Origin of the sequence: Actinophytocola xinjiangensis, from assembly GCF_001921215.1 — a bacterium.
GTDB lineage: Bacteria > Actinomycetota > Actinomycetes > Mycobacteriales > Pseudonocardiaceae > Actinophytocola > Actinophytocola xinjiangensis.
Window position 1 is genome coordinate 514982 of sequence record NZ_MSIF01000003.1, and the last position, 56077, is coordinate 571058.

The window sequence follows — 56077 nt, forward strand, 5'->3', positions numbered from 1 at the left end:
GGCCGGTGCGGGCGTAGTGGGTCAGCGCCTCGCGCAGCACCGCCCGCCCGCGCACGGCGGACTTGGTGGTCCCGCCGGTGCTGGTCCTCGGCACGAGCGCGGCGACCGCCGCGTCGACCGCGGCACCGAACTCCTCCTCGTCGGCGAGCACCCCGGCGAAGTCGGGCAGCGGGTGGAAACTCAGCGCGCGCCCACTGGCCCGCCCCGGCGTCCACACCACGACCTCGGTGCCGGCGTGGTACTCGGCCGCCCGCTGGTCATCCCCCGGCCGCCAGTCGGCGGGCGGTTCGGGCCACGGGTCCCCGAGCCGCGCCAGGTCGTTGTTCGGGTCGAGCACGATCGCCGAGACCCCCCGCACGGCGCACTCCTCGACGATCCGCCGCAACAGCACGGTCTTCCCCGACCCCGACCCGGCGAAGATCATCACATGCTTGCGCAACGACTCCAGGTCGATGCCGATCTCACCGTCCATACCGAGTTCGAGCCGGGCCGGCGGCGGGCGGGTCTCCTGGTGGCCGGCGGTGCCCCGGCCGGGATCGGGCAGGATCTCGCGGAGGAAGGTCGTGCGGGAGGCGGGTTTGCGGGCCACCAACCACTCCAACAACCGGTGGGACTGGGTGCCCGGCATGTCCTTGAGGGCACGGAAGGTCCGCAGGTCGTCGTCGGAGATCAGGACGCGCTGCCCACCGGTGCGCTCCAGCTCGGCGACCTCCTTGCGGGTCTTGGTCCCGCCCCAGCCCCCCTCGCCGTTGGCCAGCAGCACCAGTCGGCGGTCGCCGGCGCCCGGGCGGATGCCGGCCGCGTCCCCGGCGTAGCGCATCTGGCGCAGCACGTAGTTGCCGTGGCCGCTGGCGATGAACCGGAATCCCCACCGCTCGGCGATGTCACGCTCCTCGTCGACCGTGCGGCGCAGGATCGCGTGCAGGTGGTTGCGCCCGTTGGCCAGCTGCTCGACCTCCCACGCCATGTCGTCGTTGCCGACCTCGTTGATCCACGCCTTCAGGGCCGCGAGCAGCAGCTCCGGCATGGCCGGCTCGTCGTTCTTGGTGAGCGCGGCACTGGAGATGTCGGCCTTGTTCCGCAGCTCGTCGAACCGCTTGTCGTACTCGCCGAGGTAGTCGGGCTCGGGACCGGTCCTGGCCGGGACGGGGGCGGGTTGGTCGTCCTTCTTCTCGTCGAAGGACGCCAGTTCCCGGACCTCCCCCAGCAGGCACGCCTCGGCGTGGGCGTTGATCCGGCGCAGCAGCTCCCGTGGAGTGTGGGCGGTCCACTCGCCGGTGAACGCGGTCTGGGCGACCGGCCAGGTGGGATGCGGCGGCACGAACCCGATCCGCCCGTAGACCACACCGAGCCACTTCTCGACCAGTGCCCGGCCGAGCTCCGGCTCCACGATCGACCCCAGGAACGGTGTCTCGGTGAACCGGTCCATCACGGTGTCCGCCGCCACCAGGTACAGCTTCTTCCAGGTGTCGGGCAGACACGCCACCACCGACAGGGTTCGCCGGGTGCGGTCCCGCAGCTGCATCAACCCGTCGGCGATCAGCGCCAGGTCACGTGCCAGCGCGGGGTCGACGGCCTGGTCGTCGAAACCGGTGGAGGCCTTGCTGACCAAGGTGTCCAGCTGGTCGACGGCGACCACGCTCGGTCCGGTGAGCGCCAGCAGCTTGGAGATCTCCGCGACCACGGCGTGGCTGGACTTCGCCTCGGAGCTGAGGTTCCAGACGTGCCGCTGGTCCTTGTCGTCCTGTTGTCCCGCCAGGAAGTCGCGGCCGAGGTCGGACCGCTTCTCGTCGGCCGCCCCGTAGAGCACGAGCGCGCGGAGGGTGTCGGCGCACTCGCGGCCGACCCGCGCGTCGAGCCGGCGCACCGCGCCGACGAACAGATCCAGGCCGTCCGTGGTGAGGGGTCCCCCGCCGAGGACGGCCCGCGCGACCGCCTCCGGCACACGGGCCCGCTCACACAGCCGGCGCAGGAGGGCGGTGAGCTGGAGTTCACCGGCGTCGTCGGCGCGCAGCAGTTCGCCGCGCATCGCCAGCGACGCGTCCTCCCAGAACGCCTCCCCGGTGGAGATCTCGATCAGGAAGAAGTAGCCGGACTCCTGCTGCACCACCCGCCTGGCCCAGCCGAGGAGGTGGGTCTTGCCCACGCCGCGCTGGCCCTGGAGGGCCAACCCGATCGGGCTGGGTCCAGCGCTGTCCAGGGCGTCCCGCACACCGGCCCGGATACGGTGTTCGGCCCTGGTGTGCAGCCCTTCCACGTGTGAGGGCGAGGTGTGCCACACGTCGTCGGGGTGCTCGGCGGCGTTGATCCGCAGGGCGGCGAGGGCCTGGTGTTGCTCGGTGGTCATGATTCCTCGATCGCCAGGAGGTGTTTGTCCTGCGAGCCGACCCGGATCGCGGCCGCGTGGTCCTCGTCGGTCAGCGCCTTGCGGTCGGACTGGGGTGCCAGGTGGACGGTGCCCGTCTTGATCATCGTCAGCAGGGTCTCGTCGACCTCGGTGTGGTCGGCGCCGTTGAGTTCCGGGCGAATCCTGGCCAGGCGGACCCAGTCCTGGGGTTTGATCGACAGCTCGCGGTAGACCTCACGGATCAGCTTCTCCAGGTCGGGGGTCAGCTCGGGAGCGTCCTGTCGGAACTTGGCGAAGACCGCGCGGACCAGGGCACCGGATCTCGGCGGCGGTTCGATCGTGAGCGACTGCCGCAAGCACCAGTCCACACCCTCGGGGGTGATCCGGTGGACGATGGGGCGGCCCTTGGTGGACTCGATCAGACCGGCCTTGTTGAGGCGGTCGCGGGCGGCGGGGCGCAGGTCGACGCCCAAGGTCTTGGTGAGTTCGGGGTTGGGGATGTCGCGATTCTGGACCCAGAGCGTGAACAGGGCGGAGCGTTCGGACAAGTCGTAGGAGGCCAATTCAGGTCACCTTTCCGTTGGTTCGCCGGTCGAGGCGGGTGAGGAGGGTCTGGATCTCGGTGTGGAGGGGGTGGGTGGGGACCGGGTGGTCGCCGTTGGTGCGGGTCTGGCTGAGCAGTTCCAGGTCGACCGTCAGGTCGCCGATCAGGGCCAGGTCGCCGTTGTCGAGGGCGGTGGCCATGGCGTGCACGGTCTGGACGAGCAGGTCCAGGCGCAGCGGGTACGGAACCTGCGCCGGGACCCGGCGCAGGGCGGTGGCGGCGTCGCGCAGGGTGGTGTGATCGGTGTCGGCCGGTGGGGCGTCGGAGATCAGCTCGTGCAGGCGGTGGGCCACGTGGTCGGGGCGCATCGTGCGCAGTTCAAGGGGGCGGAGATTGCGCAGGAACGACGGGAGGCGCGCCGGGTCGGTGCCCCGGGTGAGCACGCAGAACAGCTGGCGGCCGTCGGCCTCCAGGGAGCGGCGCAGGAAACGCTCGGCCTCGGAGATCTGCCAGCGGGTCACCTCGCCGTCCACCACCAGGCACAGGTGCTGGGCCAGCACGGGGCGGTCGAGGCGTTCGGGGTCGCCGGACAGGGAGCGGTCGGCGCGGACGTCGAGCGCGTGCAGGCCCTCGATCAGCTCGGTCGCCACGTGCGAGGCCGACCAGGGGCAGGAGACCAGCACGTCCAGGTCGAACCGCTGGCGGTGGGTGCGGGCCGCGGCCACGTAGGCGTCGCGGTTGTCGGCCAGCAGGTCGGTGCGGTCGAAACGCTGGGCGATCACCGAGGCGACCGTCTCCAGGGAGAAGGAGATCTGGTCGGCCGACGGCGACTGTTCGGCCAGCACCGCCAGTTCCTCGCCGAAACTCCAGTACGACACGTACGGCACCGACAGGTGCCGCAGCATCAGCTCCTCCGGCACGTTCTTGGACAGCCAGTTGCGCCACAGCGGCGCCACGATCTCGACGCACCGCTCCTTCCACCGCTCCGCCCGCTGGTACTCGACCCGGCCGTCCAGGCGCGAGAGCAGCGGCAGCACCAGGTGGGCCGGCCGGTCGTAGGGCAGGGCGTCGCGTGCCCGGTCGGCGCTGCGGACCACGTCCACGGCGTTGGTGACGCTCTGGTCGTTGGCGGTGAACACCATGACCAGGCGGTCCGGCAGGTGGGCGGTGCAGATCCCGGCGGTGTCGGCGATGCCGGTGCGGCTGTCGATCAGCACGAAGTCGTGGTCGCGGGTCCACTCCGCGCGGCAGGTCTCCAGGAACGCGGCGAACCCCCGCTGGTAGAGGTCGTCCCAGTCGATGGACTGGACGCGGGTCCTGTACCCGCCGTCCTGGCGGCCGGCGGCCAGCAGCGTCAGCTCGCCGTCGACGTCGAGGCGCACGCCGTGCGCGCGCGGCCGGGCGGCGCCGGCGAGGAACGCGCTGGCCAGGTCGACGACCCCGCCCTTCGGCTCGGTGGGCATCACCCCGGCGAAGTAGTAGTGCAGGCCGGGGGCCTCCAGGTCCCAGTCGATGGCCAGCACCCGGTAGCCCCACCTGGCCAGCAGGACCGCGACGTTGGCCAGGGTGAAGCTGCGCCCGACCCCGCCCTTGTAGGAGTAGAAGGTGATCACCGTGCCGGTCATTCGTCGAACCTCGGCATCCGGGGCGGCGGGATGAGGTAGGGCTCGGTCAGGTCGACGACCGGCCACTCCGGCCGCCACTCGGGCACCTGGGCCAGCAGCTCGGCCAGGTCCTCCGCGAACGCCACGACCCGCTTGTGGAAGGGCAGGTACTCCACGGTGTCCTGGAAACTCGGGTGCGGGTGGGCGTGTTCCTTGAAATCCTGCCAGCTCAGCTCGCGGCTCTCCGGAGGGAAATTCACCGAGTCGGCGAAAAGAATCGGGTAGAGCAGCGTCTGCGGCTTCTCGACACTGCGTAGTCCGAGCATCCGCTCCCGCTCCCGCATGCTGCGCATCTCGGCCATGCACCACCGCGACTCGAAGTACGGCGGGTTGAACACCGGAACCATGATCTTCGTGTGTCGCACCGCTTTCTTCAGCTCCGACGGCCAGTGCACGCCGCGCGGCATCGCCCAGTCGACATACACCGTCGGCGCGGCCGCGAGCTGGTCGGACAGGCAGTCGACCAGCGTCTGGTAGAAGTGGTTCTCCAGCCATTTCCGCACGTTTCCGCGACGGCAGTAGCTGATGAAGACATCGAACTTGTATCCGGACACGCGGGGAATGATAAACAGCTCCCGATGGCCCCCAAAAGCCGAAAATGTGGGCATTTTCCGGGGTATTGACACGGACTGGACAACGGACCGGGTGACCCCGGTCGCTACCGCGAAACCGCTGTGGATCACTAGGGTGGGTCCGGATGCACACAGCGGAGCACAGCGGGGAGGTGAGTCTGTGGGCTTCGGCGACTACCTCGCCCGGCGCTGGGAGGACATCGTCCTGCTGGGGATCGGGCACCTACAGGTGGTGCTGATCGCGGTCGGGATCGCCGCCGTGATCGCCATCGTCCTCGGGTCGCTGGTCGCCGGGCACCCGGCCGCCAGCCGGCCGGTCCTCGCGATCACCGGGACCATGCTCACGATCCCCTCGTTCGCGCTGTTCGGCCTGCTCATCCCGCTGTTCGGGCTCGGCGTGACACCCTCGGTCGTCGCCCTGGTGCTGTACGCGATCTTCCCGATCGTGCGGAACACGGTCACCGGGCTGGAGGCGGTGCCGCCCGAGGTGCTCGACGCGGCGCGCGGCATGGGGCTCGGGTCGGTGCGCCGGCTGGTGGTGGTGCGGCTGCCGCTGGCCTGGCCGGTGATCCTCACCGGCATCCGGCTGGCGACGCTGATGAACGTGGGGATCGCCGCCATCGCCGCCGCGGTCAACGGGCCCGGCCTCGGCAAGCTGATCTTCGACGGGCTGGCCAGGATCGGCGGTGCGAACGCGCTCAACGACACGCTCGCCGGTGTGCTCGGGGTCGCCGTCCTCGCGCTGGTGCTCGACCTCCTCTTCCTGGGGCTGGTGCGGATGACGACGTCCAGGGGACTGCGATGACCGAACCGATGATCCGACTCGACCACGTGAGCAAGCGCTATCCCGGTGCGCGGACGTTCGCCGTCGAGGACCTGTCGCTGGACATCGAGGCCGGCGAGACGGTGATCTTCGTCGGCCCGTCCGGCTGCGGCAAGACGACCACCATGCGGCTGGTCAACCGGCTGATCGAACCGACCGACGGGAAGATCTTCGTCAACGGTGAGGACGTCGGCACGGTCGACGCCGACGAGCTGCGCCGCCACATCGGCTACGTCATCCAGCAGATCGGCCTGTTCCCGCACCTGAGTGTCGCGGCCAACATCGGCGTGGTGCCACGCGCGCTCGGCTGGCCCAAACAGCGCATCGCCGAGCGGGTCGAGGAGCTGCTCACCCTGGTCGGACTGGACCCGGACACCTTCCGGCGGCGCTACCCCAAGCAGCTCTCCGGCGGCCAGCAGCAACGCGTCGGGGTCGCCCGCGCGCTGGCCGCCGACCCGCCGGTGCTGCTGATGGACGAGCCGTTCGGCGCCATCGACCCGATCACCCGCGACCGGCTGCACGACGAGTTCGTCGCGCTGCAGGCCAACATCCGCAAGACGGTCGTGATCGTCACCCACGACATCACCGAGGCGGTCAAGCTCGGCGACCGGATCGCGATCTTCGCCGAGGGCGGGCGGCTGGCCCAGTTCGACACCCCGGCCAGGATCCTGGCCGAACCGGCCGACGAGTTCGTCGCGTCGTTCGTCGGGTCGGGCGCGGCGGTGCGCGGGCTGAGCCTGCGGCTGGTCGGCGAGCTGCCGCTGGCACCGGACTCGGGCGCGCCGGGCCGGGCGAGCGTGCGGGTCGACCAGAGCCTGCTCGACGCGCTGGACACGATGCTGCACGCGCACACCGAGGTCGCGGTCGTGCGCGACGGGGATCGGGTGGTCGGCGAGCTGGACTGGGCGACGGTGCTGCGCACCCCGCCGGGCGGCCAGTCGTGACCACTCCCACCCAGCCGCTGCCCAGGCGGATCACCCCGGCGAACGTGCTGGTCACGCCGCTGGTGCTGCTCGCGGCGCTCGGCGCGCTGTTCTGGTACCTGAGCGGGCTGGAACTCGACGACATCGAACGGCGCTCGATCAACGCCGACACGATCCTGACCCACCTGTGGGAGCACGTGGAGCTGGTGGCGGTCTCCAGCGTGCTGGTGATCGTGATCGCCGTGCCACTCGGGGTGCTGCTCACCCGGCCGGCGCTGCGGCTGGTCACCCCTCCCCTGCTGGGGCTGGCCAACATCGGCCAGGCCATCCCGTCGATCGGCATCCTGGTGCTGCTGGCGGTCACGGTCGGCATCGGCTTCGACAAGGCCGTGCTGGCACTGGTGGCGCTGGCGATGCTGCCGGTGCTGCGCAACACCATGATCGGCGTGTCCACAGTGGACAAGTCGTTGATCGACGCGGCGCGCGGGATGGGACTGACCCGCACCACCGTGCTGCTGCGCGTCGAACTGCCGCTGGCGGTCCCGGTGATCCTGGCCGGTGTGCGGATCGCGCTGATCCTCAACGTCAGCAGCGCCACCCTGGCCACCTACACCAACGCCGGCGGCCTCGGCACGCTGATCGCCACCGGCGTGACGCTCAACCGGCTACCCGTGCTGATCACCGGCAGCGTGCTCACCGCCGTCCTGGCCCTCACCGTCGACTGGCTCGCCGGGCTCGCCGAGGCGGCGCTGCGCCCGCGCGGGATCTGACCCTGCCCCCTCCCGGAAGGAACACCATGCGTGCGCTGGCCCGAACCCTGACCGCGGTACTCGTGGCGGCAGCCGGTGTCACCGGTTGCTCCATCGCCGAACCGTCCTCCGACGTGGCCGCCGGCAGCCTCGCCGACATCGCCTCGCTGGACGGCCGGTCGATCACCGTGGGCAGCAAGGAGTTCACCGAACAGCTGATCCTCTGCGAGATCACCATCCAGGCGCTGCGCTCGGTCGGCGCCGAGGTCAGCGAGAACTGCGGGCTGGTCGGCAGCGACACCACCCGAGCCGCGCTGACCTCCGGCGACATCGACGTGTACTGGGAGTACACCGGCACCGCGTGGATCAGCTTCCTCAAGAACACCGACCCGATCGACGGCGCCGAACAGCAGTACCAGGCCGTGGCCGACGCGGACCTGGACAACGACATCGTGTGGCTGGAACCCGCGCCCTACAACAGCACCTACACGATCGTCGCCAAGACCGACGTGGCCACCGAACACGACGTGAAGTCCATCTCGGACTACGCCGCGCTGGTGAAGTCCACACCGGACGCGGCGACCATGTGCGCGGCCACCGAGTTCCTCGCCCGCAACGACGGCTGGCCGGGGTTGCAGGAGACCTACGGGTTCACCCTGCCCGCCGACAAGCTCGCCACCGTCGCCGAGGGCACGCTCTACGACAACGCCGCCAAGGGCAGCCCGTGCAACTTCGCCGAGGGCGTGACCACCGACGGCCGCATCCAGGCGCTCAAGCTCACCGTGCTGGAGGACGACAAGGCGTTCTTCCCCGTCTACAACCCGGCGCCGACCGTGCGCAAGCCGGTCGCCGACGAGAACCCCGAGCTGCGGGAGCTGCTCAAGCCGATCGCCGACGCCCTGGACCTGGAGACCATCCAGAAGCTCAGCACCCACGTCGACATCGACGGCGAGCAGCCGGGCGACGTGGCCGAGAACTGGCTCAAGGAGCAGGGGTTCATCGGCTGAGGCCGCGCGGCCCGCTCAACCGCCGGCCATGGCGCCGACGACCAGGAACGGCTCGGAGCCGTCGGCCACCCTGGCCGGCAGCGGGCTGTCCGGCTCCTCATGCGAGAGGTCCTGCTCGCAGGCGAAGTAGCGGACGTAGGCCCGCCGCCGGCCGGTGGCGGCGTCGCGGATGGTTCCGCGCAGCACCGGGTAGCGCCGCTCCAGCGCGCCCAGGACCGCGTCGGTGGTGACCTCCCCCGGCACCTCCACCGTCACCTCGCCGTCCACCCGCGCCAACCGCCGCAGGTGGACCGGCAACCGCACCCGCACCGTCACAGGGTCTGCACCTCCACCGACAGCACCGCCGGCAGGTTGCTCACGATCGGGGACCAGGTGTCGCCGGAGTCGGGTGAGAGGTAGACCTGGCCACCGGTGGTACCGAAGTAGACACCGCAGTCGTCGAGGGTGTCGATGGCCATCGCGTCCCGCAGGACGTTGACGTAGCAGTGTTCCTGCGGCAGGCCGGCGGTCAGCGGCTCCCACTCGTCGCCGCCGGTGCGCGAGCGGTACACGCGCAGCCGGCCCTGCGGCGGGTAGTGCTCGGAGTCGCTGGTGATCGGCACGACGAACACCGTCTCCGGCTCGTGGGCGTGCACCGCGATCGGGAACCCGAAGTCGGACGGCAGGTTGCCGCTGATCTCCCGCCAGTTGTCGCCGCCGTCGTCGGAACGCATGACGTCCCAGTGCTTCTGCATGAACAGCGTGTCCGGGCGCGCCGGGTGCATGGCCAGGCGGTGCACGCAGTGGCCGACCTCGGCGTCCGGGTCGGGGATGCCGTCGGAGACCAGACCCCGGTTGATCGCCTTCCAGGTCTTCGCGCCGTCGTCGGTGCGGAACGCGCCCGCCGCCGAGATCGCGATGTAGAGGCGTTGCGGGTCGGTCGGATGCTGCATGATCGTGTGCAGGCACAGGCCGCCCGCGCCCGGCTGCCAGGTGTCGCCGGTGCTGTGCTCGCGCAGGCCGGGCAGCTCCTGCCAACTCCCGCCGCCGTCGGCACTGCGGTACAGGCCGGCGTCCTCGATCCCCGCGTAGACCAGGTCGGGGTCGGTCAGCGACGGTTCGAGGTGCCACACCCGCTTGAACTCCCACGGCACCGGCGTCCCGTCGTAGTACTGGTGGGTACCGGGGTCGCCCTCGTAGGTGAAGTCCTTGCCGACCGCGTTCCACGTCCGGCCGCCGTCGTCGGAACGCTGGATCAGCTGGCCGAACCAGGACGTGGACTGGGACGCGTAGAGCCGGTCGGGGTCGGCCGGCGAGCCGGCGACGTGGTAGACCTCCCAGCCGCCGAAGTGCGGGCCGCTCACCTCCCAGTTGTCGCGGGTGCCGTCCGCGGTCAGTACGAAAGCACCCTTTCGGGTGCCGACGAGAACCCGTACGCCGGTCATGCCTGCCTCCTTCTGGACGAACCGGACCTGTCGTCGCAAGCATGGCACCGACCACCGACAATCACCGGACGGCCGGGTGCCCCCGCACCCGGCCGTCGGCCATCAGCCTGGTGGGAACTTCCCGTTCTTGGCCACCGGCACGGCCAGGGTCTCCCGCGCGAGCAGCGTCGCCGACTCCGGCGGCAGCTCGACCAGCAGCGGGTTGATGTGCCGCAGCCGCAGCTGGATCTGCCGCAGGTCAGGCGCGGCGATGGCGTAGGTCTCCAGGTCCACCCAGCGCACGATCTCCAGCACCCGCTCGGGGATCTGCTGGTCGTTCTTGCGCACCGGGACGCACAGCTGGCGGTTCTCCTGGACGAGGACCGTCGTCGGCGGGATCACCGCGAGCTCCGGGTTGAGCTGGGTCAACAGCAGCTTGCGCCCCATCGGGACCTGCGGGGTCTCGCTGTAGCAGACCAGGTCGAGGTAGCGCACCAGCTCCAGCACCTCGGCCGGCGGCTGCGCGCTGTTCTTGAGCACCGGCAGGCACAGCGTCTCCGGCGCCATCATCACCACCTCGCGGCGCGGCAGGTCGGCGAGCACCGGGTTGAGGTGGCTCAGGACCAGCGGCACCTGGAGGCGGGGACCGTCGACGCGGTAGCAGGACAGGTCGACGTAGCGGACGAACTCCAGCACGTCCTTCGGCGGGATCACCTCGTTCTTGGCCACCGGCGAGCACAGCTGGGTCCGCGGGCCGAGGCGGCCGATCTCCCAGCGCGGCTGGTCGGCCAGCACCGGGTTGAGGTGGCTGAGCACGATCGGCGCCGGCAGCGGTGGTGGGGTGTACTCGCTGGTGCGGAAGCACTCCAGGTCCAGGTTGGCGACGAAGCGCGCCGGGGTCGGCGGGTCGAGCGCGGCGGGCCGCTGGTCGGCGGCGGCCGGGGCCGCCAGGCCGACGACCAGGGTCACGACGGCGATGGCGACGCGGGATCTTCGGAACATGCGGTGGCCTTTCTCGATGGGCCGGGGAAAAATCGTGGCCCACTCATGAAAACCACTCGCGTTAAAACGGTCTTAAACCGCGCGAGCGCGCGAAGGTCCGCCCGAACGGCCATTGCGGGCCACCCGCGAAGCGGGTGACAGTGGTGCCGTGACCGGCGCCGGACCCGAGCTGGTGATCCGCACGCTCGGCGGGTTCCGGGTGGTGCGCGACGGCGCGCCGGTCCCGGTCACCGCGTGGCCGTCGCGCAAGGCGCGGGACCTGGTCGCGTTCCTGGTCACCCGGCGCGGCCGGCCGGTCAGCCGGGAGACGATCGGGGCGGTGCTCTGGCCCGGCGAGGCCGCCGGGCCGGTGCGCAACCGGCTGTCGGTGGCGCTGTCCACGGCCCGCTCGGTGCTCGGCGGCACACTGGTCACCGAGGGCCAGACCGTGCGGCTGGACCTGGCCGCCGCCGAGGTCGACGTGCTGGCCTTCCTCGGCGACGCCCGGCGCGGGCTCCGGGCCTGGCGGCTGGGGCGGCCGGAGGCCTGGGCGCTGCTGCACGTCGCCGAGAGCGCCTACACCGGCGACTTCCTGGCCGACAACCCGTACGCCGACTGGGCGCAGGAGCTGCGGGACGAGGCGCGGCTGATCTACGAGCAGGCCGCGCTGCTGCTCGCCGCGTACGCCGGCGACCGCGGCCAGCACGTCACCGCCAGCCGGTACTGCCTGCGCGTGCTCGAACACGACCGGTACAACGAGCCGGCGCACCTGTCGCTGGTGGCGGCGCTGTCGGCCACCGGCTGTCACGGCGAGGCCCGCCGCCGCTACCGGACCTACGTCGCACGGATGGCGGAGGTCGACGTCGAACCGAGGGCCTTCCCCGGACAACGGGGACGCCCGGACCGGTGACCCGGCCCGGGCGTCCCGGAACAACTCTGAACTCAGACCAGGTCGAACCGGTCGAGGTCCATCACCTTGCTCCACGCGGCGGCGAAGTCACGGACGAACTTCTCCCGCGCGTCGTCGCTGGCGTAGACCTCGGCCACCGCCCGCAGCTCCGAGTTCGAACCGAAGACCAGGTCGACCCGGCTGCCCGTCCAGCGGACCTCGCCGCTGTCGCGGTCCCGCGCCTCGAAGGTCTGCGAGTCCTCGTCGACCGGCTTCCACTCCACGGCCATGTCGAGCAGGTTGACGAAGAAGTCGTTGGTCAACGACCCCGGCGTCGCGGTCAGCACACCCAGCTCCGACCCCTGGTGGTTCGCGCCGAGCACCCGCAGGCCACCGACCAGCACGGTCAGCTCCGGCGCGCTCAGGTCCAGCAGGTTGGCCCGGTCCACCAGCAGGTACTCCGCCGGCAGACCGTTGGTGCCCTTGCCACGGTAGTTGCGGAACCCGTCGGCGACCGGCTCCAGCGGGGCGAAGGACTCCACGTCGGTCTGGTCCTGCGCGGCGTCGGTACGGCCCGGGGTGAAGGCCACCTCCACCTCCTGGCCGGCGGCGCGAGCGGCCTGCTCGACCGCGGCACAGCCACCGAGCACGATCAGGTCGGCCAGCGACACGCGCTTGCCGCCGGTCTGGGCGCTGTTGAACTTCTTCTGGACGTCCTCCAGCGTGCCCAGCACGGTCGTCAGGCTCTCCGGCTCGTTGACCTCCCAGTCACGCTGGGGCTGCAGACGCAGGCGGGCACCGTTGGCGCCGCCGCGCTTGTCGCTCGCGCGGAAGGTCGAGGCCGAGGCCCACGCGGTCGACACCAGCTGCGCGACCGTCAGGCCCGACGCGAGGATCTGCGCCTTGAGCGCGGCGACGTCCTCCGCCCCGACCAGTTCGTGGTCCACGGCCGGCACCGGGTCCTGCCAGATCAGCGTCTCCTGCGGCACCAGCGGGCCCAGGTAGCGCTGGACCGGGCCCATGTCGCGGTGGGTCAGCTTGAACCACGCGCGGGCGAACGCGTCGGCGAACGCCTCCGGGTTCTCCAGGAACCGCCGCGAGATCGGCTCGTAGATCGGGTCGACGCGCAGCGCCAGGTCCGTGGTCAGCATCGTCGGCTGGTGGGACTTGGCCGGGTCGTGCGCGTCGGGCACGGTGCCGGCGCCGGCCCCGTCCTTGGGCTTCCACTGGTTGGCGCCCGCCGGGCTCTGCTCCAGCTCCCACTCGTAGCCGAACAGGATCTCGAAGAAGCTGTTGTCCCAGGCCGTCGGGGTGTTGGTCCAGATGCCCTCCAGACCGCTGGTGATCGCGTCACCGCCCTTGCCGGTGCCGAAACCGTTGCGCCAGCCCAGGCCCTGCTCCTCGATGCCGGCGCCCTCCGGCTCCGCCCCGACGTTCTCGGCCGGGCCGGCGCCGTGGGTCTTGCCGAACGTGTGGCCGCCGGCGACCAGCGCGACGGTCTCCTCGTCGTTCATCGCCATCCGGCCGAACGTCTCGCGGATGTCACGGGCGGCGGCCAGCGGGTCCGGGTTGCCGTTGGGGCCCTCCGGGTTGACGTAGATCAGGCCCATCTGCACGGCCGCGAGCGGGCTCTCCAGCTGGCGGTCGCCGGTGTAGCGCGAGTCGCCGAGCCAGGTGCGCTCCGGACCCCAGTAGACGTCCTCGTCCGGCTCCCACACGTCGGCGCGACCGCCGGCGAAACCGAAGGTCGTGAAGCCCATGGTCTCCAACGCGCGGTTGCCGGCGAAGATCATCAGGTCGGCCCAGGAGATCGAGCGGCCGTACTTCTTCTTGACCGGCCACAGCAGCCGGCGCGCCTTGTCGAGGTTGCCGTTGTCCGGCCAGCTGTTCAGCGGCGCGAACCGCTGCTGACCGGCGCCGGCGCCGCCCCGGCCGTCGTGGATCCGGTAGGTGCCGGCGCTGTGCCAGGCCATCCGGATGATCAGCGGGCCGTAGTTGCCGAAGTCGGCCGGCCACCAGTCCTGGGAGGTGGTCAGGACCTCGTCGACGTCACGGGCCAGCGCGTCCAGGTCCACGGTCGCGAACGCGGCCGCATAGTCGAAGTCCCCGCCCATCGGGTCGGCGACGGCGTTGTGCTTGCGCAGGATCCGCAAGTTCAGCTGGTTAGGCCACCAGTCACTGTTGCTCCCACCCTCGGTCGGGTGGTGGAAGCGCCCCGCCGAGACCGGGCACCCGCCCGCGCCCTCCTCGTTCATCTCTCCGACAACTGCGTCTGGTGTGTCAGCCACAGGATTCCTTCCGGATGTGCTCTGGTTCAACTGCGTGCGTTGGTGTAGCAGTCGGGGCACAGGCCCCGATAGATGACCTCCGCCTCGTCGATGACGAAGCCGAGATCGTCGGCCGCGGTCAGACAGGGCGCGGCGCCGACGGCGCAGTCGACGTCGGCGATCACCCCGCAGGACCGGCACACCACGTGGTGGTGGTTGTCCCCCACCCTGGCCTCGTACCGCGCCACCGACCCCGGCGGCTCGATCCGCCGGACCAGACCGGCATCGGTCAGTGCGCGAAGCACGTCGTAGACGGCCTGGTGGGAGACCGTACCGAGGTTCGCGCGGACGACGCCGGTGATCGAATCGGTGTCCGCGTGGGGATGCTCGTGCACGGCGGACAGCACGGCCAGGCGGGGCCGCGTCACACGTAACGCGGCACCGCGCAGCAGGTGCTCGAAGTCGGCGGTGGGCACAGGCGCAGTCTCGCCCATTTTCTGGAATGAATCAAGTCTAGCGCGGCGCGTGATTGCGCCTGATGGCTCATCGTGACGACCCAGCCACTGTCCGATGACCACAGGTATGACAGACATTTCGGTCGACACACCGCCGGGAACCCGCACCGGCCGCACGGTGATCATCAGTGTGGCAGCGGGGATCCTGCTCGCCGTGCTGTGGTCCTACGAGTTCGTCGACAGCGTCATCGGCGACAATGTCGCGAACACACTGCTGGGCCACGAGGCCAGGGCCACACCGATCGCCGGCACCGGCGCCGGCCTGCTGTTCGCGTTCGTCTCCGGCTTCGCCGGGACCTTCACCGCGTGCAACATCGCGATGGTGGCGTCGATCGGGCCGATGAGCCAGGCCGGCGGCGACCGGAGCACCGGCGTCGTCCGCGCCCTGTTGCGGCCACTCGGCGCGTTCACCGCCGGCATGGTCACGGTCTCGGCGGTGTACGGCTTCGTCGGGGTCCTGGTCGGCGAGCGACTCCCCCAACTGTCCACCGACACCGTCGGCACGGTGCCGGTGCGCCTGATCCAGTCGTCGGTCGTGTTCGGGATCGTCGGGCTGGGGCTGATCTACCTGGGGCTGGCCGCGTTGGGGGTGGTGCGCGACGTGTTCGCCGACCGGCCGACCGCCCGGGTCGTGGTGCTCGGCGCGCTGGTCGGCGCCTTCCTCATCGGGCGGCCCTACGCGATGTTCGTGATGCTGTTCCGGTCGGCCGTCGAGTCCGGCAACCCGCTCTACGGGGCGGCGACGTTCACCCTGCAGTCGATCGGCAACATCCTGGTGGTCTCGCTGCTGTTCGCGCTGCTGGTCCTGGGTACCCGGGGGCGGTTCCCCCGATGGCTGGCCGCCAACCCCCGGCGCACCACGGTGGTGAGCGCGACGATGCTGCTCGCGCTCGGGGTTTTCACCGTCGTGTACTGGGACCTGCGCGTTCCGGCGCTGTTCGGGTTCGGCTGGTTCCCGACCATGCCCTACAACTGAGCCGCTCCCCCTGCGCCGATACGCTTTCGGGTACTCGGGGTATTCGCGAAGTTCGGGAAGGGATGTCCGTTGTTCAAACGAATGTTGTCCGCCTTCGGTGTTGGAGGTCCGTCGGTGGACACCGTGCTCGACACGGCGTCGGCGCGGGCCGGGGAGGTGTTGGGCGGCCGGGTCAGTATTCAGGGCGGGTCGGCCGATGTCGTCATCGATCAGGTGATGCTGTCGCTGGTCACGCGGGTCGAGGTGGAGCGGGCCGGGGGCGGCGAGTCCGGCGCCGTCGGCGAGTTCCACCGGATGGTCGTCGGGCGGGAGGTTCGGGTGGCCGCCGGGCAGAACCTGGACATTCCGTTCCAGTTGGCGCTGCCGTGGGAAACGCCGGTGACCGCCGTTGGTGAGGTCGCGCTGCCGGGGATGACCGTCGGCGTTCGTACCGAGCTGGTGATCAAGGGCGCCCCGGACAAGGGAGACCTCGACCCCGTCGCGGTCGAGCCGTTGCCGTCGCAGAACAGCGTTCTGGAGGCGTTCGGCGAGCTGGGGGCCACGTTCCGCTCGGCCGACGTGGAGGCCGGGGTGTTGCACGGCGTACCGCAGCAGCTCGGGTTCTACCAGGAGATCGAGTTCTTCCCACCGGCTCGCTTCGCCGGGCGGCTGGCCCAGATCGAGCTGACGTTCGTGGCCACCGAGTACGACCTGTGGGTGGTGGTGGAGGCCGACAAGCGCGGCGGGTTGTTCCGCCAGGGCGGCGACACCTTCGGTCGCTTCCACCTGTCGCACGAGGACGCCGAACGCGCCGACTGGACGTCGATGATCGGCGAGTGGCTGGAGCAGGCCGCCAACCGCGCGCCCATGGCCGGCCACGGCTTCGCCGGCAAGCAGGGACACCACGGCCACCACGGCCATCACGGGCGCGGCGGCCCTGGCATGGGCGGGGTCGTCGGCGGGGTCGCGGCCGGCCTGGTCGGCGGCATGATTCTCGGCGACATGATGGACGGTGGACTGTTCGACGGTGACGAGGGCGGCGACGACGGCGGCGAGGAGTAGCCGTCACGCCAGGTATCGGGTCCGTAACGGTGACCCACTCGTGTATGCCGTCGCGCACGTCGCCCGGGATACAGTCCCGGCTCCAGATCAGCCGCACTGCGGGGAACGCGCTGGAGGAGTGGTCGCATGAGTGTCCGCCCGGGGAACGCCCTTACCGCGGTCGTTGCCGCCGCCGCCCTGGTCCTCACCGCGTGCGGCGGTGAGGAACCCGGCGCCGGCGGCGGCAACGACGCCGAGGTCCCCGCCGAGGCCTTCAAGCTCGGCTCGCTGCTCGCCGAAACCGGCGCCCAGGCCTCGGCCGCCGCGCCGCTGGTCACCGCCGCGAAGCTCGCCATCGACGACATCAACGCCGCCGGCGGCGTGTTCGGCAAGGACGTCGAGTACCGCCAGCAGGACTCCACATCGGACAACGACACCGCTCTGTCCGCCGCCCAGTCGCTGATCAGCTGGGGTGCCGACGCCGTCGTCGGCACCTACGGGTCCGGCATGGCCGCGGCCGTCGTCGAACCGATCACCCAGGCCGGGGCACTGATGGTGTCCGGGTCCAACACCTCCTCCGAACTGACCGGGATCAGCCCGCTCTACTTCCGCACCGCCCCCACCGACGCGCTGGAGTCCGCGCAGCTGGCCGACCTGCTGGTCGCCGACGGCAAGACCTCCGCCGCGGTCATCTGGCAGAACGACACCTGGGGCGAGGCGTTCAAGGTGTCCATGGAGGACAACCTCGAACAGGCCGGCGTCACCGTCGCCACCAGCCAGCCGTTCAACGTCGACGACACCGACTTCACCGCCCAGGTCAACGCGGTCGTCTCGGCCAAACCGGACGCCGTGGTGTTCCTGTCCTACACCGTCTACACCGGCGCGATGGTCGAACAGCTCATCGGCACGCACAAGTTCGCCTCGGCCAACGTGTACTTCTCCAGCTCCACCATCGGCGACTACACCGGCAGCCTGAGCAACCCCGCCTACCTGAAGGGCATCCAGGCCTTCCAGCCCGGCGCCGAACCCGACACCCAGGCCGAGTTCGACGCCCGCGCCAAGGAGGCCAACCCCGAGCTGAGCGCGTTCGCCTACGCCGCGTCGACCTACGACGCGACGATCATCGCCGCGCTCGGCGCCATCGCCGCCAACTCCGCCGACGGCCAGACCATCGCCACGACGATGCGGGAGATCTCCGGCGGCAGCGGCGACGGCGAGAAGTGCACCAGCTTCGCCGACTGCAAGAAGCTGCTGGAGGACGGCAAGTCCATCGACTACGACGGCCTGACCGGCGGCATCGCGTTCGACGAGAACAACGACGAGACCGAGACCAACTACATCCCCTACGTGTACCAGGCCGACGGGACCTACCAGCTCAAGCAGTGAGGCCACCTTCCGTGCCACGACGGGCGCTCCTGCTGGCCACGGCCCTGCTGGCCACGGCCCTGCTGGGCCTGCTGCTCGGGCCGCTCACCGGCACCGCCACCGCCCAGGACGACTACGGGTTCATCCCCCGGGTCGTCGACGCCGCCGGCACGCCGGTCGCCGGGGTGGTGGTGACCGTCCGCGACGGCGACGAGGAACTGGGCACGACCACCACCGACGCGCGCGGCAACGGCACCGCCGTCCAGGTCCCCGACAAGGGCCGGTACACGCTGGTCTTCGACACCTCCGGCGTGCCGGCGGGCTTCGCCGGCGGCGAGCTGTACGCGGTGGACAAGGAGGTCGGCGAGGCGCACACGCTCAACACCCAGCGGGTCCTGGTCAGCCTGAAGGAGAAGGCCAACGGCGGGGTGGTGCCGAGCGCACCGGTCGAACGGGAGTCCGCCGGGCCGACGGTGAGCCTGCCGATCCTCGTGCAGCGGCTGGTGTCCGGACTGAACCTGGGGCTGCTGCTGGCGATCGCCACCATCGGCCTGTCGCTGATCCACGGCACCACCCGGCTGACGAACTTTGCCCACGGCGAGAACGTCACCTTCGGCGCGCTGATCGCGTTCCTGTTCTGTGTGGTGCTCGGGCTGCCGCTGGTGGTCGCCGGGCTGATCTCGGTGGCCGCCGGCGCGGCGTTCGGCTGGCTGCAGAACGCCGGGCTGTGGCAGCCGCTGCGCCGCCGGGGCGTCGGGCTGATCCCGGTGATGATCGCCAGCATCGGCGTCGGGCTCGCCGTGCGGTACCTGTACTTCGCGATCTTCGGCAGCGGCACCCGGCGGGTCACGCCGGAGAGCATCCCGTCGGTGCGGCTGGGTTCGGTGGTGATGCCGGTCAGCGCCTACTACAGCATGGCGATCAGCCTGGCGGTGCTGGTCGCGGTCGGCTGCTGGATCCGGTACTCGCACCTGGGCCGGGCGACCCGCGCGGTGTCGGCGAACCTGCCGCTGGCGGCGGCCAGCGGGATCGACGTCGACCGGGTGATCCGGGTCGTGTGGATCCTCGCCGGAGCGCTGAGCGCGCTGGCCGGCGTGCTGCTGGCGCTGCTCAACGACGTCTCCTACGACATGGGTTTCAAGTCGCTGCTGCTGATGTTCGCCGCGATGATCCTCGGCGGGCTGGGCACCGCGTTCGGGGCGCTGGTCGGGGCGCTGGTGGTCGGGGTGTTCACCGAGGTCCTGGTGGTGTGGCTGCCGCCGGACATGAAGTACGTCGGCGCGCTGATCGTGCTCATCCTGGTGCTGCTGGTGCGCCCGCAGGGGATCTTCGGCCGCGCGGAACGGATCGGGTGAGACATGGACATCCTGCTCACCTCGCTCCAACAGATCATGTCGCCGGTGACCGCCGCGTACGCGCTGGCCGCGATCGGGCTGAACCTGCACTTCGGCTTCACCGGGCTGCTGAACTTCGGCCATGCCGGGTTCCTGGCGATCGGCGCCTACGGGTTCGCGATCTCGGTGGCGGTGCTCGACCTGCCGGTGGTGGTGGCGCTGCTGGTCGCGGTGGCGCTCGCGGTGCTGTTCGCGCTGCTGATCGGCATCCCGACGCTGCGGCTGCGCGCGGACTACCTGGCCATCGTGACGATCGCCGCGTCGGAGATCATCCGGTTCACGGTGAACTCGTCGGTGCTGGCCGGGCTGACCGGCGGCGCGCAGGGCATCAACAACAACGAGGCCATGGGCAACAGCTACTCGCAGGCCTTCAAGGACGCCAACCCGTTCGACGCGGGGCGGGTGGAGATCGGCCCGTGGGTGTTCACCGCGACCCAGCTGTGGGCGGCGATCCTGACCTGGGTCGTGGTGGCGGTGGTGGCGGCGCTGGTGTGGGCGCTGATGCGCAGCCCGTGGGGCCTGGTGCTCAAGGGCATCCGCGAGGACGAGCACGCGCTGACCAGCCTCGGCAAGAACGTGCGGCTGTACAAGACCCAGTCGCTGATCATCGGCGGGGTGATCGGCGCGCTCGCCGGGATCATGCTGGTGCTGCCCTCGACCGTCGCGCCGGGCGACTTCAACTCGCGGCTCACGTTCAACCTGTTCACCGTGCTGCTGCTGGGCGGGGCGGCGACGATCCTCGGGCCGGTGCTCGGCGCGATCGTGTTCTGGGTGCTGCTCCAGGCCTCCGACGGGCTCATCCAGCTCGGTGAGCGCGGCGGCTGGCTCGGCGGGTTCGCCGACGCCAGCCAGCTGCGGTTCACCCTGGTCGGGATCGTGCTGGTGGTGCTGATCGTGTTCCGTCCACAGGGGATGCTCGGCGACCGGAAGGAGCTTGCCTTCGATGACAAGTGATCCGGTCCTCGTCGCCGAACGGGTCGTGCGCGGGTTCGGCGGCGTGCGCGCGGTCGACGTCGAGCACCTGACGGTCGAACGCGGCACGATCACCGCGCTGATCGGCCCGAACGGGGCGGGCAAGACCACGCTGTTCAACGTGCTCACCGGGTTCGACCGGGCCGACGGCGGGCGGTGGTCGTTCGACGGCACGGACGTCACCGGCCTGCCGGCGCACCGGATCGCCCGGCTGGGCATGGTGCGCACCTTCCAGCTGACCAGGGTCCTCGGCCGGCTGACCGTGCTGGAGAACATGCTCGTCGGCGCCCGCCACCAACCGGGGGAAACCCTGCGCAGGGCGCTGGTTCCCGCGCTGTGGAAGGGAAAGCGAGCGGCCGATGTGGACCGGGCGCGGGAACTGCTCGACCGGTTCGCGTTGGGCGCCAAGGCCGGGGACCACGCGGCGAGCCTGTCCGGCGGGCAGCGCAAGCTGCTGGAGATGGCCCGCGCGCTGATGAACGAGCCGACGCTGGTGATGCTGGACGAGCCGATGGCCGGGGTGAACCCGGCGCTGGCGCGGTCGCTGCTCGACCACATCACCGCCCTGCGGGACGAAGGCCGGACCGTGCTGTTCGTCGAGCACGACCTGCACCTGGTCAAGTCGGTGTCCGACCGGGTGGTGGTGATGGCGCAGGGCGCGGTGGTCACCGAGGGCGCGCCGGACACGGTACTGCGCGACCCGGCGGTCGTGGACGCCTACCTCGGTGCCCACCACGACACCGACCTGCGGGAGATCATCGCCAGGGAGACGGCCAGGGAGACGGCCGGGGAGACGGCGGAGGAGACAGGGTGAGGCCGGCGCTGGAGATCACCGACCTGGTCGCCGGGTACCTGCCGGGGATCAACATCCTCGACGGCTGTTCGGTCACCGCCGGCCGGGACGAGCTGGTCGGCATCATCGGACCCAACGGCGCCGGCAAGTCGACCCTGCTCAAGGCGGTCCTCGGGCTGGTGACCGTCCACTCGGGAACGGTGCGCCTCGACGGTGAGGAGATCACCGGGTGCAGGGCCGACGAGCTGGTCGCGCGGGGCGTCGGGTTCGTCCCGCAGAACGCCAACGTGTTCGCGCCGATGACCGTCGAGGAGAACCTGCGGATGGGGCTCTACCTGCGTCCCCGGCAGTACGGGCGGCGGGTCGAGGTCATCCTGGAGATGTTCCCGGAGATCGCCGGGCTGCGCCGGCGCAAGGCCGGGTCGCTGTCCGGCGGGGAACGCCAGCTGGTGGCGATGGCCAGGGCGCTGATGACCGAGCCGACGGTGCTGCTGCTCGACGAGCCGTCGGCCGGCCTGTCCCCCCTCCGCCAGGACGAGACGTTCCTGCGCATCCACCGGATCAAACGCTCCGGGGTGTGCGTGTTGATGGTCGAGCAGAACGCGCGGCGCTGCCTGCAGATCTGCGACCGGGCCTACGTGCTCGACCAGGGCCGCGACGCCTACACCGGCACCGGCGACGAGCTGGTGCACGACCCCCAGGTCGTCCGCCTCTATCTCGGCGACCTGGGGGACGGCTGAGCGGCTACTCCACCGCGAACGCCACCGTGTCGGCCTTGTCCTGGGAGTCGGTGCGGTGCGTGATCGAGAACATGATGAACAGACCGTCCCGGTAGATGGCCTGGTGGTTGTCGCCGCCGAAGTAGAACGCGCGGCGGTGGCTCATCAGGCTGTCCTGCTCGTGGACCCTCGGCCCGAGTGCCATCACCGGCTCGACCGTGCCGTCGGCCGGGTTCACGGACAGCACCATCGCCTTGCCGCCGTTGGCGTTCTCCGGTTGGAACACGACCACGCCCTCGGCCCGCACCATGCTGATCATCCGGCCGGAGACCTTCCCGGTGCGCCAGGCCTCCTCGCCGGTCGCCGGGTCGAAGGCCACCAGTTCGTTGCGGAACTCGGTGGCCTGGTTGGAGCCGGCCTCCGGGTCACCGGGGTTGATCTGGTCCACCCTGGTGGTCAGGATCAGTTTGCCGTCGACGACGGTGCCGTTGTGGCAGGTGCCGAGCGCGTAGTCGTCGCAGGCGTTCATGAACTCGCCCTCGTGCTTGCCGGCGTCGTAGGCCTCGATCGGCTTGCCGTCACCGGTCGCCGGGTCGGCCACCACGATCTGGCTCTCATGGCCCAGGTGGCCGAGCTCGATGATCAGCGGCTCGACGGACAGTACCCCCATTACCGGGATCGGCTCGCCCTTCTCGTCGACGGGGGTGGTCCACTCCCACTGGGCCGCGAGGTTCGCGTCGAAGCTCTTGAGCCGGCGGAGGGTCTTGCCGTCCCCGGCGTCACAGACCATCTCGGCGAGCAGTGCCTCGCCCATGACGGCGAGGTCGTCCGGGGCGCACGCGGAGTACGACTCGGGAACCGTGGTCGGCTGCCCGTTGGTGAGGTCGAACGCGCGCGGCTTCTTGCCGCCGAAGAGCACCTTGCCGGCGAAGATCGCCGGGACGTCGCCGTTGCTCGCCGGCACGTTGTCGGGGTCCGCCCGCCTGGCGGTCTTGTCGTTCGGGTCGGGGTTCTCCTCACCGAACTCGGCGGTCCACACCTCCTCGCCGGAGGTGAGGTCGAGCACGACGAGCCGGCCGCAGTTGTCCGAGGTGTCGTCGTTGGTGGCGATGAGCAGTGCCACCTTGTTGTCCGACGGCGTCATGGACGAGCGGCAGTGGTCCTTGGGCTGGCCGTTGATGTCGTAGGTCCAGGCCTCGTCGCCGGACTTGAGGTCGTAGCCGACGACGCGGTCGGGCAGTCGCCGGACCAGGAGTTCGTCGGTGGTCCAGAAGTCCTCGACGCCGATCGCCCCGGGGGCGGGGCCCTGGCCCACCCGCCAGGACACCTCGGCGGCGCCCAGCTTCTCCACGGCGGCGTCGTACTCCTTGCCGCCGGAGGCGTCCGCGCCGCCGGAGTCCCTGGTGAACAACCAGAACCCGCCGCCGCCCAGCACCAGCACCGCCACCACGACGAGCGCGATGACCAGCGTGCGGCGCGAGCCCTTCTCCGCCGGAGGCGGCGGACCGGGCTGCTGCTGCCACTGGGGTTGGCCCGGCGGCTGGCCGGGCGGCTGGTTCGGCGGCCACTGCTGGGGCGGCTGTTGCTGGGGCGGGTACGGCTGTCCCTGTCCCTGCCAGGCGTTGCCCGGGGGGCGCTGGTACTGGTGGGGCGGCTGACCGGGGCCGGGATAGCGGTTGCCGTGGGGAGGCTGGCTCATCGTGTCCATTCGGGAGCGGTGTAGGCGCTGGGTTGCGGTGGGTAGGGACCCGACTGCCGCTGTGCGCTCACCGCGCCCTTGATCCGGCCAAGGCCGAACAGCAGGTAGCCGAGGATGATCACGCCGCCGAGAAGCCCGACGACCATCATGGCGAACTCGTCGTTGTCGGGGTTGAGGAAGTCGTAGAGGATCTCGTACACCCCGGCGGTCAGGAAGTACACGAAGTAGGCCAGCGGGAAGGCGATCCAGGTCAGCGGGTGCCACCACTTCGCCGCGGCCTGGTTGCGGCCGACGAACAGCCAGTCGACGAACACGATCGCCGGCGTGACGATGTGTTCGAAGGGCTGGTCCTCCAGACCGCCGCCCATGATGCCGAAGAACGTGCCGGCCACCAGCAGCAGCATCACCGTTGTCGCGCCACGTAACCAGGGCGACGCCGGCTCGTGGCGGCGACCGCCGGTGAACACCGGGTAGATCAGCAGGACGAGGTAGACGATGGCGGTGGCGAGGCTGGCCTGCTGGCTGAGGCCCTCGAAGTTCGCCTCCCAGCCGGTCGCGTCGCTGAACCCGTACAGGGCGCAGGCGATGATCGCGATCCGCCACAGGCTCACGCCGACGAGCACCGCCGGGTTCACCCGGCCCGGCGGCTGCCCGGGCGGCCCGGGTTGTCCCGGATACTGCTGACCGGGGTACCGGTACTGCTGCTGGTTCTGCTGGCCCGGGTACTGGGGTTGTCCCGGGTACTGGTTCGGTTGGCCGGGTCCGGCTCCGTAGGCGGTCATGGGCTAATCCTGCCCGCCGACAGCCTCCACAATGGCCCGAACGAACTCAACGTCCTCGGGCCGGGCCTCGGTGATACCGCTCACATCGTTGCCGTAGGCGGCGGTGACCCGCACGATGTTGTCGCCGACGGCGACCCAGGCGTTCAGGTTGCCCTGGGTCGACCCGCCGCCGGCCTGGTCGACCCGGATCAGCGCGCCGTCGCCGACGTCGCCGTGGGTCAGGTTCTGCGGGGCTTTGCCCGGCTTGGCGAGGCTGACCTCCAGGCGTCCCGACTCGCCGCCGAACACGCAGTTGAACGCGCCGTCGTCGCGCTGGACGGTCCTGGCCGTGGTCAGCTCGGACTGGAGCGTCTCGTCCGCCTGGTCGAGATCGATGTCCGCGCAGGGACCTTCCGGCTCGCCGTCCTGGATGTCCAGTTCCTCCGGCAGACGCTCGAACACGGCGTTGAGCAGGGTGGTGAACTTCTTCGCACCCTCCTCCACGACCGGCATCCCGTTCTCCTCCTTGCCGGAGGAGTCGAAGCTGTAGAACAGGTCGACGCCGACCGTGCCCTTGATCGCGTGCACCAGGTAGATCTTGAGGTCGATCTCCGGGTTGGCCAGGCCGATCGTCTCGGCCCGGTCACCGACCTCCAGCGGGATCCGGTTGTCGTAGTTCTTCTCCCACTGGTCGAAGTAGGTCTCCGGGTCGACGCCGGGGGCGTAGGTGAGCTTCACCCCGGTCGCGCCGGGATGGTCGGCCGGGTAGTACGTGCAGGTGGCCTGCCGGATCCCGTAGGAGTTGACCATCACCTCGGCCGAGGTGACGTACATGGAGTCGACCTCGAGCCATTCCGCGAGCTCCGCCAGGTCGACCACACCGCACTCGTCGAAACCCGGCGCGGAGTCCGCCGAGCCGGTGTCACCCGTCCCACCGCCGGCCGCCGGCGAACCGGCGACGGCGGTGGAACAGGCGGTGAGCGTCAACATCGCCACGACCCCCATCACGGCGCACAGTCGACGAATCATGGATCCCCTCCCGCTCACGCCCCGACTCAGGGTGCCCCGGTCGTCATCTCCGGGGCGGTCATCTCCGGAGCGTCGATCTTCAGCGACGGCTCCGGCAGCGGCTTGAGCGTCGGCTTGAACGTCGGCGGGCTCGGCGGCGGGACCTCGTCGTCGCCACATCCGGCGACGGTCATGACGGCGGCCGCGACCCCCACCGCGACCACGCCCCGGCGAACCCATCCGCTCGGTGCACTCATGTGTCAGTTCTCCCTCTGTGAAACCCACCCGTAAGACACGCATCTCCCCGGGACGACGACCGACGACGGCCACACGTCCACACAGCTATCCGGGGATCGCTGACGACCGTATTGCGGCGCCCACCCCACCGGTGTCGGGCGAACACCCGACAGGCGTTGTCACAGGTCGTTACCGGCGTAGGACAGGTTGAAACTCTTGTTGGTGAGCGGGAAGTCCGGGACGATCGTGTCCGCGAGCGCCACCGGTAGGGCCGGCCAGTTGAAGAAGCTCGGATCGACGATCTTGACCCTGGTCAGCACACCGTCCGATGTGGTCTCGACGCGGTGGGTGACGGTGCCCCGCCAGCCCTCCACGATCCCCACGCCGGAGCCCGCCGCGGCCCGGTCCCGCTCGGGTTCCTGGGCGCCGCCGCCGGTCAGGGCGGCGATCCTGGTGACCGAGTCGGCGAACTCCTCGACCCGGACCACGAACCGGGACAGCACGTCGCCCTCGGTGTGCGTGTGGCGCACGTGGTCGGTGGGCGTCGGCAGGAACGGGTGGTCGTGGCGGGCGTCGACGAGCAGCCCGCTGGCCCGGGCGACGTAGCCCAGGGTGCCCAGGTCGGCGGCCTGGTCGCGGGTGAGCACCGACGTGCCGGCGAACCGGTCGCGCACGACGCTGTGCTCCAGCGCCAGGTGCGCCAGCTCGGCGACCTCGGTGGCCAGGACGGCCAGCCGGTCCGGGTCGGGCAGGGTGGCGACGGTGGCACCGCCGGGGTGGATCGCGCCGCGCAGCAGGCGGCTGCCGGTGACCGCGTCGTTGATCCGCAGCAGTTCCTCGCGCAGCCGTCCGGCGTGGACGTTGAGGATGCCGTGGCCGACGTCGTTGGCCAGCGCACCGAGGTCGGCGACGTGGTTGTACAGCCGTTCCAGTTCCAGCAGGACCGCGCGGACCCGGGTGGCGGCGGCCGGGACGGTCAGCCCGGTGGCCTGCTCGACGGCCAGGCAGTAGGCCAGCGTGTGGCCGACGGTGGTGTCGCCGCTGACCCGCTCGGCCAGCTCCACCCCGGACTCGGGGGTCCGGCCGGTGAACAGCCGTTCCAGTCCCCTGTGGACGAACCAGAGCCGGGCCTTGAGGTTGAGGATGGTCTCGCCGACGACGGAGAACCGGAAGTGGCCGGGGCCGATCATGCCGGCGTGCACCGGGCCGACCGGGATCTCGTACACGCCGGGGCCCTCCACCGCGCGGAACGGGTAGGGGCCGTCGGTGTCGCCGAAGTCCGGCGGGTCACCGGCGTCGGCGAGCATCGGGTGCCAGCCGCGCGGCCAGTGGAAGTGGCGGACCAGACGGCGGGGCAGCGGGTGGTCGTCGGGCACGATGCCGAACAGGTCGTGCAGCTCGCGTTCGAACCGGCCGGCGGGGAAGGACAGCCCGGCCAGGCTCGGCAGGTGCGGGCGCGCCCGGTCCAACTCGACGTGCAGCTCGACCCGGCGGTCGGGGTCGGGCGCGGTGAACAGGTACACCGCGCGCAGGGCGTCGCGGCCGATCACGGTGTCGTCGTGGCCGGCGACCAGCGCGAGGCGGAAACCCTGGTCCAGCAACGACCTCGCGTGCGCTGGCAGCTCGTCGGGGCGCAGCGTGTGCCTCATCGCGCACCCGCCACGACCTCGGCGGCCTGACCGATCAGCGAGCCCAGTGGCCCGGCGGTGACGCCGAGCACCGCGCACGCGGCCAGCCCGCCGAACACCGCCACGGCCGTGGGCACCGGCAGCCGGACCGCCGCGCGCGCCGCACCCGGCCCGTCCGGCGGGTCGCCGAGCATCATCCGTCCGCTGTGGACGAACAACGCGCCGGCGATCACCACGACCAGCACGACGGCGGCGGCCGTGACCCAGCCAAGACCCTCGCCGAACCCGGCCCGGAAGATCCCCAGCTCGCTGGCGAACAGGCTGAACGGCGGCAGCCCGACCAGGGCCAGCACACCGAGCCCGACGCCGCCGGCCAGCGCCGGGTGCGCCGAGGCGAGCCCCCGTACGCCGGCCACCGCGCTGGTGCCGGTGACCTGGAGGATGCGCCCGGCGCCGACGAACAACGCGCCCTTGGCCAGTCCGTGGCCGAGCACGTGCAGCAGCGCGGCGGCCACCGCGAACTGGCTGCCGATGGCCGAGGCGAGCGCGACCAGCCCCAGGTGCTCGATGCTGGAGTAGGCGAGCATCCGCTTGTAGTCGCGCTGGCCCAGCAGCAGGGTCGCGGCCAGCACCAGCGAGGCCAGCGCCATCACCACCAGCACGGTCCTGGCGAACCCGGCACCGAGCGCGGCGTCGGCGATCACCTTGACCCGCAGGATCGCGTAGGCGGCGACCGAGAGCAGCACACCGGACATCAGCGCGGAGACCGGCGCCGGGGCCTGGGAGTGCGCGTCGGGCAGCCACGCGTGCAGCGGCGCCAGCCCCGCCTTCGCGCCCAGGCCGATGATCAGCAGCGCCACGGCGATCCGGGTGACCCCGGGATCCAGGCCGGGCGCGGCGGCCGACAGGTCCACCAGGTCCAGCCCGACCGGACCGCCGGTGGCGTGCCGCGCGGCGTGGTTGAGCACGATCACCCCGAGCAGCGCCAGGGCGATCCCGGTCGAGCAGATCACCACGTACTTCCACGCGGCCTCCACACTGGCCCTGGTCCGCCGCTGGCCGACCAGGAACGCGGTGACGATCGTGGTCGCCTCGATCGCCACCCACAGCACGCCGAGGTCGGCGGCCAGCACGGCCAGCGCCATCGTGGCCAGGAACAGCTGCACCAGCAGGCAGTGCCGGCCGGCGGTGCGGGTGCCGGCGCGGCCGGCGGCGATCTCCGCACGCAGGTACGCCGGGGTGGCGACGGTGGCCAGCAGGCCCACGGCGCCGATCACCACCAGCATGAACGACGAGAGCGCGTCCAGGCGCAGCAGCCACGCGGTGCGCGGCCCGTCCTGGGCCACCGCCACCGCCAGCACGATCGCCACGGCCAGCACGCCCGCCGCGCTCGCCGGGGCCAGCCAGGTGCTCGCCCGCCGCCAGCCGAACACGGCGTAGAGCGCCGCGGCGAGCACGGGAACCAGGATCGGCAGCCAGATCATCAGTCGCGCAGCTCCCGCAACTCGTCGAGATCGGTGTCCCCGAACGTCTCCCGCATCCGGGTGGCGAGCAACTGGAGCACCAGCACGGCCAGCAGCACGTCGAGCGAGACGCCCACCTCGACCACCAGCCCCACCCCGGCCGTGGTGAGGAACCCGACGGCGGTGATCCCGTTGTCCAGCAACAGGAACCCGACCAGCTGGGACAGTGCCCGGCGGCGGGTCACCAGCACCAGGAACCCGATCAGGACCACGGTCACGCCGACCGGGACCGCCTGGGTGGCCGGCGAGGGCGCCAGCGCCACCAGCGGCTGGGACACCGCGAAGCCCAGCAGCGTCAGCCCGGCGGCGGCCAACAGCGAGGACGCGACGTTGACCGACGGCGCGCTCTCCCGGCGCGCGGCCTCGGCGCCGGTCAGCGCGCGGCGCACCAGGTGGGGCAGTACGCCCACGCGCAGCACGGCGATCCCGCCGGCCACCGCCCACAGCTCGACCGAACCCTCGCGCGCGGCCAGTACCGCCACCATCACGGCCAGCGCCAGCCCCTGCAGGGCCAGGATCCGCACGATCACCGCCAGCTCGCGGCGCCACAGGATCAGCACGGCGGTCAGCAGGAACGCGCCGGCCGCGAGGTAGAGCAGTTGGGTGTAGAGCGACTCGCTCACCGCCACCCTCCTTTCACGCCAGGAAGAACGCGGCCGTGGCGGCCAGCAGGGAGAGCAGGAACGAGCCGGCCAGCAGCTCCGGGACGCGGAACAGGCGCAGCTTGGCGAGGAACACCTCGGCGGCGGCCAGCAGCGCGCCGAGCACCCCGACCTTGACCACCAGGGCGAGCACCCCGACGGCCAGCGCCACCGGGTCGGTGCCGGTCGCCAGGCCCCACGGCAGGAACAGGTTGCCCAGCAGACCGAGGAACACCGCCAGCCGCATCGCCGAGGCCAGTTCGACCAGCGCGAGGTCGGGCCCGGCGTACTCCAGGACCATCGCCTCGTGCACCATCGTGAGTTCGAGGTGGGTGGACGGGTTGTCCACCGGCAGCCGGCCGTTCTCCGCGACGGTCACCACCACCAGCGCGACCGCTGCCAGCAGGCTCACCGGGGAGATCACCCGCGCCGGGTCCTCGACGGTGGCCGTCATGATGGCGCCGAGGTTGGTCGAGCCGACCCGCACCGACAGCGCGAAGATCGCCACCAGCAGCGTGGGCTCGACCAGCGCGAGGATGGTGACCTCGCGGCTGGCGCCCATGCCGCCGAACGCGGTGCCGGTGTCCAGTCCGGCGAGCGCCAGCACGACCGTGCCCAGGGCCAGCAGCGCGACCACGGCGAACAGGTCGGCCGCCGGGCCGACGGTCGGCACGGTGGTGACGAACGGCGCGACCACGGCCACCACCAGCACGGTGGCCAGCGACACCAGCGGGGCGAGGCGGAACAGCTCGGTGGTGCCGCGCGGGGTGATCGGCTCCTTGCCCAGCAGTTTGCGCAGGTCCCGCCAGGGTTGGCCGATCCCGGGCCCGGCCCGGCCCTCCAGCCGGGCACGCACCTGGCGCATCACCCCGACCAGCAGCGGCGCCCCGCCGACGACCACCACCGCCTGCACGACCCCGCCGGCGACGTTCACGAGATCACCGCCAGGACCAGCAGGACCCCGCACAGGGTGTAGAAGCCGTAGCCGAGGTAGCGGTGCACGCTGCCGGTGGCCAGCCGCCGGCCGGCCTCACCCCACGCGCGTAACGCGGCGATCACCGGCGGGTAGAGGCGGCGCTCGACCCGGTCGGGCACCGCGCGCCGGTACTCCACGGCGCGGACGAGGTAGCGGGACTCCTCGACGTGGTCCACGGTGACGTCCTGTTCCGGTTCGAGCACGTCGTCGAACACCCGCTGCAACGGTTCGGCGAACGAGGTCGCGGTGTACTCCATCCGCGCCGACAGCGGCCCGCCGCCGCAGTCCCACAGCCGCGCGGCGCGCCGGGCCCGCCGGGTCGCGGTCGCCCGCAGCCCCCCCAGGACCAGGACCACGGCCGCCAGCAGGGCCACCGCGTACACCAGGGGCGAGAGTTCACCGGCGACGCCGGTCAGCCGGACGGTCAGCACGCCGGAGGTCGCCGGGCCGCCGCCGACCGCGACCGCCGCCGCGGCCCCGACGGCCGGCAGCACGAGCGTGGGCAGCACCGCGAGCACGGCGGCCACGGCCGCCGCCAGCACCATCCCGGCCAGCATCGACGGCGGGCTCTCGTGCGCCTCGCCGGCCTGCCGGGACCGTGGCCTGGCCAGGAAACCCACGCCGAACGCCTTGACGAACGTGGCCACCGCGAGCCCGGCGGTCAGCGCCACGACCGCCACCGCGACCGGCATGACGACCGCCTCCGCTCCCCCGCCCTCGGGCACGCCGTGCACCAGGGCCTGGAGCAGCAGCCACTCGGACACGAACGCCGTGCCCGGCGGCAGCGCGGACGCGGCCAGCGCGCCCCAGCCGAAGACCGCGGTGGTCACCGGCATGCCCCGACGCAGCCCGCCCAGCTGGTCGAGGTCGCGCACGCCGGTGGCGTGCAGGACCGACCCGGCGGCGAGGAACAACGTGGTCTTGAACGCCGCGTGGTTCACCACGTGCAGCAGCGCCGCCGCCAGCGCGAGGCCCGCGAGCACCCGCTGCCCGCCGGCGGCCAGCAGCCCGGCCGCGCCGACCCCGACCAGCACCAGTCCCAGGTTCTCGGTGGTGGAGAACCCGAGCAGCCGCTTGAGGTCGGTGCTCATCGCGGCCTGCAGGATCCCGTACACCGCCGACACCGCGCCCAGGCCGAGCACCACCAGCCACCACCACCTCGGCCCGCCGCCGAGCAGGTCGAGGCCGACGCGGACCACCCCGTACACGCCGAGGTTGACCATCGCCGCGGACATCAGCGCCGAGACGTGGCTGGGGGCCTCGGGGTGGGCGCGCGGCAGCCACGCGTGCAGCGGCAGGATGCCGGCCTTGGAGGTGAACCCGACCAGCGTCAGGACGAACACCAGCCCGGCGACCCCGCCGGGCAGCGGCGCGGCGCGCAGGTCGGCGAAGGAGTCCCCCGGCGCGTGCGCGACCAGGATCAGGAGTCCACACAGGATCGTGGCGAAGCCGAGGTGGGTGAGTACCGCGTACCAGCGGCCGGCCACCGCGACCTCGGGCCGCTGGCGGTGCTCGGCGAGCACCAGCAGCAGCGAGGTGAGCGCCATCAGCTCCCAGCACACGAGCAGCGTGCCGACGCTGGTGGCCGCCGGCACCAGCAGCATGGCCACCACGAACAGCGGCAGCGTCGCCTGGGCCGCGCGCCCGTGCCGGGAGTAGGAAACGCCGTACACGCCGGCGATCAGCGCCACCCCGCCGGTGACCGCCAGGAACAGCCCGGCCAGCTGGTCCATCCCGAACGCGACGCCGGTCAGCGGCAGGACCGCCGGCCACGACACGGAGAACGTCACCCCGGCGAGGCCGGCGGCGCCGGCCGCGACCCCGGCGGCGCCGGTGAGCACCAGCCCGGCGCCGGTGACCACCGGCCGGGCCCGCACCGGTACGAGCACCGCCACGAGCGCGGTCACCACGCCGGCCGTGACCGCGCCGGCCAGGCCGAGGGACGCGAGGTTCATCGCCCGGTCAGCTTCCGCAGCCCTTCGACGATGGCTTCCGGCCGGGGCGGGCAGCCGGGGATCTCCAGGTCCACCGGGACCACGTCGGACACCGGGCCGACCACCCCGTAGGCCCGCGCGAACACCCCACAGTTGCGCGCGCAGTCGCCGACCGCGACGACCACCTTCGGTTCGGGGACGGCCTGGTGGGTGCGCCGCAGCGGCTCGGCCATGTTGCGGGTGACGGCGCCGGTGACGATCAGCGCGTCGGCGTGCCGGGGTGAGGCGACCAGCCGGGCGCCGTAGCGCTCGCCGTCGTACACCGGGCCGAACGCGGCGCCGATCTCGATCTCACAGCCGTTGCACGACCCGGCGTCCACGTGCCGCAGCTGCACCGATCCGCGCAGTGCCGTCGCCACCGCCGGCCGGTCCCCGGCCACGCGCGGCGGCGCCGGCTCCGCGATCCGTCCGGCTCGGCGGATCATGCGCCACAATCCCAGCACCGCGTTCTCCCGCGATCGTCGACACGGGACGGCCTACCCGTCCCGTTTCCCGCCCGGTGGGCTGACCGGTGCCCGCAGGTCATCGAGCAGCTCGGCCTGCCCGGTGATCACGCCGGTGAGGATCTGGCGTGCCACCGCGAGCAGGTCGGCCACGTGCGGGCTGGTCAGCGAGTAGTAGACGGTCGAGCCCTCCTTGCGGGTGGTCACCAGCCCGGCCCGCCGCAGCACCGCCAGCTGCTGGGACAGGTTCGACGGCTCGATCCCGACCTCGGGCAACATCTCCGAGACGGCGTGCTCGCGCTCGCTGAGCAGCTCCAGCACGCGGATCCGGATCGGGTGGCCCAGCGTCTTGAAGAACTCCGCCTTCAGTTGGTAGAGGGGCCGGCTCACGCGACACCCGCCGCACGGCACGGGGTGGTCCTGGTCGTCATACCCGGATCCTTCCCGGCCGCACCGGTCACCCGGCGACACCACCCCTGCATCCGCAGGCTTCAACAGTTGCAGACCTTAGCAAGTCCAAATATTGGCGGGTCCCGAGGCGGGGTACACCGGGCGCAACACAGCCGTCACAGCGGCGTTATCGCTGGTACGGGCGATATTTGCGACAATCCCCAGCTATGAGTCGCCCAGGTGATCAGGTGCCAGGTGAGATCGGCGCGGTGCGCACCCTGCGGGTGCTGACCTACCTGTCCAAGCGGTCCAGGCCCGTCTCGGCCGGCACCATCGCGCGCGACTGCGACATCCCCCGCTCCTCGCTCTACCGGATCCTGCGGGTGATGGAACGGATGTACTTCGTGGTGCACCTGCCAGAGGACGAGCTGTGGGGCATCGGCATCGGCGCGTTCGAGATCGGCTCCGGCTACCTGCGCTCCGGCGTGCTCGAACGCTCCGGCCGGCCGCTGCTGGTGCGCCTGACCCGGCGCACCGGAATGGTCTCGCACCTGGGCGTGCTGCACGGCAGCGACGTGCTCTACCTGCTCAAACAGACCACCGACGAGCCGGCGCGCCCGTTCGTCACCGCCGTCGGCGTCCGGCTGCCGGCCCACCTGACCGCCATGGGCCGGGCGATGCTGGCCCAGCTGCCGGCCCACCAGGTGCGGGCGATCCTATGGCGGCCGGGCGAGCTGGTGACCCGCACCGGCCGCGGCCCCCGGCACCTGTCGGAGCTGCGCGAGATCCTGCGGGCCGACCGCTCACGCGGGTACAGCGTCGAGAGCAGCTCCACCACCGAGGAGGTCTCCTGCGTGGCCGCCGCGGTCTTCGACCACGAGGGCCTGCCGATCGCCGCGGTCGGCGTGTCCTACTACGACCTGCCCTCGGCCGCCGAGGTCGAACGGATCGCCTCGGCCGTGCGGGAGACCGCCGACGGGCTGACCACCCGGCTCAGCGGCACCCCGGTACGCCGCCGCGCGTGATCAGGTCAGGTCGTGCACGACCCGGCCGGCCACGACCGTCAGCACCGAGCCGAGGTCACGCAGGCCCTGCTCACCGACGGCCAGCGGGTCGTCGCTGAGCACCGCGAGATCCCCGGCGAAGCCCACCGCCAGCCGACCCCGCCAGTCCTGCTCGAACGTCAGCCACGCACCGCCGACCGTGGCCAGCCGCAGCGCCTCCAGCCGGCTCAACCGCTGCTCGGGGCTGACGACCTCGCCGTCGCGGGTGCGCCGCGCGGTGACGTGCCACAGCGGGTGGAACAGCGAGATCGGCACGTTGTCGGTGCCCAGGCTGACCGGCACCCCGGCGTCGACCAGGCCGCGCAGCGGCACCGCGCGGCCCTCCTTGTAGATATAGCGGTTGGTGTGGGTGGTGACCACCAGCCCCAGCCGACGGACCCGCTCGACGTCGGCCGGGGTGAGGTCGGTGATGTGGCCGAACACCCAGCGCAGGTCGCGGATCGGCACGATCCGGTCGACCCGCTCGTAGACGTCGAGCATGTCCGGGGTCATCGCCGCGACCTGCACCCCCGCCCGCGCGCAGGCCACCAGCTCGTCCACCAGGTCGGCCCCGGTGAGCGCAGCCTCGTAGTCGAAGCCGGCCCAGCCGGTGTACGGGCGGGCGGCGGCGCGCTGGTCACGGCCGGTGGACCCGTGCGTCGAGCCGAGGCTCAGGCCGGCGAAGCGCAGCAGCTCGTCGCCCTCGCCACGCCCCGCGACCCGCCGCACCGGGCCGGTACGCAGCCGCTCGCGCCCGGCCGGACCGGCCGAGAGCCACGGCAGGCTCAGCGGCAGCCGCGCCCGGGTCGCCAGCGGTCCGCGCGCGGCCAGCGCGCGGTAGGCGTCGGCGACCTCGTCGGCCACACCGTGGCCCTCGTAGACGCCGGTCGTGCCGACGGCGGCGTAGGCCCGCATCGACGCCGCCAGCGCGTCCACCCGGGTGGCCGGGTCGAACCGGGCGACCTCGCCGGGCAGCATCAGCTCCAGCGTCGGCTCGAACACCCGCTCGTGGACCCGGCCGGTCGGCTCGCCGGAGGCCGGGTCCCGTTCGACGTCGGCGAACTCCGCGCAGCGGGCCAGGAACTCCGGGCCGAGGATCCGCAGCGCGGCCGAGTTGAACACCGAGGTGATCGGCAGCCGGTGGCGCCAGTAGCCCCAGATCGGCCGGACGAACACCGGGGTCGCGCCGGCCACGGCGTCGAGCTGCCAGCGATCCGGGACGCCGGGCGGGTCCTCGTAGTAGGGCGGGTCGCCCAGCGGCATGGTCACCAGCCAGGCGCCCGGCGGGCGGCGCGCGGCCAACGCGCCGATCCTGGCCAGCACCTCGTCCAGGGTGGACAGTCCGGCCAGCGACGGGAACACCGCGCGCAGGCCCTCCCGGTCGAGGTGGGCGTGCCCGTCGATCAGTCCCGGCACGACGGTGGCGCCGGCCGCGCGCACGACCCGGGTGTCGTCGCCGGCCAGCGCCAGCACCTCGGCGGTGTCGCCGAGGACCGCGACCCGGCCGGCGCGCAGCCCCACCGCCCGGACGCGGGGCGCCCGCTCGTCCATCGTCAGCACGTCGGCGTCGACGACCGCGAGGTCGAGCGGGCGGCTCGCGCCGGTCATCCGGAGATCAGCTCCACGGCGACACGGTAGGCACCCCAGCCAACGACGGCCAGCCCCACCACGCCGATCACCGTCTGCCACCAGCGGTTGGTCAGGTCACCCATCACCCGCCGCCGGGTCGCCAGGTACAGGATGGACCCGGCGAGCAGCGGGAACAGGATCAGCGTGCCGGCGTTGGCGACCAGGATCAGCTGGATCGGCGCGCCGCCGAAGATCAGCACCAGCCCCAGCGAGGCGGCGATGGCGACCGTGGCCATGATCCGCACCCGCCGGTGGTCGATGCTGTCGCCGAACCCGAGGGCGTCGGAGAGCACGTGCCCGCCGGGGACACCGGTCATCACCGAGGAGAAGCCGGCGCTGAACAGTCCCAGGGCGAACACGAACACCGCCGCCGAGCCCAGCGCCGGGCGCAGGATGTCGACCATGTCGTTGCCGGACTCGATGGTGGCGCCGGGGATGACGGTGGCCGCCGAGGCGATGATGGCGACGGTCAGGATGCCGGGCAGCAGCGCGCCGGGGATGGTGTCGTAGCGGGTCGTTGTCCGGTAGTCCGCGCGCGTGGTTCCCTTGTCACGCAACGTGTAGGCCATGTAGAAGGCGGAGTAGAGGGACAGGTTGGTGCCCAGCAGGGCGAACGCGGCGACCAGTCCACCCGGGACGTCGGAGGGCACCAGCCCGGCGGCCATGTCCCCGAGGTCGGGCCCGACCTTGACGGCGGTGGCGAGGAAGGCGACGGCCATCACCGCCATCGCGATGATCATCACCTGTTCGATCCGCTTGTAGGCGCCGCCGGTCCACAGCAGCGCCACCGCCGCCACCGCGCAGATCGCCGACAGCGGCTTGATGTCGACGCCGGTGATGACCTGCAGTCCCAGTGACGCACCGATCATGCTCCCTGAGCCGAAGGTGACGGCCAGGATGAAGAAGCAGATGCCGGCGATCACGCCGGCCGGTTTGGCGATGTGGTCCTTGATCGCCTGGATGATCGACGTCGGGTAGGTGATCGCGATGCGCGCCGACATGTCGGTGAACGCGAGCATGAGCACACTGGAGATGACCAGCAGCCACAGGACCTTGTAGCCGGACTCGGCACCGAGCGTCGCCGAGGAGACGGCGTTGCCCGGTCCGAAGGTCAACGCGCCGACGATGAACGCGGGACCGATGTAGCGCAACTTGCTGACGAACGAGCGTTTCTGTCCTGGTTCCCCCGAGGTCGACGAGACGTTCACAGAACCCTCCTGCGGACGGGGCGGCGCGGTGCGCTGCTGAAGATGCCGGCAAGACTCGCACCGGGACGCGAGCCACGTCACCTGCCGTGAGCGCAGTCGTGTGCCACATGTGGCACACGAGGGTGGTTCCACGTGGTCACCGTGACCGGGGGTCACTGCCAGCATGAACGGCATGCCCGCTCCCCAACCGCGCCCCTGGCTCGCCGCCGCCCCCGGCTACCGCTCCGGCTCGACGACCGCGACGCCCGAGGGCCGGCTCGCCTCCAACGAGTCCCCGGCCGCCCCCGCCTGGGTCGCGCGCGCGGCCCCCGACCTGGCCGACCTGGACGTCCACCGCTACCCCGACGCCCGCGTCGAGGACCTGCGCTCGGCGATCGCCGGGGCCGCCGGCGTCGACCCGGCCGAGGTCGTCGTCGGCAACGGGTCCGACGAGCTGATCCACCTGCTGGTCCAGGCCTACGCGGCCTACACCGGCGGCATCGTCACCGCGACCCCCGGCTACGCGCTGTACCCGCTGTGCGCCCGCCGTCTCGGCGCGACGGTCACCGAGGTCCCGCTGACCGGCTGGCGCCACGACCTGGACGCGATGGCCGAGGTGCCGGCCGACCTGGCGTTCGTCGCCAACCCGCACAACCCGACGGGCACGGTCGTCGACCCGGACGCGCTCGCCCGGTTCGCCGCGCGGGCGGCCGCCCGGGCCGTCGTGGTCGACGAGGCCTATGTGGACTTCACCACCGGCCCCCGGCTGGACACCGTGGCCCTGGCGGTGCGCGAGCCGAGGGTGGTCGTGGTGCGGACGTTCTCCAAGGCGCACGCGCTGGCCGGGCTGCGGGTCGGGTACCTGATCGCGCACCGCGACATCGCCGCCCAGATCGAACGGCTGCGGCTGCCGTTCTCGGTCAGCGCGCCGGCCCAGCGGCTCGGGGTGCTGGCCCTGGCCCACGCGGCGGAGACGGCCGAGCGGGTGCGCGAGATCGTCACCACCCGCGAGCGCCTGGTGACGGTGCTGCGGTCGGCCGGTCTGGAGGTCGTCGACTCGCAGAGCAACTTCGTCCTGGTGCTGACCCCGGACAGCGAGCGCCTGCTGACCCGGCTGGCCGAGGCCGGCATCGCCGCCAGACCCGGCCGCGACCTGGGTGTGCCGGACGCCGTGCGGATCACCGTCCCGTCCCCGGTGGGCCTGGAGCGGCTGGCGGCGGCGCTGTGACCCCCGAGGAGCGCCTGGCCGCCGCCGGTCTGTCCCTGCCGGCCGCCCCGACCAGGCTCGGCGACTACCGCCCCGCCGTGCGCGTCGGCGACCTGCTGTTCGTCTCCGGCCAGACCGGCACCCGCGACGGCCATCCGGTGTGGACCGGCCGCTGCGGGGAGGGACTGTCCATCGAGGACGCCTGCCGCAGCGCGGAGCTGGCGGGGCTCAACGCGCTGCTGGCGATGCGCACGGTCCTCGGGGAGCTGGACCGCGTCCGCGCCGTCGCGCGGGTCACCGTCTACGTCCGGTCGACCGACACGTTCACCGCCCACCCCACGGTCGCCGACGCCGTGACCGCCGTCTTCCACACCGCCTTCGGTCCACCCGGGCGGGGCGCCCGCTCGGCCATCGGTGTGGCGTCGCTCCCCCAGGGCGCCCCGGTCGAGATCGACGTCATCGCCGTGGTGTGAGGCCGGAGTCGGCGAGCAGGGCGCCGATCTGGGTGTCGTCGAGCTTGGAGTTGAAGACCTCCGGGACGCCCCGGTCGACGTTGAGCAGCGTGTACACCGCCTCCATCGGGGTGCGTACGGAGTACTCGGTGGTGAAGATGCAGTCGCGGCTGGTTTCGGCGAACTGGCCGATGAAGGCGAAGTTCACGGCGCCGGGTGGGACGACGTCGGGGCGGTCACCGGCCTTGCGGGGCATGAAGAACGAGGTCACGTAGGGCATCATCACCGGGACGGTCTTCGCGCCGGTGGCGGCGAGTTCGGGGATGTCCTCGACCGGGACACCCAGGTGGTAAAGCCATTCCTGGGTGATCTCCTCGCCGGTGCAGTCCCGCATCGCCTTGGGGACGTGATTTCCCGGGCGGTCGACGAACAGCGAGTACAGCCAGACCACGATCTCGGTCGGCTTCTGCTGCTTGAAGTGCGGCTGGCGGTTGACCGTCCAGCTCATCAGCCAGTTCGAGTCGGTCACGGTGACGATGCCGGGCACGCCGTCGCGGGTCCAGGTGAACCTGGTCGCCTGCTTGCGTCGCGGGGAGAGGTCGAAGTCCACATCGGTCACGGTGGTGCTGAAGTGGAAGACCACACCCTGTTCGAGCAGCCAGGTGTAGAGCGGCAACACCAGCGACTCGTACTGGTTGTACTTGGTGAACTTCAGCGCCGAGAAGTCCGGCAGGCCGCCGATGTGGTGGATGAAGCGCATTCGAAATGGTTCTCCATCTCCCGGCCACCCCGGATCACGAAACCCTTCCGGGGTTCCTTGATCCCGTCGAGCGCCCCACCGGGCAGGTCGAGTCGCTCCAGGACGGTGATCCGGTCGCCCGGCACCTGCCCGTCCCGGATCAGGAAAGCCGCCCCCGCCAGGGAAGCCAGGCCCGCCCCGACGAACCACGCCGACGTGCGGTCGGCGCGCACCGGTTTCCTCGGGCGGGCGAAGGCCTCGTAGTTCCCACTGCTGTAGTACATGGAACACGTTCTTTCGCCGTAGGGCGCAGGTGTCCCGAACGTACCTCGAACCCACCCGGCCGCAACCCGTCAGAGACTTTCCTGGGCGGCCAGCAGTTCGTCACCGTGAGTGGTGATCCAGTCGGCCAGTGCCCGCATCGGACCGTCGACCAGGCTCGCGCCCAGCGGGGTCAGCGAGTACTCGACGTGCGGCGGGGCGGCGGGCCGGCGGCGGCGTTCGACCAGGCCGTTGGCCAGCAGGCGGCGCAGGGTGTCGGTGAGGACCTTGTCGCGCAGGCCGCCGGTGGTGGTCAGCAGGTCGACGCGACGGCGCGGGCCGGCCCGCAGCCCCGCCAGGATGACCGGGTCCCACATGTGGGTGAACAGGTCGGTCGCCGCGCGCAGCCGGCAGTCGACGAGGAGGGACTCGCAGTGGTCGGTCATCCGTTTCCTACCGGTTGGTGTGTGTCGGAGTTTCTACGGTAGCCGGCGTTGGACAGTCGAATGGGAGTTGGCATGCGAATCGGAATTCTGGGGACCGGCACCCTCGGTACGGCACTGGGCGCGGTCTGGGTACGCGCCGGGCACGAGGTGCTGATCGGGGGACGTTCGGCGGAGAAGGCCACCGCCGCGGCGCTGGCCTCGGGCGCGACGGCGGCGACACCGGCGGAGGTGGTACGCGGGCGAGACGCGGTGCTCGTGGCCGTCCTGTGGGACGGGATGCGCGACGTGCTGGCGCTGGCCGGCGCGGCGGACGGCTCACTGGCCGGGACACCGCTGATCGACCCCAGCAACGCCGTCGAGCACGGGGTCGGGGATCTGCTCACCCCGCCGGGTCGCTCGGCGGCCGAGCAGATCGCGGACTGGGCGCCGGGCGCCGCCGTCGTCAAGGCGTTCCACCTGTTCCCGGCCGCCCAGTGGGGCTCCGGGGCGGCCGCGGTGACCGTGCCGATCGCCGGTGACGACGAGGCCGCGCTGGCGCGGACCTCGGAGCTGGTGCGCGACGCCGGTGGGCTGCCGGCCGTGCTGGGGCCGCTGCGGCGGGCGCGGCAGTTGGAGGAGGTCGCCGGGTTCGTCATCGGGCTGGCGTTCGCCGGGGTCGACCCCAACTCGGCCATCCCCAGCACCGGCTCAGCGTAGCCAGCGCCCGTCGCGCATGAGGTCCCGGCCGGCTATCTCGTTGGACTCGCGCCAGGCCTGGATCCGGACCGGCCGGACACGGAAGTACTGGTAGCCGGTGAGGGTGCGCGGGTCGAAGCCGGTCGCGGCGGCGAACCGGTCGCCGGTCTCCTGGTCGAGATCGGTGACCGGGGTGGCCGTGCCGTGGACCATGACGACGTCGCGGGTCGGGCCGAGACCGATCCGGACCTCGCCGGTGGCCACCAGGTTGCGGGCGGTGGGGCTGCTCGCCGGGGTCGCCATCAGCAGCGTCGAACCGTCCCACAGGTAGGACAACGGGACCAGGTACGGCAGGCCGTCGCCGCTGGTCGCCACCCAGGCGTCGACGTCGCCGTCCAGGCGGGCCAGGGTGTTCCGCTCGCGGTCGGCGCGGGAGCGGGGCGGCGGCCTCACAGCCGCACCGCCGGCCGCGTCGGGCGCAGGTGGCGGAACGCCTCGACGCGGGCGGCCGGTCGTTCGTCCGGCGGGACCTCGGCGGCCCGGCCGCTCAGGGCGGTCACGAGCGGACGTAGGTGAGGTCGAAGTCCTTGCGCCAGGTGGCACCCTGGTCCTCGGACGCGTCGGGCCGCACGCGGATCACGTCGGCCTCGATGTCGACGACGAAACGCTGGTGGAAGTCCGGGTCCTCGCGCAGCATCTCCAGGTGGTCGCCGTCGAGCCTGCCGGTGAACTCGCGGCACACGCCCCGGTCGTCGTGGTAGAGCACCACGAACGTGTCGTTGGCGTCGCTGCGGCCCATGACCCAGGTCGTGGTGGAGTGCGCGTGCTGGTCACTGGCCAACTCCGTGCGCCAGACCAGGAACGACTCGCCGAGCCAGGAGATGGTGGCCGTGCCGTGGATCTCGGTGCCGGGCGGTTCGAGGAACCACGCGTCCGACAGCGTCACGGTCCACTCCCCCACCAGACGGTCGAGTGTGTCCAGTTCGGTGTTGCGCACGGTCGCCTCCCCCGTCACCTGCCCACTGTGGTCACGGGAGCGTACAACGGGCGATCAGCTCGCGCGGGACCAGCGGTCGCGGTGATCGCGCCGCAGGTGGTCGGCCTCGGCGCGGGCGGCGGGATCGGTGGGTTCCGCCGACCAGTCGGCCAGTGTGCCGGCCAGTCCGGCGACGAACGCGTGGCCGTGCGCGGTCAACTCGGGGCGGGTGGCCAGGACCTCGACGGTCTCGCGGGTCGCCGGCAGCCACCTGGCGAACTCGACCTCCGCGTCGTGGGCGTCGGCCGGGTCGGTGTCCAGCAGCCGCTGCTGGCGCCAGAAGCCCACCACACCAACGTAGGCGTACGCGCCGTGCAGCAAACCGAGCAGCGGCCGGGGATCCCGGCGCCACGGCGCGTAGAACCGTTCCCGCGCACCGGTTTCCAGCAGCGGGAACAGGTCGTGCAACACGGTCAGCTTCGCGTGCTGGACCTCGTGCACCAGGGTCAGCGCCGCCTGCCGTGGCCCGCGCGGCAACGACAGCAGCACCGCGCCGAACGCCTCGGACAGCGTCGCGCTCGACGGGTCGGCGCCGGCGTCGCGCAGCGGGGTCACCGTACGCACCGCCTCCAGGACGGGGCCGGCGACGCCCTGGGCGTCGAGCACGTCGACCGCGCCGGTCAGCACCGCGCGCCACGCCGGCAGGTCCGGCGCGCGGGACAGCGCCGCGGCGAACGGCCCCGGCAGGGCGACCAGCCGCCACTGGTCGAGGGTCACCGTCCGGTCGCCGAGGCGCAGAGCCGACAGCGGGGACCAGCCGGGGGTCGCGCCGCCAGGCACGATCCGCACCCCGGTGTGCGTCAGCGCGCCGTCGCCGTCCTGGCGCAGCCGCAGCCGGGTGCCGACACCGCCCAGGGTTCCCAGTGACGGCAACGGAAACGGCCCGGCGGCGGTGACCAGGTCGGCGGGGGTTCCTGCGCGGACGGCGGCGGCCGCGGCGACGTTCGCGAGCGCGCCGGGGCGGCAGCGGTCACCGCCGTGCACCAGGTCGCGTGCCGCGCCCACCGCCCACAGCGCCACCTCCGGCTGGTCGAGTACCCGCCACACCGCCTCGGGGCGGGCGGCGCGGGCGTCGGTCAGGACCTGGTAGGCGCGGGCCACCGCCCCGGCGTCGGGGTGGCCGGCCCGGCGGGTCCGCGCGGCGAGGAAGGCGACGGCCAGCAGGGTCCGGCTGCGGTTGGCCCGGCGTAGCCGCGCGACCACCGCCGCGTCTCCCCCACCGGCGGCCAGCGCGGCGAACTCCTCGCTGCCCAGCCGGAACGGCCGCGGTGTGTCGGTCACGGCGCGCCCACCGCGCGCAGGGCGGCGACCTCGCGGGTCAGCACGTCGCGGATGTGGCGGATCAACGCCAGCAGATCCGCGCAGTACACCGACGGGCGGTCGAACCCGGCGCCGGCGCGGTAGCGGTGGGCGCGCAGGCCGCCACCGCACACGCGGCGCACGCCGCATGGCCGGCACGCGGCGGGAAGGCCCTGTTCGCCGAGGTGCTGGGCGCGCAGCTCCGGCAGGGCGAGGACCTCGTCGAAGGTGTGGCGGCGCACGTCGAGGCCGGTACCGGCGGCGCCGGGATAGGTGGAGCGCAGGGTGTCGGACAGCAGGATCGCGCCGTCGGTCTCCACCACGGCCATCGCGGGGGCGGCCAGGCCGAGGCCCTCGACCGCCGGGGTGCCGCCGAACAGGCCGTGGATGATCTCCTCGAACATCCGCACCGACGTCTCGCGCGCCGGGGCGCCGTACCAGCGGTCGAACACCGCGATCAGCCAGTCGCCGTAGGGGGTGGCCGGGTCGCCGGGGACGCGTCCCGGCGGCGGCGCGCTCCAGTTCCCGTGGGGCAGCAGGAAGTCCACGGTCGGTGGGGCCTGGGCGAGCAGGGCCTCGTAGGTGCCGACCGGGTCGGCGGCGAGGTCGATCGTGGCCAGCAGGCCGGCGAAGCTGTCGGGCCGGCCCGCCGCGCGCAGGTGGCGCAGGCCGGCGAGGACGCGGTCGTGGCTGCCGCGGCCCCGGTGGTCGACCCGCCGGTCCTGGCCGCCGGGGCCGCCGGGGCCGCCGTCGAGGCTGACGCCGACCCGCACGTCGAGGTCGGCCAGGTCGCGCACCCGCTGCTCGGTGAGCAGGGTTCCGTTGGTCTGTACGGAGATCAGCGCGTGGACGCCGGGGTCGAGCGCGGCGCGCACGGAGCGTACGCAGTCGGCGAGCGCGGCGGTGCCGGCCAGCAGCGGCTCGCCGCCGTGCAGCACGACCCGCACCTCGGTCAGGCCGTGGCCGTTGGCGTGTTCGGCGATCCGTTCGGCCGCGCGTTCGCGCAGTTCCGGGGAAAGCACGCGCGGGCGGGTTCGCCAACCCTGGTCGGCCATTGTGTAGACATAACAGTAGGCACAGGCCAGATTGCACCTGCTGTGGATCTTCAGGACGAACTGCCGGAAAGCCCGCTCGCGGGCTGTTTTCATGATCGTACCTCGTCGACTTGACAGATTGAGGACAAGAAAGGCCCAGCGCGGCACCGACGGGAGTCCCGGGTGCGTCCACGTTGATATGATAGCTACTGCTTCGCCACGTGGAGTGACGATTATCTGCCCCGGAGGCGGCCAGGTGGACCATTCTCGGGAAATCGAGTCCGATCTCGTCGACGTCCTCGACCTCTCGCTGGATCAGCTGGCAACGTTGCCGGACAACGTGTTGCGCGCGGCGCTACGTCGCGCGTTGCTCGCCCCCGATTCCGACTCGCAGCTGTTCGCCATGTTCCAGGACGCGGTCTGAACAGCGCCCCACGTAATCTTTCACCGGCCACCGACGACCTGAAGTAGTGATGACCAGTCAACGAACCGCTCCGGCAATCCTGGTGGCGGTCGTGTCCGCGGACGATGCGGTCGACCGCGCCGGCGCGATCGCCAACCTGGCGTGCCTGCTGGCCAGCAACGACCGGACCGTGCTGGTCCTCGACCTGCCGGAAGCGGTGTACCGGGTCGCCGAGTACCTCGCCCCGTTCGCCGTCGAACGCGCCGAACTGCGCGAACTCGGTGGCGCGAAACTGGAACGCGAGTACGCCACCACGTTCAGCGCGACCTCACCGGCCGACTCCACCCTCGACCGGTTCGAACTGCCCGGCGAGCACCGCGTCATCGACGTGCACACGATGTCCCGCGCCGACCGCGAACCCCGCCCGTGGCTGGCCGCCGCGCGCCGGGGCGGCGCCGACCGGCTGCGCGACTCGCTGATCCACTCGCCCTACGACTACGTGCTGGTCAACGCGCCGTCGCTGGTCGAACAGTCCGACGAGGAGTCCAGGGCCATCTCCAACGCGGTCGCCAAGATGTGCGACGTCGCCGTGGTCTGCTTCTCCCACCGGGTGGCGACCGTGCGCGAGGCCGACCGGATCGGCCGGGCGCTGCACCGACGCGCGCCGGGCGGCATCCAGGTCGTGCCGGTGCGGCTGGGCGGCGACAAGCCGGACGAGGACCTCGACGAGCGGTTCACCGAGCTGCTGGCCGGCAACCCCCGGCCGACCGCCGCCCTGTCGCTGCCCGAGGTTCCCTCGCCGACCCCGGTCCTCGGCCTGTTCCTCGACCGCCCGGACGTGGCCGACGCGTACGCCGCGCTCGCCGGCGCAGTCACCTTCGACGCGGTCACCCGCCTGGGTGATCTGCCGGCGGCGGTGCTCACCCGCTACCGCCGCGCGACCGGGTTCGCCGAGCCCGGCTCGCCCCGGTTCCTGGTCCTCGCCACCCCCGACACCCGGCTGTGGGCCGACTGGATCACCGCGCACCTGCTGGCCGCCGGCGCCGAGGTCGGCTCCCCGCGCACCACACCCGACTGGCTGACCGCCGCACCGCCGCCGGAGCTGGTGGTGGTCGGCGGCGACGCACCGGCCGGTGGACTGCCGGCCACCGCGTCGGTCACCCAGGTCGTGGTGCACGACGGGACGGCGTCACTGCCCGGGACGGATTCGCTGGTGCTCGCCGGCCTGGACGCCCCGGTGGCCACCGCGCGGCTGCACGCCTACTTCGGGCTCAAGCCGGCGACCGACGCGGCGCCGCCGGTGGTGCGCCACCCCGACGAACCGCCGGACCTGGTGGCGGTGCCGCCGATCCAGCACGCCACCATCGGCCGCGTCGAGGAACTGGAGCGGCTGCGCGACCAGCTGGTGCACGGCGACGGCTCGCCGGTGCGCCTGGGCGGCGAGCCGGGGGTCGGCAAGACCGCGCTGGCCCGCGAGTACGCCTGCCGCTACGCCAACGCGTACTCGGTGGTGTGGTGGATCTCGGCGCACGACCGGGAGTCGGTGCTGGCCGCGATCGTCGCGCTCGGCCGGGCGCTGCGCGGGGTCACCGACGGGGACGTGCCAGGGCCGCTGGCGCTGCTCCGCTCGGAGCTGGCCGGTCCGCGCTGGCTGCTGGTGTTCGACGACGGCGACGACCCCGAGGTCTACGGCGACCTGCTGCCCGCGCCCGGCCGCTGCCACGTGATCATCACCTCGGCCGGTGACGGCGACTTCGTCGTGCCGCCGCTGTCGGCCGCCGACAACGCCGAGCTGCTCGCCGGACGGCTCCCCCAGTTGGCCGACAGCGGCAAGCTGGACGAGATCGCCGCCGCCGTCGGGTACGGCCCGCTGGCGATGGAGCTGTCCTCGGCGTGGCTGACCGAGGTCCTGCGCACCGGCGAGGTCCACCCGGAAAGCACCACCTCCCGGACCCACACGGTGGTCGACGACTACGTCGCCGCGCTCGGCGAGGTCGAGCACCCCGCCAACGCGGTCGCCTCGGTTCTCGCGGTGATGTCCGAGAGCCTCGCGACCACCGGCCCCGGGCGGATGACCCTGCTGCTGGCCCGGTTCTGCGCGTTGCTGTCCCCCGAGGGCGTGAGCCTGGCGTTGTTGCGCTCCAAGGAGGTCCGCCGCGAGCTGGTGGCGGCCGGCGGCCAGGACGCGGCGCCGCTGGCGATGGACTCCGCCGAGATCGACATCCTGCTCGCCCGGGGCGCCCGGATCGGCCTGTTCCGGGTCGACTGGGGACGCACCAGGGCGCTGACCGTGCACCGGGTGGTCCGCCGCGCGCTGCGGGCCGCGCTGACCGAGTGGGAGGAGCGGACGCTGCGGGAGCGGGTGCTGGCCGCGCTCGCCGGCTACGCGCCGACCGAGCAGGAGGACGACCAGCCGACCGCCATGCGGCGCTACGCCGAGCTGAACCGGCACGTCATGTCGACCGGCGCGCAGGACAGCGACGACCCCGACGTCCGGCAGTGGCTGGTCAACCAGACCGGTTACCTGTTCCGCACCAACGAGGCCGACGTCTGGCAGGTGGCGCTCGACCCGGCCCAGCGGCTCTACGACCGGTGGCTGGCGGCCTACTCCGAGCGGGACCCGTACGTGTCGATGCTGGCCGGCCAGCTCGCCAGGCTCTACCGCGCGCTCGGCCGGTACCAGGAGGCGCTGGAGCTCAACACCAGCGCGCTCAACACCCAGCGCCGGTACCAGGGCCGCGTCCACCACCGGGCGCTGCTGACCGCGCGCGGCCTCGGCGGCGACCTGCGCGGCCTCGGCCGGCTGGAGGACGCGGTGGACGAGGACATCGCCACCCTCGACGGTCTGCGCGCCGCGTTCGGCGAGGACCACCCGCACACCCTGGCCGCCGAGAACAACCTGGCCGTGGCGCGGTTCCACGCCGGGGACATCGCCACCGCGCACGACGAGGGCGAGCGGCACTGCGCGCGCCGCGACCGCCTGTTCGGCCGGGACGACCCGCGCAACTGGCACTCGCTGGCCAACCTCGGCCTGTACCAGCGTGCGATGGGGCTGTTCGACGACTCGGTCGCCACCCTGGGCCGGGCCCACGAGCTGGCGTCGGCGAACAAGCCGCCACCGCCGCTGGCCGGGCCGATCGTGAGCTGGCTGCGGTCGGTCAGCGAGCGTCTGGCCCCCGGCCGGGACACCACGATGGCCAAGGGCCGCAACGGGGAGGCGTTGGTGGCGCTGCGCGACGAGCTCGGCGAGGACCACCTGCAGGTGGTGGCCTGCAAGCTCAGCTACGCCAACGCCCACCGCGCGGTCGGCGAGGCCGGCTACGCGGTCACCGCCACCACCGAGTGCCTGGAAACCCTGGACCGGTTGCCCGGCATCGGCGAGGACCACCCGTACTCGGCGATCTGCCAGGTGATGCTGGCGGCGGCGCTGACGGCGTCCGGCCGCGCCGCCGAGGCCGTCGACGCGGTCGAACGCGGCGCGCTGCTGCTCGACGAGCACCTCGGCCCGGCCCACCCGCTGACCCTGGCCGCCCAGGTCGACCAGGCCGTGGTGCTCTCGGCCGCCGGCCGGCACTCCGACGCGCGGACCGCCGCCCGCACGGCGGCCACGGCGTGCGCCGACTACCTGCCCGGCCGGCACTACTACCGCGACATCGCGGCGGCGAACACGCGCCGGCTCGGCGCCGACCAGACCACCGACCCGGTCCGGGTCATCGACCTCGACATCTCGATGCCATGAACGCCGAAGGGGGGCGCCGATGACCGGCGGAGCGGGACCGGAGGTTACGGCGCACGTCGCCGGACATCTCACCGACCAACCGGGCGGCGAGCGGGAACAGGCGCTGCTGCGCATCTGTGAGCAGGCGGTGACCAGCACGGTCGGCCTGCACCACCTCGCCTACTACACCGACCGGGTGCTCGACTTCGCGCTCGACGTGCTGGCCGACCGGGGCTCGGCCCGGCCGGGGCTGCGCCGGCTGGGCCGGCAGCTGTGCGGGGAGTTCGAGCTGCTCGACGACCGGTTGCGCCACGCGCACACCGGCGCGCTGGTGCGCACGGTGCTGCGCACCGACGACGTCGAGGTGGTGTGCGACCCGGTGGTGCGCGCCCAGTACGTCGTCGGCGTCACCTACACCGACGAGCACGACTACATCGACGAGTCCAACCAGGTCGACCGCTCGCTCGCCGGGCTGGTCGGTCGGCTGCGCGACCAGGTCGGCCTGGCCAGCCGGAACCCGGGCGGCTACGAGACCGACGACCGGGCGGCGCCGAGCACCGACGACCGGCGGATCGCACCGCACGTGGACAGGCGCGGCGACGCGCTGCCGGCGACGGTCGAACAGGCCTGTCTGGCCGCGCTCAACCCGCACGGCCTGCACCTGGTGGGCTGTCTGGTCGACGACGAGGTCGTGTTCCTGGCCGACATCCTGGAGCACAGCGCGCTGGCACTGTACTTCGGCGGTCCGGTCACGCCCGCCTACCGGCGGGAGTTCTACCGGGAGCTGAGTGGGCAGCTCGCGGACATCCGCACCCGGTTGGCCAGGGTCGGCGCCAGCACGCTGCGCGGACAGCTCAAGCGTGTGGTGCTCGACGTGGAGCAGGGCGCGGTGTACTACCTGCGGGTCGACAGCCGGCTGCACCTGGTCGGCATGACCCTGCACCAGCCCCGGGTACGGCAGGTGGACCTGCGCCTGGCGGAACTCGCCACGGAGTGCGGGAAACTCCGTCCCACCGAGTGATCACCGGGCGGGCGCTGGGAACGAACGGGGGCTGCTCTCCGGTTCACGCGGCCATAGACTGACAGCCACGGACACCGGACCTGGGGGCACGGATGGGCCTCGGCAGGGGCGTACTACTGCTGGCGGTGCTCGGCGCCAGCTGGGCCACGGGCGCCGCACTGCGGGTCGGCGACGTCCACCTGAGCCAGGCCTACCACCTGGTCATCCTGTCGCTGCTGGCGATCGGGCTCTACGGCAGCACCCGGGACATCGACTTCGCGCAGCTGTGGCGCAACCGCACGACCGTGTTCCTCGCGCTGACCGTCGGTGTGCTGGCCAAGGTCGCGTTCATCGCGGCGGTCATGTGGGTGCTGTACCCGGAGCCGGCGAGCCTGGTGCTCGGAGTCGCGGTCGCGCAGATCGACCCGCTGGCGGTCGCCGCCGCCCAGCGGCGCCGGCGGCTGTCGGAGTCGGCGAAGGCGGTGCTCAACGCCTGGGCGGCGTTCGACGACCCGGTCACCGTGCTGCTCACCGTCTACCTGTCGACCTTCGCGCTGAGCCTGGGCGGCGACACGGCCGGCGCGCCGGAGTCGACGTTGCTGACCGACCTGCTGCTCAACATCGCCTTCGCCGTCGTGGCGTTCGCCGCGTGGTGGCTGTCGCGGCGCGGTGGGCTGTCGGCGTGGCTGGCCCGCGGCGGGGTCGCCGCCGGGGCGGGACAGGTCGCGGTGGCGGTCGTCGTGCTGGGCTACGCGGCGCTGGGCGTGAGCCAGTCGCTGCTGCTGGGCATCGCGCTGATCGGGCTGTTCTTCCGGCCCTACCTCGCCTGGCAGCGCACGGCGGCCGGGATCGTCACCGGCGCGCTGCTGGTGGCCACGGCCGCGCTCGGGCTGGTGCTGGCCGCCACCAGCGAGCTGATCACGCCGTGGCTCGTCGGCAAGGGCGTGGTGTTGGGGATCGCGGCCTACCTGGCGCAGATCCTGGCCGGGACGGTGCTGTCCCGGGGACGCGGCCGGTTCGACCGGCTGTACCTGGCGCTGAGCCAGCAGAACGGGCTGACCGCGATCGTGCTCGCGCTCGTGCTCGAACCCGACTTCCCCGGCGCGGTCGCGGTCATCGCGCTGGCGATCGTGGTGACCAACGTGCTCTACGGCGCCGGCGGCGCGGTCATCGGCCGGCTGGAGCGGCGGGCGGAACCGGACCCGGAACCGGTCACGGTGGTGACAGCTCGGCCAGGACCGTTCCCCGAACTCGCGCCCCCAGAGCCCGAAACTGGTCGGTGAACTCGGTGACCCGTTCCTGGACGGCGCGGTCGGCCAGCCGTCTGCTGTCGGTCTCGCCCTCGGCGACCAGCCGGACCAGCGGCGCGATCCGGCCCAGCGGCATGGTCTCGGCGACCCGCTCGTAGGTGCGGCACAGCGCGTCGAACCGGCTGCGCGCCGGGCCCGGCTCACGCGCCTCCCAGCCCTCGGCGACGTACCAGGACGCGGTGGCGGTGGAGAACGACACGATCCACCGGCGCAGCAACGACATCGTGCCGGCCGCCTCGTACACGCCGGGCGTGGCGACCCGGTTGAGCAGTTGGGTGACCCGGCGGTAGTGGTCGCTGGAGTCCTCGGTGCGCCCGAAGACGTCGTCGAACAACGCGTCCGGGTGGGCCAGCCGGTCGAGGGTCTCCAGCGCCTCCTGGAACAGCTCCGCCGCCGGGGCGGGGAAGCGGCGCTCGGTGTGCTCGGCGTCCCGGTCGGTCACCGAGGACGCCAGGTTGACGATGTTCACCCGCTCGCGCAGGGTCGTCAGCTGCGCGGCGGTGTCCTCGTCGCGGCGGTCCATCTCCCGGCCGAGACGCTCGACCATCTGGTGGGTGGTCGCGTTGTCCATGTCGATGCGGACCATCCACTCGCGGATCGCGGCCAGCGAGTCGGTGCCGCCGAGCCCGGCGAAGCGGGTGGCCAGCGAGCGCAGGGTGGGTTGCAGGGTCCTGGTGAACGAGCGGCGGTCGTAGCGCACCGGCGGGTCGACGAGGTGGGTGCTCAGTTCGGCGGCGGCGTCCGGGTCGAGGATGTTGGCCACCACCAGCACCACCTCGACGGTCGCCCGCGCCTCACGGACGGCGGTCAGCCGGGTGACCAGTTCGTCGACGGTGCCGGTGAACACCGAGTCGACGACCAGGATCGCGAAGCCGGAGTCGGGGCCGGTCTCGATCCAGAAGTCGGCGCGGGAGTCGCGGGTGCCGAAGTAGTGGCCGTGGGCGTAGGGGACGTTCGCGCGGTCGAGCAGGTCGCGGACCGCGGCGCCCACCTCGTCGGCGGTCGCGTTGTCCGACTGGCCCTCGACCTCCTCCTCGACCATGACGGTGTCCACCGCCCGGTCCTGTTCGACGGCCGTGCGGTACAGCGCGTGACAGAGCTTGATGATCTGCCGGGGGTTCCCGTTGACCAGCCGCACCATCCGCTCCACCGCCGGGAACTGGAACTCGACGGTCGGCAGGTCGGCCTCGTTGCGCTGGGCCTGGTCGATGAACGCGGCGACGTCCTCGGGGGTCAGCCGGGGCATCTGGATGGTCACGCCGACCCGTTCGGTGACGTCGTCGTCGAGCGCGCGGCGGAACTCCGGCAGACCGGACAGGACCAGGAACGCTCCGGTCTGCTGGAACACCTGGAGCAGCCGCTGCAGGGCCTTGCTGACCGACGCCTCGATCGTGCGCCCGGTGAGGATCTTGTCGATCTCGTCGACGACCAGCACGAAGCGCCGGCCCTTGCGCCCGTGCAGCAGGGCGAACACGCCCATCGCGTCCAGCGCGGAGACCTCGTCGTCGATCCGGTTGGTGATGCCGCGTTCGACCAGCGCGGCGTGCGGCGCGCTGCCGTTGAGCCAGTCCCAGACGGCGTCGTCGTAGCCGGGGCGCAGCAGCAGGGTGAGCGCGGTGCCGTAGATCTGGTTGTCGGTGATGCTGCGCAACTCCTCGACCAGGCGCTCGGTGACCTGGCGCAGCAGCGCGCTCTCCATCATCTGGTAGCCGCCGACGACCTTGTTCGGATCGATCTTGCGTTCGCGGACGAGCGCGGCGATGTCCACGGTCGGGCCGGAGGCCAGCGAGTCGGCGACCACGTCGGCGTAGAAGTCGTTGACCCGCGCGCGCACCCCCTCGCGGCCGAGCCGTTTGATGAACCGGCTGTACAGACCGGTGAAGTGGTCGGAGGCCACGTCGAGGTACATGGCGTTGGCCGGTGGGTCGGCGGCGCGGGCGACCCGGACCAGGCGCATGCCGAGGTGGGTCTTGCCGGTGCCGTGCTCGCCGGACACGGCCAGCACGTTGCCGGCGCCGGCCAGCGTCGGCGCGGCCAGGTACTCCCCCAGCAGGTCCTGCGCCGTGCTGACGGCGGCCGTCGGGATCGTCGGGTCCTCCGACACCGCGTCCGTCGTGATCGCCACGGCGAGCGGCGAGAACGGGTTGCCAGCGTACCGGCCGCTATTTCCGGTCATTGCGCCATCCCATCACGGCGTGAACCTCTGGAGGATATATTTGAAGAGTCTCTTCTCGCCGATTGTCGCCTCGTTCGAGTATTCGTCCGGGCCCCATCGGAGTTCGTTGTACAAACCGGTCAACAGGGCCTGCAACATGGCGATCGACATGGTGTCGGTCATCAGCGCCTCGACGGCCGCGTCATCCAGTCGGGGGAACACGCCGTCCTTGGCACGCTGCTCGTAGCGCCGGTCGATGAACGTCCGGATGTCCGCCGCGCTCAGCGTGCCGACGGTCATCGTCGCCGGGGGCACCTCGACATCGTTGCCGCGGCCGATGGAATCCAGGTCGGGAACCCGTACGGTGGCCGACTCGGCGAAGAACACCACCCTCGGCCCGCGCATCGCGAGATACTGCTTGACCTCGGCGAGCAGGTCGACCGAGGGCAGCAGCACGATCAGCACGACGTCGGCCTGTTCCTTGGCGTCCAGCGCGGCCGCGAGTTCGGCGTAGACGTGCGCCGAGGTCTCGGCCCGGCCGAACCTCTCCTTGGCGTTGCCGTCGATGAGGTCGAGGCCGGCGAGCTGGTGAACCAGCTCGCCGCAGACGTGCGAGATGCGTTTGTTGATGTCGATGATCGGGTTCTCGCGGTCGGTGAGGTCGATCGCCCGGGACAGGTCGAGGATCTCGCCGCGCAGCCCGACCTCGCCGAGCCGCTCGCGCAGCCAGTGCGCGCAGTGGTTGCGCAGCGCGGACTTCCCGCACCCGGAGTCGCCGGCGACGAGCGCGAGCCGGGAGCTCTCCCGCAGCAGCGAGGGGGTGGTGAACCTGGCCTGGAACTCGCGCAGCGCCGGCCGGTAGTTGTCCACCTCGACGTAGAGGTCGACGTCGGTGTGCCGGTTCTCCCGCCACGGGCACAGCGTGGACATCGGCGCGTCCTCGCGCCCCGGGATGAGGAACGGGTTGATCCGCCCGGTCGCCGGGGCGCTCACGTCAGGCCGCCGTTCGGCCTGGTCAGCCGGCGATGGACGCTGCCGTGCTCGGCGATCGCGTCGGCGACGAGGTAGCCGGTGTCCGAGACCTGGGCGACCCTGGCCCGCAGGTCGCCGATGGCGCGCAGCCGGGTGGTGGCGTCGCGGTGGGCGCGCAGGCCGGCGTCGAGGGAGGTGCCGAGGTCGCCGTCGCGCAGCAGGGTCACCACGTCGCGCACGGCGATCCAGTCCGGGCGGCGCGCGGCGATCCCGTTGAGCCGGCCGACCAGGGCGTCGCGCGCGGCGTCCATGGCGGCGGGCGGCAGGTCGGCGGGGAAGCTGACCCGGCTGTCGAGGAACTCGGTGGCCGCCCTGGTGTAGTCGTCCACCGCCCCGCGCAGCGCGACGGCGTCGTTCTCACCCTGGTCGCTGCGACGCTGGCGGCGGGTGGTGGCGTAGGTCAGGGCGGAGGTGAGGACGAGGGTCACCACCGGCAGTACGACGCCGCCGAGTCCGCCGCCGGACGGGGTCGCCTTGCCGCGCACCGAGGACAGCGCGTCGCAGGCCCGCACGAAGTCGGCGTTGTGGTCGCGCCGCCAGTCATGGACGGTGACGGCGTCACCTGCCGTGTCACCGGCCGTGTCACCGGCCAGCAGCAGGTTGTCCGGGGTGCTGCCCGGTTGGGCCAGGCCGAGCGCGACGGCGGCGTCGGCGAGCGCGTCCTGCTCACCGGCCTGTAGGCAGAAGACGTCCCTGGTGTCGCGGGCGGCGTCGGAGGTCACGAGTTCCGGCACGACCAGCGAGCCTACGGCCAGCAGCCAACCGGCCGCGAGCACGGTCACCACGGTCCGCCGGCGCACGTCGGCGGACCAGAACCGGCGCCAGGCCGGGATTCCGCCAGCTTCCGCCACGACGCCCTCCGCCAGTCCCGTTCGGTCGACAGGTCGCACCCGGTACCCACATCGTTACGCGTCCGGTCAATCGTATCGGCCAGTGGTGTGCCGCAGAATTTGCTTCTGTTCGGATTTTCCCGGTTTTCCGATGGAGCCCGGAGAAAAGTTCCAGGTCAGAACCCGCGCACGGGCACGGCTATTGATCGTTCAGCCAGACACTCACTAGTATGCCCGATATTAGGTAAACTTTCGACCAAGGGGTCCGCCATGTCAGTACGCCGCCGCCTCGTCGCCGGTGCGCTCGCGACCGGGGCACTCGTCGCGGGTCTGCTGTTCGCGCCAGCCTCCGCGCCCGTCGCGCTCGCCGCGGCCGGCCCGACCAACCTGCCGACCAGCGAGTACAAGCTCACCGCCACCTACAACCAGTTCGACGCGATCAACAACGCGCTGGTCTCCACGCTCGGCGTCGCGTCGGTGCACACCGTGATGCAGAACGCCAACCACACCCGCAAGGGCCTGCCGTCCTCGTTCTCCATCGGCGGGCTGGTCGGCGGATTCCGGTTCGACGACGCCGACAACTCCGACTGCCGCAACTACCCGCAGGGAATCACCACCAGCCGCGACGCCGTCGGCACCGCCAACAGCGGCAACTACGACGGCCACCAGCTGGTCGTGGTCAGCTGGTACACCAAGGACGCTTGCGGCGGCAGCCAGGAACGCAGCCGGATCACCCTGGTCGACTGGGACGCCACCTACCCCAACGAGTACCGCAAGGTCCTGCTCGTCGAGCCGACCGGCTCGGCCACCACACCCAACTTCAAGGACATCCCCATCCACGCCGGCGGGGTGTCCTGGTACGGCCACTACCTCTACGTCGCCGACACCGGCAAAGGCATGCGGGTCTTCGACATGCGCAAGATCCTCAAGACCAACACCGGCGGCACCGCCGACCAGATCGGCCGCCAGCCCAACGGCACGTACTACGCCCACAACTACGCCTACGTCCTGCCGCAGATCGGCACCGTCACCTCGAACACCACCTCGGGCACCGCGCTCAAGTGGTCCACGATCTCGCTGGACCGGACCAACAAGTCGATGGTGATGACCGAGTACACCTGCCAGTCCGGCTGCACCGGCTACCCCAACCGCGCGCCGAGGGCCATCCGCTACCCGTTCGCCGCCGGGCAGAACACCTTCGCCGCCTCGACGACCGCGACCCAGGCCCTGCAACTGCCCTGGTACAAGCTCAACGGCGTCGGCTCGCACAACGGGCGCTGGTGGTACTACTCCTCGGGCGCCAAGCAGCTCTACTACTGGACCCCGACCGCCGGCTCCACCACCTACTCGTGGGTCAGTCTCGGCGAGAGCATCTCCTACTGGGAGGACGAGACCGAG

53 protein-coding genes (2 of these 53 cut by a window edge) are annotated in these 56077 nt (G+C 71.9%); 21 read left to right on the forward strand and 32 right to left on the reverse strand.

Annotation, left to right across the window (positions count from 1 at the left end):
• The 4 genes in view from BLA60_RS10135 to BLA60_RS10150 are tightly spaced (at most 1 nt apart) and all read right to left on the reverse strand, a layout consistent with a single transcriptional unit that may run on beyond the window.
• Positions 1–2347 carry the 5' portion of an ATP-binding protein gene (locus tag BLA60_RS10135; RefSeq protein ID WP_075132512.1) on the reverse strand. 725 nt of this gene lie to the left of the window's left edge, so the window shows 2347 of its 3072 coding nt (coding positions 1–2347); its start codon is at positions 2345–2347; its stop codon lies beyond the left edge, outside the window.
• Positions 2344–2910 carry a hypothetical protein gene (locus BLA60_RS10140; RefSeq protein WP_084734792.1) on the reverse strand — a complete coding sequence of 189 codons (567 nt, stop codon included), beginning with the start codon at positions 2908–2910 and terminating at the stop codon, positions 2344–2346. The genes BLA60_RS10135 and BLA60_RS10140 overlap by 4 nt, the downstream gene beginning before the upstream one ends.
• Position 2911: 1 nt before the next feature.
• A complete protein-coding gene (locus BLA60_RS46180; RefSeq protein WP_154814247.1) occupies positions 2912–4516 on the reverse strand; it encodes a tyrosine-protein kinase family protein in 1605 nt (534 codons plus the stop codon).
• A complete protein-coding gene (locus BLA60_RS10150) occupies positions 4513–5109 on the reverse strand; it encodes a toll/interleukin-1 receptor domain-containing protein (protein WP_075132514.1) in 597 nt (198 codons plus the stop codon). Before BLA60_RS10150 ends, BLA60_RS46180 begins: the two co-directional genes overlap by 4 nt.
• Before the next feature lie 178 nt (positions 5110–5287).
• Here BLA60_RS10150 and BLA60_RS10155 point away from each other — a divergent pair, with 178 nt between their 5' ends.
• Genes BLA60_RS10155 through BLA60_RS10170 form a run of 4 tightly spaced genes read left to right on the forward strand, consistent with a single transcriptional unit; the run spans position 5288 to position 8629 of the window.
• Positions 5288–5932: an ABC transporter permease gene (locus tag BLA60_RS10155; protein WP_075132515.1), complete on the forward strand. Its 645-nt coding sequence runs from the start codon at positions 5288–5290 to the stop codon at positions 5930–5932.
• Complete coding sequence (locus BLA60_RS10160) at positions 5929–6894, forward strand: ABC transporter ATP-binding protein (RefSeq protein WP_075132516.1); 966 nt, start codon at positions 5929–5931, stop codon at positions 6892–6894. The genes BLA60_RS10155 and BLA60_RS10160 overlap by 4 nt, the downstream gene beginning before the upstream one ends.
• On the forward strand, positions 6891–7643 hold the full coding sequence (locus tag BLA60_RS10165) for an ABC transporter permease (protein WP_211288663.1): 753 nt from the start codon (positions 6891–6893) through the stop codon (positions 7641–7643). The genes BLA60_RS10160 and BLA60_RS10165 overlap by 4 nt, the downstream gene beginning before the upstream one ends.
• A 26-nt stretch (positions 7644–7669) precedes the next feature.
• Positions 7670–8629, forward strand: coding sequence for a glycine betaine ABC transporter substrate-binding protein (locus BLA60_RS10170; protein ID WP_075132518.1), 960 nt, complete (start codon positions 7670–7672; stop codon positions 8627–8629).
• Positions 8630–8644: 15 nt separating this feature from the next.
• On the opposite strand, the gene BLA60_RS10175 is transcribed toward BLA60_RS10170, so the two are convergent.
• The 3 genes from BLA60_RS10175 to BLA60_RS10185 all read right to left on the reverse strand — a co-directional run bounded on the left by BLA60_RS10175 (position 8645) and on the right by BLA60_RS10185 (position 11034).
• On the reverse strand, positions 8645–8944 hold the full coding sequence (locus BLA60_RS10175; RefSeq protein WP_245811909.1) for a MoaD/ThiS family protein: 300 nt from the start codon (positions 8942–8944) through the stop codon (positions 8645–8647).
• The gene (locus BLA60_RS10180; protein ID WP_075132519.1) at positions 8941–10053 is read right to left on the reverse strand and encodes a WD40/YVTN/BNR-like repeat-containing protein; all 1113 of its coding nucleotides are present in this window, start codon (positions 10051–10053) and stop codon (positions 8941–8943) included. Before BLA60_RS10180 ends, BLA60_RS10175 begins: the two co-directional genes overlap by 4 nt.
• A 102-nt stretch (positions 10054–10155) precedes the next feature.
• Positions 10156–11034: a hypothetical protein gene (locus BLA60_RS10185; RefSeq protein ID WP_075132520.1), complete on the reverse strand. Its 879-nt coding sequence runs from the start codon at positions 11032–11034 to the stop codon at positions 10156–10158.
• 148 nt (positions 11035–11182) lie between these two features.
• On the opposite strand from BLA60_RS10185, the gene BLA60_RS10190 reads away from it, so the two are divergent.
• Positions 11183–11923, forward strand: coding sequence for an AfsR/SARP family transcriptional regulator (locus BLA60_RS10190; RefSeq protein WP_075132521.1), 741 nt, complete (start codon positions 11183–11185; stop codon positions 11921–11923).
• 32 nt (positions 11924–11955) lie between these two features.
• On the opposite strand, the gene katG is transcribed toward BLA60_RS10190, so the two are convergent.
• Both katG and BLA60_RS10200 read right to left on the reverse strand, forming a co-directional pair.
• A complete protein-coding gene (gene katG / locus BLA60_RS10195) occupies positions 11956–14157 on the reverse strand; it encodes a catalase/peroxidase HPI (RefSeq protein WP_211288664.1) in 2202 nt (733 codons plus the stop codon).
• Positions 14158–14216: 59 nt separating this feature from the next.
• On the reverse strand, positions 14217–14663 hold the full coding sequence (locus tag BLA60_RS10200; RefSeq protein WP_075132523.1) for a Fur family transcriptional regulator: 447 nt from the start codon (positions 14661–14663) through the stop codon (positions 14217–14219).
• Positions 14664–14751: 88 nt separating this feature from the next.
• On the opposite strand from BLA60_RS10200, the gene BLA60_RS10205 reads away from it, so the two are divergent.
• The 7 genes from BLA60_RS10205 to BLA60_RS10235 all read left to right on the forward strand — a co-directional run bounded on the left by BLA60_RS10205 (position 14752) and on the right by BLA60_RS10235 (position 21944).
• The gene (locus tag BLA60_RS10205) at positions 14752–15660 is read left to right on the forward strand and encodes a hypothetical protein (RefSeq protein ID WP_075132524.1); all 909 of its coding nucleotides are present in this window, start codon (positions 14752–14754) and stop codon (positions 15658–15660) included.
• A 69-nt stretch (positions 15661–15729) separates the two neighbouring features.
• Positions 15730–16701, forward strand: coding sequence for a sporulation protein (locus BLA60_RS10210; protein ID WP_075132525.1), 972 nt, complete (start codon positions 15730–15732; stop codon positions 16699–16701).
• A gap of 126 nt (positions 16702–16827) precedes the next feature.
• Positions 16828–18066 carry an ABC transporter substrate-binding protein gene (locus BLA60_RS10215; protein WP_075132526.1) on the forward strand — a complete coding sequence of 413 codons (1239 nt, stop codon included), beginning with the start codon at positions 16828–16830 and terminating at the stop codon, positions 18064–18066.
• An 11-nt stretch (positions 18067–18077) separates the two neighbouring features.
• Positions 18078–19400 (forward strand): branched-chain amino acid ABC transporter permease, encoded by a 1323-nt coding sequence (locus tag BLA60_RS10220; protein ID WP_154814249.1) that lies wholly within the window; start codon positions 18078–18080, stop codon positions 19398–19400.
• Positions 19401–19403: 3 nt separating this feature from the next.
• Positions 19404–20393, forward strand: coding sequence for a branched-chain amino acid ABC transporter permease (locus BLA60_RS10225; protein ID WP_075132528.1), 990 nt, complete (start codon positions 19404–19406; stop codon positions 20391–20393).
• Positions 20383–21225: an ABC transporter ATP-binding protein gene (locus tag BLA60_RS10230; RefSeq protein WP_075132529.1), complete on the forward strand. Its 843-nt coding sequence runs from the start codon at positions 20383–20385 to the stop codon at positions 21223–21225. Before BLA60_RS10225 ends, BLA60_RS10230 begins: the two co-directional genes overlap by 11 nt.
• Positions 21222–21944, forward strand: coding sequence for an ABC transporter ATP-binding protein (locus BLA60_RS10235; RefSeq protein ID WP_075132530.1), 723 nt, complete (start codon positions 21222–21224; stop codon positions 21942–21944). Before BLA60_RS10230 ends, BLA60_RS10235 begins: the two co-directional genes overlap by 4 nt.
• A 4-nt stretch (positions 21945–21948) precedes the next feature.
• Here BLA60_RS10235 and BLA60_RS10240 read toward each other — a convergent pair whose 3' ends face one another.
• The 11 genes from BLA60_RS10240 to BLA60_RS10285 all read right to left on the reverse strand — a co-directional run bounded on the left by BLA60_RS10240 (position 21949) and on the right by BLA60_RS10285 (position 33223).
• Entirely contained in the window at positions 21949–23622 is a 1674-nt protein-coding gene (locus tag BLA60_RS10240) for an outer membrane protein assembly factor BamB family protein (protein ID WP_075132531.1), read from the reverse strand.
• Positions 23619–24404 (reverse strand): hypothetical protein, encoded by a 786-nt coding sequence (locus BLA60_RS10245; RefSeq protein WP_075132532.1) that lies wholly within the window; start codon positions 24402–24404, stop codon positions 23619–23621. The genes BLA60_RS10240 and BLA60_RS10245 overlap by 4 nt, the downstream gene beginning before the upstream one ends.
• A 3-nt stretch (positions 24405–24407) precedes the next feature.
• Positions 24408–25412, reverse strand: coding sequence for a hypothetical protein (locus BLA60_RS10250; protein WP_154814251.1), 1005 nt, complete (start codon positions 25410–25412; stop codon positions 24408–24410).
• A gap of 26 nt (positions 25413–25438) precedes the next feature.
• Entirely contained in the window at positions 25439–25648 is a 210-nt protein-coding gene (locus BLA60_RS43105) for a hypothetical protein (RefSeq protein WP_154814252.1), read from the reverse strand.
• A gap of 159 nt (positions 25649–25807) precedes the next feature.
• Positions 25808–27277, reverse strand: coding sequence for a hydrogenase large subunit (locus BLA60_RS10255; RefSeq protein WP_075132534.1), 1470 nt, complete (start codon positions 27275–27277; stop codon positions 25808–25810).
• Positions 27274–28740, reverse strand: coding sequence for a proton-conducting transporter transmembrane domain-containing protein (locus BLA60_RS10260; protein WP_075132535.1), 1467 nt, complete (start codon positions 28738–28740; stop codon positions 27274–27276). Before BLA60_RS10260 ends, BLA60_RS10255 begins: the two co-directional genes overlap by 4 nt.
• Entirely contained in the window at positions 28740–29402 is a 663-nt protein-coding gene (locus tag BLA60_RS10265) for a hypothetical protein (protein WP_075132623.1), read from the reverse strand. The genes BLA60_RS10260 and BLA60_RS10265 overlap by 1 nt, the downstream gene beginning before the upstream one ends.
• 13 nt (positions 29403–29415) lie before the next feature.
• Positions 29416–30354: a respiratory chain complex I subunit 1 family protein gene (locus tag BLA60_RS10270; RefSeq protein ID WP_075132536.1), complete on the reverse strand. Its 939-nt coding sequence runs from the start codon at positions 30352–30354 to the stop codon at positions 29416–29418.
• Positions 30351–32351 (reverse strand): proton-conducting transporter transmembrane domain-containing protein, encoded by a 2001-nt coding sequence (locus BLA60_RS10275; RefSeq protein ID WP_075132537.1) that lies wholly within the window; start codon positions 32349–32351, stop codon positions 30351–30353. The genes BLA60_RS10270 and BLA60_RS10275 overlap by 4 nt, the downstream gene beginning before the upstream one ends.
• The gene (locus BLA60_RS10280; RefSeq protein WP_245811910.1) at positions 32348–32815 is read right to left on the reverse strand and encodes an NADH-quinone oxidoreductase subunit B family protein; all 468 of its coding nucleotides are present in this window, start codon (positions 32813–32815) and stop codon (positions 32348–32350) included. The genes BLA60_RS10275 and BLA60_RS10280 overlap by 4 nt, the downstream gene beginning before the upstream one ends.
• A gap of 51 nt (positions 32816–32866) precedes the next feature.
• Entirely contained in the window at positions 32867–33223 is a 357-nt protein-coding gene (locus tag BLA60_RS10285; RefSeq protein WP_075132538.1) for an ArsR/SmtB family transcription factor, read from the reverse strand.
• Positions 33224–33471: 248 nt separating this feature from the next.
• On the opposite strand from BLA60_RS10285, the gene BLA60_RS10290 reads away from it, so the two are divergent.
• Positions 33472–34248, forward strand: a complete 777-nt coding sequence (locus BLA60_RS10290) for an IclR family transcriptional regulator (RefSeq protein WP_245811911.1) — start codon at positions 33472–33474, stop codon at positions 34246–34248.
• Here BLA60_RS10290 and BLA60_RS10295 read toward each other — a convergent pair whose 3' ends face one another.
• A complete protein-coding gene (locus BLA60_RS10295; protein WP_075132540.1) occupies positions 34249–35874 on the reverse strand; it encodes an amidohydrolase in 1626 nt (541 codons plus the stop codon).
• Complete coding sequence (locus tag BLA60_RS10300) at positions 35871–37103, reverse strand: Nramp family divalent metal transporter (RefSeq protein ID WP_162292936.1); 1233 nt, start codon at positions 37101–37103, stop codon at positions 35871–35873. Before BLA60_RS10300 ends, BLA60_RS10295 begins: the two co-directional genes overlap by 4 nt.
• Positions 37104–37275: 172 nt before the next feature.
• On the opposite strand from BLA60_RS10300, the gene BLA60_RS10305 reads away from it, so the two are divergent.
• The gene (locus tag BLA60_RS10305; protein WP_162292937.1) at positions 37276–38310 is read left to right on the forward strand and encodes a pyridoxal phosphate-dependent aminotransferase; all 1035 of its coding nucleotides are present in this window, start codon (positions 37276–37278) and stop codon (positions 38308–38310) included.
• Positions 38307–38762, forward strand: coding sequence for a RidA family protein (locus BLA60_RS10310; RefSeq protein ID WP_075132542.1), 456 nt, complete (start codon positions 38307–38309; stop codon positions 38760–38762). Before BLA60_RS10305 ends, BLA60_RS10310 begins: the two co-directional genes overlap by 4 nt.
• On the opposite strand, the gene BLA60_RS10315 is transcribed toward BLA60_RS10310, so the two are convergent.
• The 3 genes from BLA60_RS10315 to BLA60_RS10320 all read right to left on the reverse strand — a co-directional run bounded on the left by BLA60_RS10315 (position 38746) and on the right by BLA60_RS10320 (position 40187).
• Complete coding sequence (locus BLA60_RS10315; protein ID WP_245811912.1) at positions 38746–39501, reverse strand: oleate hydratase; 756 nt, start codon at positions 39499–39501, stop codon at positions 38746–38748. The two genes, BLA60_RS10310 and BLA60_RS10315, sit on opposite strands and share 17 nt — an antisense overlap.
• Positions 39453–39764, reverse strand: a complete 312-nt coding sequence (locus BLA60_RS45420) for an oleate hydratase (protein WP_245811913.1) — start codon at positions 39762–39764, stop codon at positions 39453–39455. The genes BLA60_RS10315 and BLA60_RS45420 overlap by 49 nt, the downstream gene beginning before the upstream one ends.
• Before the next feature lie 69 nt (positions 39765–39833).
• Positions 39834–40187 (reverse strand): winged helix-turn-helix transcriptional regulator, encoded by a 354-nt coding sequence (locus BLA60_RS10320; RefSeq protein WP_075132543.1) that lies wholly within the window; start codon positions 40185–40187, stop codon positions 39834–39836.
• A gap of 72 nt (positions 40188–40259) precedes the next feature.
• Between BLA60_RS10320 and BLA60_RS10325 the strand changes: the two genes are divergently transcribed.
• Positions 40260–40883 (forward strand): NADPH-dependent F420 reductase, encoded by a 624-nt coding sequence (locus BLA60_RS10325; protein WP_075132544.1) that lies wholly within the window; start codon positions 40260–40262, stop codon positions 40881–40883.
• On the opposite strand, the gene BLA60_RS10330 is transcribed toward BLA60_RS10325, so the two are convergent.
• From BLA60_RS10330 to BLA60_RS10345, 4 genes are all read right to left on the reverse strand, one after another.
• On the reverse strand, positions 40875–41315 hold the full coding sequence (locus BLA60_RS10330; RefSeq protein WP_075132545.1) for a pyridoxamine 5'-phosphate oxidase family protein: 441 nt from the start codon (positions 41313–41315) through the stop codon (positions 40875–40877). The genes BLA60_RS10325 and BLA60_RS10330 overlap by 9 nt on opposite strands.
• A gap of 103 nt (positions 41316–41418) precedes the next feature.
• On the reverse strand, positions 41419–41877 hold the full coding sequence (locus BLA60_RS10335) for a DUF1579 family protein (protein ID WP_084734798.1): 459 nt from the start codon (positions 41875–41877) through the stop codon (positions 41419–41421).
• 36 nt (positions 41878–41913) lie between these two features.
• The gene (locus tag BLA60_RS10340) at positions 41914–43179 is read right to left on the reverse strand and encodes an aKG-HExxH-type peptide beta-hydroxylase (protein ID WP_162292938.1); all 1266 of its coding nucleotides are present in this window, start codon (positions 43177–43179) and stop codon (positions 41914–41916) included.
• Positions 43176–44345, reverse strand: coding sequence for an FxsB family cyclophane-forming radical SAM/SPASM peptide maturase (locus BLA60_RS10345; RefSeq protein WP_075132547.1), 1170 nt, complete (start codon positions 44343–44345; stop codon positions 43176–43178). The genes BLA60_RS10340 and BLA60_RS10345 overlap by 4 nt, the downstream gene beginning before the upstream one ends.
• Before the next feature lie 142 nt (positions 44346–44487).
• On the opposite strand from BLA60_RS10345, the gene fxsA reads away from it, so the two are divergent.
• The 4 genes from fxsA (at position 44488) to BLA60_RS10365 (ending at position 50635) form a co-directional block, all read left to right on the forward strand.
• Positions 44488–44655 carry an FxSxx-COOH cyclophane-containing RiPP peptide gene (gene fxsA, locus BLA60_RS10350; RefSeq protein WP_075132548.1) on the forward strand — a complete coding sequence of 56 codons (168 nt, stop codon included), beginning with the start codon at positions 44488–44490 and terminating at the stop codon, positions 44653–44655.
• Positions 44656–44746: 91 nt separating this feature from the next.
• Positions 44747–48373 (forward strand): FxSxx-COOH system tetratricopeptide repeat protein, encoded by a 3627-nt coding sequence (fxsT, locus tag BLA60_RS10355; RefSeq protein ID WP_154814253.1) that lies wholly within the window; start codon positions 44747–44749, stop codon positions 48371–48373.
• A 19-nt stretch (positions 48374–48392) separates the two neighbouring features.
• Entirely contained in the window at positions 48393–49373 is a 981-nt protein-coding gene (locus tag BLA60_RS10360; RefSeq protein WP_075132550.1) for a hypothetical protein, read from the forward strand.
• Positions 49374–49465: 92 nt separating this feature from the next.
• Complete coding sequence (locus BLA60_RS10365; RefSeq protein WP_075132551.1) at positions 49466–50635, forward strand: cation:proton antiporter; 1170 nt, start codon at positions 49466–49468, stop codon at positions 50633–50635.
• Here BLA60_RS10365 and BLA60_RS10370 read toward each other — a convergent pair.
• The 3 genes from BLA60_RS10370 to BLA60_RS10380 are packed head-to-tail and all read right to left on the reverse strand — an operon-like array spanning position 50565 to position 54700.
• On the reverse strand, positions 50565–52838 hold the full coding sequence (locus BLA60_RS10370; protein WP_075132552.1) for a hypothetical protein: 2274 nt from the start codon (positions 52836–52838) through the stop codon (positions 50565–50567). The two genes, BLA60_RS10365 and BLA60_RS10370, sit on opposite strands and share 71 nt — an antisense overlap.
• A 12-nt stretch (positions 52839–52850) precedes the next feature.
• On the reverse strand, positions 52851–53810 hold the full coding sequence (locus tag BLA60_RS10375) for a hypothetical protein (protein WP_075132553.1): 960 nt from the start codon (positions 53808–53810) through the stop codon (positions 52851–52853).
• Positions 53807–54700, reverse strand: a complete 894-nt coding sequence (locus tag BLA60_RS10380) for a hypothetical protein (RefSeq protein ID WP_075132554.1) — start codon at positions 54698–54700, stop codon at positions 53807–53809. Before BLA60_RS10380 ends, BLA60_RS10375 begins: the two co-directional genes overlap by 4 nt.
• 249 nt (positions 54701–54949) lie before the next feature.
• Between BLA60_RS10380 and BLA60_RS10385 the strand changes: the two genes are divergently transcribed.
• On the forward strand, positions 54950–56077 hold the 5' portion of the coding sequence (locus tag BLA60_RS10385; RefSeq protein WP_075132555.1) for a hypothetical protein. 81 nt of this gene lie beyond the right edge of the window; 1128 of the gene's 1209 nt are visible here — the first part of the coding sequence; it begins with the start codon at positions 54950–54952; its stop codon lies beyond the right edge, outside the window.

What these genes read in the sequence shown, in the direction of transcription:
- BLA60_RS10160 (WP_075132516.1), top strand. Translation starts at nt 5,929, where the DNA reads ATGACCGAACCGATGATCCGACTCGACCACGTGAGCAAGCGCTATCCC.
- BLA60_RS10305 (WP_162292937.1), top strand. Translation starts at nt 37,276, where the DNA reads ATGCCCGCTCCCCAACCGCGCCCCTGGCTCGCCGCCGCCCCCGGCTAC.
- BLA60_RS10275 (WP_075132537.1), bottom strand. Translation starts at nt 32,351, where the DNA reads ATGAACCTCGCGTCCCTCGGCCTGGCCGGCGCGGTCACGGCCGGCGTG.
- BLA60_RS10200 (WP_075132523.1), bottom strand. Translation starts at nt 14,663, where the DNA reads ATGGGCGAGACTGCGCCTGTGCCCACCGCCGACTTCGAGCACCTGCTG.
- BLA60_RS10370 (WP_075132552.1), bottom strand. Translation starts at nt 52,838, where the DNA reads ATGACCGGAAATAGCGGCCGGTACGCTGGCAACCCGTTCTCGCCGCTC.
- BLA60_RS10170 (WP_075132518.1), top strand. Translation starts at nt 7,670, where the DNA reads ATGCGTGCGCTGGCCCGAACCCTGACCGCGGTACTCGTGGCGGCAGCC.
- BLA60_RS10205 (WP_075132524.1), top strand. Translation starts at nt 14,752, where the DNA reads ATGACAGACATTTCGGTCGACACACCGCCGGGAACCCGCACCGGCCGC.
- BLA60_RS10255 (WP_075132534.1), bottom strand. Translation starts at nt 27,277, where the DNA reads ATGAGGCACACGCTGCGCCCCGACGAGCTGCCAGCGCACGCGAGGTCG.
- BLA60_RS43105 (WP_154814252.1), bottom strand. Translation starts at nt 25,648, where the DNA reads ATGAGTGCACCGAGCGGATGGGTTCGCCGGGGCGTGGTCGCGGTGGGG.
- BLA60_RS10280 (WP_245811910.1), bottom strand. Translation starts at nt 32,815, where the DNA reads ATGATCCGCCGAGCCGGACGGATCGCGGAGCCGGCGCCGCCGCGCGTG.
- BLA60_RS10315 (WP_245811912.1), bottom strand. Translation starts at nt 39,501, where the DNA reads ATGCGCTTCATCCACCACATCGGCGGCCTGCCGGACTTCTCGGCGCTG.
- BLA60_RS10260 (WP_075132535.1), bottom strand. Translation starts at nt 28,740, where the DNA reads ATGATCTGGCTGCCGATCCTGGTTCCCGTGCTCGCCGCGGCGCTCTAC.
- BLA60_RS45420 (WP_245811913.1), bottom strand. Translation starts at nt 39,764, where the DNA reads ATGTACTACAGCAGTGGGAACTACGAGGCCTTCGCCCGCCCGAGGAAA.
- BLA60_RS10215 (WP_075132526.1), top strand. Translation starts at nt 16,828, where the DNA reads ATGAGTGTCCGCCCGGGGAACGCCCTTACCGCGGTCGTTGCCGCCGCC.
- BLA60_RS10180 (WP_075132519.1), bottom strand. Translation starts at nt 10,053, where the DNA reads ATGACCGGCGTACGGGTTCTCGTCGGCACCCGAAAGGGTGCTTTCGTA.
- BLA60_RS10185 (WP_075132520.1), bottom strand. Translation starts at nt 11,034, where the DNA reads ATGTTCCGAAGATCCCGCGTCGCCATCGCCGTCGTGACCCTGGTCGTC.
- katG (WP_211288664.1), bottom strand. Translation starts at nt 14,157, where the DNA reads ATGAACGAGGAGGGCGCGGGCGGGTGCCCGGTCTCGGCGGGGCGCTTC.
- BLA60_RS10365 (WP_075132551.1), top strand. Translation starts at nt 49,466, where the DNA reads ATGGGCCTCGGCAGGGGCGTACTACTGCTGGCGGTGCTCGGCGCCAGC.
- BLA60_RS10230 (WP_075132529.1), top strand. Translation starts at nt 20,383, where the DNA reads ATGACAAGTGATCCGGTCCTCGTCGCCGAACGGGTCGTGCGCGGGTTC.
- BLA60_RS10240 (WP_075132531.1), bottom strand. Translation starts at nt 23,622, where the DNA reads ATGAGCCAGCCTCCCCACGGCAACCGCTATCCCGGCCCCGGTCAGCCG.
- BLA60_RS10225 (WP_075132528.1), top strand. Translation starts at nt 19,404, where the DNA reads ATGGACATCCTGCTCACCTCGCTCCAACAGATCATGTCGCCGGTGACC.
- BLA60_RS10345 (WP_075132547.1), bottom strand. Translation starts at nt 44,345, where the DNA reads ATGAAAACAGCCCGCGAGCGGGCTTTCCGGCAGTTCGTCCTGAAGATC.
- BLA60_RS10250 (WP_154814251.1), bottom strand. Translation starts at nt 25,412, where the DNA reads ATGATTCGTCGACTGTGCGCCGTGATGGGGGTCGTGGCGATGTTGACG.
- BLA60_RS10320 (WP_075132543.1), bottom strand. Translation starts at nt 40,187, where the DNA reads ATGACCGACCACTGCGAGTCCCTCCTCGTCGACTGCCGGCTGCGCGCG.
- BLA60_RS46180 (WP_154814247.1), bottom strand. Translation starts at nt 4,516, where the DNA reads ATGACCGGCACGGTGATCACCTTCTACTCCTACAAGGGCGGGGTCGGG.
- BLA60_RS10360 (WP_075132550.1), top strand. Translation starts at nt 48,393, where the DNA reads ATGACCGGCGGAGCGGGACCGGAGGTTACGGCGCACGTCGCCGGACAT.
- BLA60_RS10245 (WP_075132532.1), bottom strand. Translation starts at nt 24,404, where the DNA reads ATGACCGCCTACGGAGCCGGACCCGGCCAACCGAACCAGTACCCGGGA.
- BLA60_RS10295 (WP_075132540.1), bottom strand. Translation starts at nt 35,874, where the DNA reads ATGACCGGCGCGAGCCGCCCGCTCGACCTCGCGGTCGTCGACGCCGAC.
- BLA60_RS10325 (WP_075132544.1), top strand. Translation starts at nt 40,260, where the DNA reads ATGCGAATCGGAATTCTGGGGACCGGCACCCTCGGTACGGCACTGGGC.